Source organism: Clostridium sp. USBA 49 (assembly GCF_900167505.1).
Taxonomy (GTDB): domain Bacteria; phylum Bacillota; class Clostridia; order Clostridiales; family Clostridiaceae; genus Clostridium_AT; species Clostridium_AT prolinivorans.
On the sequence record NZ_FUYD01000001.1, the window covers coordinates 403701 to 454447 of the forward strand.

Genomic DNA, 50747 nt, shown 5'->3' on the forward strand with positions numbered 1-50747 from the left:
TTATTAATTAATTTGTAAACTATATTCTTTTAATTTTTCAGCTAAAAATTCATCCTTTTTGAAGCCCTTTTCTTTTGTTGAAACATTGCTCCATTTCTGCAATATTACATCATAACTGTCAGTTTCCGGATTAACTAATGGTGTTACAAGGCTTTTGTAAAGAAACCAACCTGTGAGAGTACTTTTTACCCCCTTATATGTCCATGTAGTCCAACTTATATTATTCTTATTATAAGAATCTAATGCATAATCCCATATACCTTCACTTTGAAATTCACCAACGTATATAGGTACATCCCAATCCAACCTTTTCTCTACATCTTTTATCTTTTGATCAATTTCTTCCTTTTTCCAATTATAATTATGTGTTTGATATAATACATTTGACCAGTTATAAGATTGAGGTTTAGGTAAATTATAAATTTCCCAAATTCCCTCCATAGTAATTATATGATTCGGATCCACTTCACGTATAGCTTTATATAAAACATCATAAAATTTCCATAAAATAGAATCATTTTTATTACCGCCTTCAAATCCATTCATTGGCTCATTCAACAAATCATAAGCTGCTACTACTGGATTATCTTTATATCTTTTTGCAATTCTCTGCCAAAGTTCTACAGTAAGCTCCCTATAATACTTACCTTCATCTGTATCATCAAATAATTTACTGCTTTTAGATTTTCCACTACTGTGATCATTATTTTGAAAACCTGGAGCTCCATGCATATCAAGAATAACATAAATTCCTCGTTTGCCGCATTCATCAATAATCCAGTCTAATCTTTGAAAACCTGGATTTTTATTTATATCATTTTCAAAATAATATGTTCCTTTATCATCTTTTTGAAAATTTCCATACCAAAATGGAACTCTTACACAGTTTAATCCTAATAATTTAATATTATCTAAATCCTCTTTTTTAATCCAATTAGTTTCATATGTTTCCATTAGCTTTAAAATTTGTTCTTCTGAAAAACCACGTTTTTGAAATATCTCTCGTGTATCCCAAGCTCCCCATCCCTTATCTTCCTTATTTATAGGACACATCCACGATTCTTGTACAAGCCATCCTCCAAGATTTATACCTTTCAAAAGAATCCTATCTCCAGAAGGCTTGATAAGATTATTACCATCAGTTCTAAGACATTGATTATTGTTATCTATATTAGTAACCATTATACTCCTTTTCTTACTAAAAATTATTACAGTTGCAGCAGCGGCTATAGCCACTGCTAACAAAACTACTAACTTAACTTTTTTATGTGATTTCATATTCATCACTTCCATTCAATATAAAGGTTCACTTATTCGCTAACATTTTCATACCAACAAGCAGTCATAATTGAATGTGCTTCTAATTGAATATTGCATAATTTCCCTTTACAATATATATCATAAGTTTGCAATTTATCTGTTTTATTCATAACAATTAAAACAATCTCATTATCCGGATTAATAAATCCTACATACTCTAATTCACTTGTAAAACCTGAAACTAAAACCCTCCTTGCTCCTGGCTTTATATATCTACTAAAATGACCTATATAATAATATGATAGTTTCACATCTATGCTATCATTTTTTGTATCGCACATAATCGGTGCATCACAGTAGTTTTTTACATGATTTGGCCCACCATACTCATCTAAAATCATGTTCCAATCTATAAATCCATTAATGCCTGCTTTAAAATCTCCTATTATTTCATGTGCATACATTTCAGCATTATCTATTTGTATGGTATCACTGAATTTTGAATATTCTACGCATCCTTCAGTAAATATTAGCTCTTTGTCAGGATATTTTTCTCTTACAGCTTCAAGTGCTTCAAAATGATCTCCTGAATACCAATGAAACGCTATACCTGAAATAGAATTAAATGCTTCATCGTCAGAAAATATTTCATTTGTTCTTTCTATTATCATATCCTTATTGTGATCCCATACATTAAGTTTTATTGATTTAAGATTAGATTCATCAAGCCTTTTCCTTAAATATTCACATGCAAATTTTTTCTCTTCCATTCCTGTAAACAAACAAGAATCCCATGTCTGCTTTGCCATTGGTTCATTTTGAATTGTTAAACGTGATATAGATATACCTTCTTCTTTGTATGCCAAAATATATTTAACAATTAGTTTAGCCCATGAATCATAAAATTCTTCCTTTAATTTACCACCATTATTCATTTCTCCATTAGTTTTCATAAAGCCTGGAGGACTCCAAGGAGATGCCAAAAGGTTTATATCCTTGTTTACATTCAATGCTGCTTTAATAAAAGGAATTAAATATTTACGATCCCTTTCAATAGAAAATGTATTAATTTTTACATCGCCATCTTCAACATAAGCATAATTGCCTAATGAAAAGTCACAACTTTGAATATGTGTTCTGCAGAAATTATATTTATTCCCTTTAGGCCCAAAATATAAGTTTATTAATTTATCTTTTTTATCTTGACTCATCCTGCTCCATGTATAAGCAGCCGCTTCAGTAAAAGCACCACCTATTCCAAATATTTCTTGTCTTTTTTCTTCAGGATATACCTTTATTAAATTCATTTCAGCTCTTTGAACTTTATTAAATTTTGCTTCTCTTTCTTGAAAAATCACATTCTCATTTGTCACATAATATTTCATGTTTTTTATTCCTTTCTAAATTTATAATTATTTTAGCCCTAATTTTTCACGATTTTTCTTCATATTATCATTTCTAATTTTTACAATTGAATCCCATCCGTTATCTTTACGGAAATTTTTATAATTCTCTAAAAATTTATTAAATGTTTCATCATCTTTTGCACGAATCATACCTACAAGAGTAGTATTCCAATTTGTATTAATCGCACTTAAACTTCTAGCTTCTGCTGTACACTGATTTGGATTAATATTTTCTATTACAAACTGAGTTTTTAGTTTCCCCTTTCCCCATTCTTCTAATTGAGCCGTTGAAGGCATAGTATCAGCACTATATGTCAAATATCTATCATGTCCAAATAAGCAAAATTCACCTAAACGATATACTTTTTTAAACCTATCATTATCTTTTTCTTTCATTTCTTTAACTTTAGGAAGCAATAAATACTTTCCATCACTGTTAACCTCATATGTTTCACCTTTTACACCATAAGTTGTTAATATTCCTGCATCATCAGATAATAAATAAGTATAAAGTTCTATAGCTTTAATAGGATCAACGCATTTAATGAATCCATTTTTTGATCCTTTTGCCTATTGTAACTTTATTTTTCAACATAATAGTTTGAGTGCCGTTTTTTACTTCACCCATCGTAAAATATCCCCCCAATTTATAAATAGTGTTCTCTAAAAAATTCATAGAGCCTTATTAGGTATATTATATTTATGCCTACCCTATAAAACTTCAAAATTTTATTCTTGAAATTATTTTTTAAATTTTAGTTCAGCCTAAAGTTTAAGCACTATAGTATAAAAACTCAAACTTTAATTTTGTTAGTATTTTCAAAAGTTATTATATTATTTATCAGATTTTTAAACTATTCTTAGTTATATACTAATAATTCTTCAAACTTATAAAAACGTTTTTATAAGTTTGATAATGTATTACTAATTTTATAATAAATTACTAGTATATAACATTAAAATATTTATAAATAATGCACATTATTTAATAAAATATAGAAGTGTTTAATGTTTTTAATAAAAGCATTAATTTAAATCATAAATATTAAATAATTTATCTTATATTTTTATAATTTTATATTAATCTTATATATAATTAATAAAAACGTTTTTATTAATTATATACTACTACAAACCTTTTCAAAAGTCAATATTACATTTTATTGGAAAATAAATAAATTTACATTGTAAGGTCAACTTTAGAAAAATATTTAAGTTAGCAATAGAATAAGAGGTCAATATAACTTTGGCCTCTTATTCTATTACTATTCCACTATTCTATTTTTATAGCTTTGCTTTGTGCAATTAAACATAGTTCAACAGCTTTAAATATATGTTCTTGAGTCATTGCATTTTCTGTTCTGTTTATACAATCAAGTATCAATTGTCCAAAAAATGGAAAACCTACCTTTCCACTTACTTCAAAGTGCTGTTCTCCATCCTTATTTACAAGATATACATGATCTGTTGTTGACTCTCTTGCTATGTCTATATATTTTCTAAGTTCAATATATCCTTCTGTTCCTAATATAAATAAACGACCATCACCCCAAGTAGCTAATCCATCTGGAGTAAACCAGTCTAATCTAAAGTATCCTGTAGCTCCATTATCTCCAACTAAAGAAACATCTCCAAAATCTTCAAAATTAATATGTTCTTTATGATTATAATTAGCTACTCTTGGATTTTGAATTACTGCACTTTTTGCTCCAGTAAAATGTAAAAATTGTTCCAATTGATGACTTCCTATATCACAAAGTATCCCCCCAAACTTATCCTTTTCATAAAACCAGTCTGGTCTTCCTCCCCCTACACGGTGAGGTCCCATTCCAACAATTTGAATAACTCTTCCTATTGCTCTCTGCTCTATAAGATCAGATGCAAATACTGAACTTTCATTATGAAGTCTTTCTCCAAAATACACTGCAAATTTTCTTTTAGTTTCTTTCACTTTTTCTTTTGCCATCTCAAGCTGTTCTAAAGTTGTCATTGGTGGTTTATCAGCAAAATAATCTTTCCCTGCATCCATCACACGAAGACCTATAGCGCAACGATCTGAAGGAATTGCAGCACTCGCTACTAAATGTACACTATTATCCATAAGTATTTCTTCTTCACACTTAGCAGATTTTACCTGAGGATAAACCTCACAAAATTTTTCTACCTTATTTATATCCGGATCATACACCCATTTTAATTGTGCTCCAGCCTCAATAAGTCCGTTACACATTCCATAAATATGACCATGATCTAACCCTATAACTCCAAATATAAATTCTCCTTCTTTACAAACTTTATTTGGCTTTCCTTTCGGAGCATAATTCATTCCACTTTCTTTTGACATAATTACACCTCTCTGCCAACTGTTATATTTTCATTATCAAAATTTTCAATACTAGCCGATTTTTTATAAAAATGTGGTACATTAGCCTGTATTCCTGATACCGTATAAAACGGATCATATTTTGATAATGGTATTTTTACAGGTTGTCTTGTTGCTGCTGATTTGTAAATAGCAGTTATAAGTTCTAAATCGTTCTTTCCATCTTCTCCTAATATCAAAACATTTTCTCCAGTTTCAAAATAATTAAGTACATCATCTATTTGAGCTGTATGCCCATTATATTTTTCCTCTGGAAGGCTTTTATAATATTTTTCTATTTCCTGCTCAAGACTCTCATTTTTTTCTGGAAATCCATTAGATTTAGAAGTTGAAGCATAAACCTTCCAAGGTGCTGATATTCTTGCATTTTTACCTTGGAATATTATTTGCTGTTCTTCTCCATGATGAACAACGGAACTAGTAATCTGAGCAAGTGCTCCATTTTTATATTTTAAAACAGCAATAGAAATATCTTCTACTTCAGCATTATCATGTGAAGTGTTACTCATAACAGCCTGTACTTCTTCAGGCATTCCCATCATCCATGCTGTCATATCTATATGATGAACAGCATGATTTAAAGTACATCCACCACCTTCTTTTTCCCATGTACCTCTCCACCACAAATCATAGTAACTATGCCCTCTCCACCATAATGAATCTATCTGAGCATGTACTATATCTCCTGCAAGGCCTGAATCCAATGTTTTTTTCAATTTCATAAATGCTGTTCTATAACGATTTTGTGCTACTATAGATAAAAGCTTATTATTTCTCTTTGCAGCCTCAAGCATTGCATCACATTCTTCAAGAGAAGCAGCCATTGGTTTTTCACATAATACATTTTTCCCTGCATTTAAGCTGTTTATTGCTATTTCGGCATGTACATAAGGAGGAGTACATATATCAATTAAATCAATATCATTTCTATCCAAAATTTTTTTATGATCATCATATATATCTACATATGCAAGATTAAATCTTTTCTTTTTTTCTTCTGCTTTCTCAGGATATATATCTACTAAAGCAACAATCTTGCATCTATCTGGAAATTGTAAATATCCTTTTATGTGTTCCTGGGAAATACTTCCAGTACCTACTATAGCGACATTTATCATTATTAATAATCCCTCCAAATTTTTTTATTATTTATTAATATATTTCATTTATATATAAAATTAATAAAGCTCAATATTAAATTACCTCTCTTTCATAATTATTTATTTACATAATAATTATAGATTTATTTAACTTTTCATTCTTCATACAATTTTGCTTTATGCCATTACTTTTACTTAATTTACCAAAAAAATATTCTAAATAGTTAAATTTAATTGGGAATGCAATTGTAATTGTTGAACTGTTTTGTAAACGTTGTTAAAGTATTATTGTAAAATTAATACAAATCATTTTTACCTCATAATTAAAAATTATTAAAAAATAAATAAGTATTACTTATTTAAATTAATATTAAAAGGAGGATTTTACATGAATTTAAACCCCAAAATAAATAATTCAAATATCCCTATTAAAAAAAAGAAATTAGGATTTATGTACTATTTAAAAAGGGATTTTTTCCTTTATCTTTTATTACTTCTTCCAATAACATATTTTCTTATTTTTAAGTATGCTCCAATGTATGGAATCTTAATAGCCTTTAAAGATTATAATATTTTTGACGGAATAGCTAAAAGCAAATGGATTGGTTTATCGGCATTTAAAGAACTGTTTGGAATGAAAGATTTTTATAGAGTATTAAGAAACACTTTAATGCTTAATGGATTAGATTTAATAGCTGGATTCCCAGCACCTATTATCTTAGCAATAATTATAAATGAAATAAATATTGTATGGTATAAAAAGCTATCTCAAACTCTTTTATACTTACCTCACTTTTTATCTTGGGTAATAGTAGGTGGTATAGCTTATCAAATATTTTCAACAACAGGATTAGTAAACGGAGTCCTTCATAAGCTTGGAATAACATCTATACCCTTTCTTTCTGAAAAGTGGCATTGGCTTGCTACCTACATAGGAATAGGTATTTGGCAAAGCGTTGGTTGGGGAACAATTATTTATCTTGCAGCTATAACTGGAATAAATAAAGAACTATATGAAGCTGCAGAAGTAGATGGTGCTGGCAGATTGCAAAGAATTTGGCATATAACTTTACCTGGTATTAAACCTACAATTGTTATCCTTCTTATATTACAACTTGGAAGACTTGTATCTATAGGTTTTGATAGACCATATGTTTTAGGTAACTATCTTGTTCAAGACTTTTCTGATGTAATTAGTACTTTTGTTTATAGAGTCGGTCTTGGATCTGGAAACTTTACTCAAGCTACAGCTGTAGGTCTATTTCAATCTGTTGTTAGTTTAATTTTATTGCTTGCTGCTAACTTTGTAGCTGAAAAAACTGGAGAACAAGGAATATGGTAAAGGAAGTGAAATTAAATGAATATTAGAACAAATTTTTAAATAAAATATATTATATTTTATCTAAATTATATTATAAAAATATAAAACTTAACATGAACTATATGCTTATTATTTGTAATATTTTACTATTATTTTATTTGTTTTTAGTACATAGAGAAAAATATAAACTATATATAGTAATAATTTATAAAAATTCACGTTTCCTAATTTTTTAATTAGAAAACGTGAATTTTTAACATAATCAATTATTCTTTTACTCCTCCAAGTGTTAATCCTGTTACAAAATATTTTTGAAGGAATGGATAAACAATTAATATAGGAACTGTTGCAATTATTGTCATTGTTGCTCTTATAGAATTAGGTGTAATTGTCTGAGTATTATGATCCGAAAAATTTTGTGTGGTACTAGCATTGCTCGTTATACTTCCCATTGCCGAAACTAATTTTTTCATTAATTCATATTGCAATGTACTTAAGTTTTGTTTAGATGAAGCAAATATAAAAGTATCAAACCATGAATTCCATTGACCAACAGCAATAAATAAGGCTATTGTTGCCATTACAGGTGTTATTAAAGGCACTATAATTTTTATAAGTATTTGAAAATCATTAGCACCATCAATTTGAGCTGACTCTACTAAACTACTAGGTAATCCTTCTATATATGTTCTAATTACAATTATATTCCACGCACTGATTAATGAAGGAAGAATATACACTGCAAAGTTATTTATAAGATGTAAAGATCTGTATAAAAAATATGTTGGAATTAAACCTCCACTAAAATACATAGTTAATACCAAAAATGTAGTTACAAATTTTCTAAATACAAAATCTTTTCTACTTAAAATATATGCTACCATAACACAGGCTGTCAAAGATGTAATAGTACCTACCACTGTTCTTAAAATTGAAACTAATGTAGCATGATATATAGTCTTATCTGATAATATGTTTTGATAATTATACCATGTAAATTTTCTTGGCCATAAATAAATCCCACCTCTTATAGAATCCATTGCATCATTTAAAGATAACGCAAGCATATTAACAAATGGATACAATGTTATTATTAATAAAAATATTAAACTTAAATATATTATTGTATCTAATATTAAATCTTCAGCAGTTTTTCTTTTAAAAAAAGATAATTTTTTCATTTATAAAGCTACCTCCCCTACATAATACCTTCGCCGCTTACTTTTTTAGATATGCCATTAGCTGTTAAAAGCAAAATAATACTTATGACACTCTTAAAAATACCTGCTGCTGCTGCAAAAGAGTAACGTCCCATTGAAATACCATATCTTAATGTAAAAGTATCTAATACATCAGATGTTTTAAATGTTATAGGATTTTGAAGTAAAAGAATTTGTTCAAATCCAGTATTTAGTATCCACCCACACTGCATAATCAATAATATTCTTACTGTAGGCCAAATTCCAGGAATAGTTATATGAAGTATACGTTTAATTCTACCAGCACCATCAATACTAGCAGCTTCATATAAACTTGGATCTATGGCAGTCATAGCTGCTAAATAAATAATTGCGTTCCACCCAACTTCTTTCCATACATTACTTGCAGTAATAATTCCCCAAAAATATTGTGGTAATCCTAAAAAAAGAATTGGATCTTTAATTAAATGCAGTTTTAATAATATGGTATTTATTATTCCGTTATCAGTAGATAAAGCCCACATTACTATATTAGCTGCTACAACCCAAGATACAAAGTGCGGTAAATATGATATTGTTTGAACAATTCTTTTAAAGCCAATATTTTTAACTTCATTTAAAAATATTGCTAATATAATAGCAGTTAAATAACCAAATATTATGTTAAGTGCACTTATACCTAAAGTATTTCGCATTACATTAATAAAATTGTTATCAGTAAATAATAATTTAAATTGTTTAAGACCTACCCATTGAGATTTAGATATACCAAGACCTGGCTTATATTCTTGAAATGCCATTAACCATCCCCATATGGGCAAGTAATTAAATATGAAGACATATACAATAAAAATACTAGACATAATAATTAAAATTTTTTGTTTTTTACAACGTCGAATAAAATCCTGCCTTGCTGCTTTTCTATTATTAGTTTTCTTAAAATTTTTATTTATTTCCTTATTATGAATCATTTCAGTCATAATTTTCCCTCCTCATAACGTTTTCTTACTATATTCTTTATAATAAAATTATAATAAATTTTAATTTAATCCATAACCAGACAAATTTTATTATATTCATATATAATTTAAGTACTTAGTCAAATTCACCTTATATAATTTACTTATCAATAGATTATAGAAATATTCGGCAAGCATTAAATGCTTGCCGAATATAAATTGTGCTATTTGCTTTCTCCTGTGCCCCACTGTTTTACTCTTTCTTGAATTGCATTAGTTATAAATTGTTCAAGTCCTTTAACATCAAGCTTGTTAATTTCACTTGTATATTTATTCCATAATGATTCAAATTCTGAAGATGATTTTGCCATAATCATTTTTGGAACATATTCTTGCATAAGCTCATTTATTTTAGTATTTGTAAGCTGTTCATTAGATCCATCAGGTAATTTTACATCCCATGCTTCACCCCATGGATTACCTTTATCAGGATGGAACATTTCACCCCAAGTTTTAACTCCATACTTCTCTAATACTTTTTTATCTGAATCCGTATAATTTGCTGCAATTTCATCAGGATCTCCACTTGGCATCCAATAATTTCCGTCAGAATATTTTGCATTTATAGAATTTACTGGCCATGGATATCCAAACATACCAATTCCTGTCTTTTTAATATAATCTTGATTCTTAAGTTGTTCTCTTTGTTCAGGAGTTCTATACATTTTCCCATTTGAATCTACATTATAATCTTTATCTTTAACACCCCAGTTAATTCTTTTTTGGACTTCTTCACTCATTAACCAATCAATAAATTTAAACGCTCTTACAGGATCTTTACAAGAAGTAGATATACTTATACCATCTCTTGTTATAGGAGTTGATGGTAACTGATATCTATCAACTATGCTATTATCCCATACAACTGGGAAAGCTACATATTGATATTCGTCTTTTCCTTGTTGATGTAAACTATTTTGCACATTACTTAACCGCCAACCATAATCAAAAAACCCTAATACTCTTCCTGTTGCAAGCTTTGACATATATTGATCAATTTTTTGCGTAAATGCTTCTGGATCAATCATACCTTTATTCCATTCTTCATTTAATTTTGTCCAATATTTCTTAGAAGAATCGTTATTAGCATAAAGTTTACCAGTTATTGTTTTAGGATCAAATTGTAAAATACCATCGTTGCTATAACCAGCCAAAGCACCACCTGGATTTGTAATAGTAAAAAATGCTGTAGGATCTGATATAACAGAAAAGCCTATTGTTGAACTACCATCTGTTGTTGGATGTTTAGATTTATAATCTTCTAATATATTAAAATACTGATCTAATGTAGTAATTTTAGGATATCCAGCTTCCTCAAGAACACGTTTTTGAACATAAAATCCACCTGAAGCTGTTGCATTATTTACCCCTTCTCTATATGGAGGTATAAAGTATATTTTACCATCTTTTTGAGTTGATTTTTTAAGTATAGGTTCTTGATATTTTTTAATGTTTGTACCATATTTTTCGATATAATCATTTAAAGGAACTGCTGCACCAGCATCAACAAATTTTTGATGTGCATCCCAACCATAAATAAAATCTGGATAATCCCCTGATGCAAGCATAACTCCAACTTTTGTATTCAAATCTCCCGCAAGATACTCAACTTTTATTGTAACTCCTGTCTGTTCTTTTACCCAATTAGTAAAATCATTATCATCTGGAAATTGAGTAGCATTTCCAAAGCCATTGAAAAATGTAAAAGTTATTGGATCACCTTTTACACTATCAGTATTATTGCCTGCGCCTTGAGTTGGTTCTGATTTTTGACATCCAGCCAATATACCCGTTGACAGCATAGCACCAACTACCAAAGAAATAATTCTTTTTCCTTTCATAATTTTCCCCCCATAAAAATATAGTAATTGTTTACATAAATAATTATATATTGTTTCTAAAATTTAAAATACATATATAACTTTATATTTTACTTATATAATTTAAGGTGTTTTTAAAGCATCATTAAAAATACTTAAATGTTATACATTATATTATTATTTTAACTTCTGCAAACTCTTTCTATATTCTGAAGGGGACATATTAACATTTTTTTGAAATCTGCCGACAAAATAATCAGTATTTTTATATCCTACACATTCCGCTACTTCGTATATCTTTTTATTCGTTCTAGCTAAAATTTTTTTAGCTTCTTCTATACGTATTTCATTTAAATAATCATTAAAATGCTTTCCAAAATACTTTTTAAATTGCTGCCCTAAATACACTGGATTTATATAAAATTTTTCTGATAATAATTTAAGATTTATATCTTCCATGTAATGTTTTTTTATAAATTTTTCAACTTCATTTATAACTCCTCTTGAATTATTACTTTTTAGTAACTTTATATAGGCTGAACTTTCTAAACATAATTCTAAAGTTTTTTGCTTAACTTCTTTAAAACATAAATTTTTAAGTAAACCTACAAATTGACAGTGTTTTAATACAAATTCATCTACATCTCCGTTAACATCTTTTATAATTTTCATTATTTCTACAATTAAATTATTTATATATACCTCTATTACTTCAATAGCTGATAATTTTTCATGAAAATTATCAAATATATCATTTACTAGATTTTTAATATCTATTTCATTATTTTTTTCTATAGCATCTACTAAAGAATTAACCCCCAAAACATTTTCAAATGAATAGGTAAAATTACAGTCTTTAACATCTTCATAAAATTTCTCATTTATATGTTTATCAGCTACATTTAATTCTAATAATAGCTTTCTTAATCGTTTTACCAGTTCATCTTCATCAATAGGTTTAAGCAAATAATCTTTAACTCCATATCTTATTGCTTGTTGAGCATATTTAAAATCTTCATATCCACTTAAAATTATAAATTTAGTATTTATGTTAAGTTTTTCTATTGAATATTTAATAAGTTGCAATCCATCTATTTTAGGCATTCTTATATCAGTAATAACAATATCTGGTTTTTCTTCTTCTATAAGTTTTATAGCCTTTTCACCATTACTAGCTTCGCCGCAAATATTATATCCAAAATTTTCCCAATTAATTAGCATCTTTAATGCCTTTGTAACAAATGGTTCATCATCAACCAATAAAACTTTAAACATATATAATCACCCCATATATTATATAGCATTAGTTATTGTAAATTTTTTGTATTAAATATCATACATACTTTTCAAGTTTATATATTGGTATTCGAAGTTCTACTTCTGTGCCTTTATTTAATTTACTATTGATTGTAAATTTAACTTCTTCTCCAAAATAAAGCTTTAATCTTTTATATATATTTACAATACCATAACTCCCATTTATTAATTTTCCTTTTTTTAAAGCTTCTTGGATTTGCTGTAATTTTTCTTTTTCTATACCTATTCCATTATCAATAATTTTACAAAACAATTCGTCTTCATTAAATTTAATATTTATATTTATTACCCCAATGCCATCAATCATTTCTATTCCATGAACACTTGAATTTTCCACTAATGTCTGAATACACATTTTAGGTATCTTATAACATAATGCATTTTCATCAACATTAATAACATAATTAAGCTTATCGCCATATCTATATTTTTGTATTTCAAGAAAATCTTTTGTAAGCTCAATTTCTTCTCTAATTGTAATTAAATCTTCTTTAAAACTTAAAAATCTTCTAAATAACTTTGACATATATTTTATTATTTCTGCAGTTTCTAATTCACCCTTTAAAACACTTCTAAGCCTTACAGTATTTAATGTATTATACAAAAAATGAGGATTAACTTGACTTTGAAGTGCCATAAGTTCAGCTTTTGTTTTTTGAATTTCAGCCTCGTATACTACTTCAATAAGATTTTTTATTTTTATTGTACTATTATTAAATTCTTTAATTAATGTTCCTATTTCATCTTCTCCAGCATCAATATCTATAACATTAAACTTTTTATCAGATATATCTTTTAAATGCTTTGAAACAATTTCAAGTCTATTTTTTATAGAAGATGATATTACCAAAATTATTAAAGTAGATATAATAATACTAAATAGTGCTACTGCTATAACTATACTTTTATTACTACCCATTGCTTTTTTAATATCATTTTTAGGAAATACTCCTATTAACTTCCATCCGCTCATATAGCTATTTATAGCAAAATTTTTTGAAATAACTATATCTTTTGAAGTATAATAATTATCTGTAAATACTTTAAACTCATTATAATTATTATATATATCCTGATTATTTGAAAACATTATTCTATTGCTATCATCTATAAGATAAATTATTCCTTTAGTGTTTTCTTTATTTACAACATCTAAAAATGAATTTAATCTTATATCTATTTTTATTATTTTATTTGTATAATTAATAGACTTATAATCATATAATCTTCTTATAACACTTAAATATCGTCCATAAGCTAAAAGATTATTTTTATCGCTTTCAATATATGGGTATATTACAGTATTTTGTCTACTACTTTGAAGTTTTTTATACCAATCAGAATTAATAATATCTGAATTAAGAAAATAATAATTACCGCCATTTATTATAGTATTATTTTCAGTATAAATACTTATCTTTTGTATTTGGCTGTAAATAGGTAAAAATTTATCAACAGCTTCTTTTGTATAATTTAAATAAACATCATAGTAATCTTCTATATCTCTATATTTACTGTCAAGAGCATTCTCCAATTTACTATCTAAGTTTATCGTACGGATTACTTGCATACATTGTTCAATATTTGTTGTAAATCCAATCTTAATTCGTTCCATTGACTCGTCTAACAGCGTTAATACCTGTTTAGAAACATTATGTGAAATAACAAAATAAAATATTGTATTAATTGATACTATAGGTATGAATACACAAAAAATATACAGAAATATAAGTTTTCTTTTTAAACTTATATTATTTATACTGCCAATTAGTTTTTTAAATTTCGTAATAATATTTTTCATATATTCAGCTCCCTATAGACAATGATAATAGTAATTTTTTTAATTATTTATTTGAGTTTTTTTGTTTTTTAACTTCTTACCATATCCTATATTTTCCACTTAAAGCTATTAAACTAAAAAAATATAAGCAATTGTCATAATAACGTCTTACTCCAGTTCTAAGAGGAGTATTCCAAAATTTTCTTACAAATTTTTCTGCATTAGGTCCATCAGCAGCAAGAGATGCCATAGCATTTGTTGCTAGAAGTCCAACTGGATGCAAAGCTTTTTCTTCAAATTCAGTTCCATCCAAATTATAAATTCTGTAGTCATTTATATCTTCTATATCTGCAAAGAAGCTTTGAATTTTATTTGCTTCTTCTCTTTCCCAATCATCCTTTTTAAACCATTCATAATCAAGGCCAATATTTGCAGCTACGCGATAGGCATCGCTATAAAAATATTGATGTCCTTTTGTGGTTTCTGGAGTTCCATCATAATTAGCATATTCTGCTGCCAGTCCTGTTACAGGATTACAAGTCTTCTTTAAATATTCCCTACTAGCTGCTGCAGCTTCAACCCAAAATTGTCTGTCTTCTTCATAGGCCCATAATGAAAATAGCTCATAAAAATGTGGTAAATGATAAGATGGATCGCTAAAATGAGATTCTGGAGTGAACTTAATAAGTTTGTTTGATATCTCCCACATTGGATTTCCTATACTATCTTCTCCTTTATGAACACAGGCCTTAAGTATTTCCTTTGCTTGAATGCTATAATTTAACGGCTCCGGTCCATCTCCCCATCTGTGAGAAGCAAAGAAAAGCGCCATTGCAAAGTATTCTTCTCCATCTGGAGCAGGGCCATTAGCATTTCTCGTTCCATCTAACTTACAAGACCAAGCAAAATATCCAGCATATTCTCCACTTTTGTGATACATATATTTTTTTACCCATCTCCAAATTCGGTCAAATTCTTCTTTTTTATTCATTTGTACGCACATCATCATTCCATAGGACATACCTTCAGTTCTAACATCTATATTCCCTGTATCAACTATGTATCCCATGTCTTCACCTACTGGATGATATATTCTTGTATGTTCATCTCCATAAAACATTTCATTAAATGTATCCTCTACCTTTTTATCAATTTCTTTTTGTGAATATCCTAATTCTTTAAAAACATTGCGATACTCTTTTGTATAAAATGCTCCTGAATTGCTATACATTATTTTACTCCTTTCTTTATGTAGCATAACTTATTATACATTACAATAAAAATAAATTATTTAAAGTTTACTACTCTATCAAAAGCTCTCTTAGGTTTTCCTTTTACATCAAATAGCATAGGCCAGTCTTTTCTTCCTGGTACCGGAAAATTATCTTTCCAGGTATACATATCGCTTATTCCCCAGAAAGTTACTGAGTTTATAACTTCCTTATATTCTCTAAAGGTTCTAAATATGTTATCATACATTTCTTCCTGAAGATAAAGCATTTCAGAAGTTGGTTCTAAAAGATCTGTTCTACTGTTTTCAAAGTTAAACATGGATACATCTAATTCTGTTATTTGAATTTTAAGACCAAGTGAAGCATATTTCTCAATTGCATTTTTTAAATTATCTATAAGTTTTTTATCTGTTATGTTCCAGTGAGCCTGTATTCCTACACCATCAATAGGTGTCCCTTTTTCAATCAATTCCTTTAGCATCCTGTAAGATTTATCAAGCTTATTTGGAATCTCATTATTGTAATCATTATAATACAGCTCAGCATTATTAATTTCTTCCTTTGCAACTTCAAATGCTATTTTAATATAATTTTCACCAAGTATTCTCCTCCAGGGTGTATCTCTATATTGTTCTCCAGTTTTATCCTCAATAGCTTCGTTTACAACATCCCAAGCATATATAATATCTCCATATCTATTTACCAAGGTTTTAATATGCTGCTTTAACCTATTAAGTAAAAGCTCCCTTGATACTTGATTCCCATTTTTATCAACAAACAACCATGAAGGTGTTTGATTATGCCACACAAAGGTATGTCCTCTCATTTTTATATTGTTATTTATTGCAAATTCTTTTATCTTATCAGGCTTATCAAATTCAAACCTTCCTTCAACGGGCTGAATTTCACCGAATTTCATAGCATTTTCTAAAGTTACACTATTAAAATGTTTTTTAAGAAGTTCCCCATGAATTCCTTCCAAGTCTTCAACTCTTACAGCTGCACCAATTTTAAAATAGTCTTTGTATGTTTCACATAAAGATAAAATTTTATCATTATTCATACTAATTTACCCCCCTTTTTATAGTTTTATAGTTTGTCCGCTCTTAATCTCAAGAGCCTTACCATTTACATTTATCCAAACAGTTATTGCTGATGGATTGTAGATAATATCTCCATTGGCTGAAAATTCAAGGGACCTTAATGCTTTAATATATCTCATTATTTCAATATTTGTTGCATACCAAATATCAGAATTATTAGATATTAATCTGCAAAAGTTTTCAATTAAATCCCAATTATTATTTCTATCAAATTCAAAACTATGTCCCCAAACATACATTAATTTTAATTTTCCGTCATATTTATAATTTAAAAATTTCTCTCCTAATTCCATTAAATTATCATCATGATGACAAGTTGAATGCCATTTTAGAAAATTATCTGGGATACAAAAGTCATGATGAGCAACAACTGTTCTTGAATATTCAATTCCTAAAGATGAAATAATTTCTATGATTTTTTCATTATATACACCAAAAGGATAAGACATTCCCTTTATTGGATATCCAACTAAAGATTCCAGTGCTTTTCTATCTTCAATTACTTCTTCAACAATTGCTTCAACTGGAATACAATTTAAAAATGGATGAGTTTTTGTATGAACTGAAACTTCATGACCTTTATAAAGTTCAGCTACTTCACTGCTATTTATAAAAGGTTCTTTATCTAAAGTACCAGAATTTAAATGAAAAGTACCTTTTATTCCATATTTATTAAATATACTAACAAGCTTTCTGTCAAACTTTTGCCCATCATCATAACTCATAGTAAGTGCTTTAGTTTTACCCTGTGGAAATAAATCAAATTTAATATTCATATACTTCACCTCAAATTTTATTTTTTTATAATCAAACTTAAATATTACTTATTCAGTTGTAAAAGGCGATGCTGGCAGCCCTTCTTTATTATACAAATTTGCATCTTTAGGATTATCTGCCCATGCATATCTAACAATAATAGGATTTTTTACTTTATCACTCCAAACTATAACTTTATCATCTTCTATAACAGCCTTTGCCCAAACAAATTTTCTATCTAAACCTGCAATAGCAAAATCTTTTAACTCATTACTATCCTTTGCAACTAATCCTTTGCCTATGTTTGTAAATTTAATAATAATTTTATTTCCGTCAATTTTCATAGATTTGTAAATTGGACCTGAAGAAACAATATCATTATCACCATAAGCAAGTTTTTGAGCTAATAGTGCAAGTCTATTCCCTACATCTTTTTTATTTAAAGGATGTAAATCATTCCATTCTCCAATATCAATCGTAACAGCCATTTCAACATTTGGAACATCGAGACTCTTGCGCTGCTCATCTCTAAGTTCTGCCCATTTACTTTCAGAAGGTTCTAATTTAGCCTTCATAAAATTTGCAAGCTGTACATATAAAAACGGAAAGTCTCCTTGATTAAACTTTTTTCTCCAATCTAATACCATAGAAGAAAATAATTCATGGTAGCCCTTAGGATTATCAGTATTTGATTCGCCTTGATACCATATAACACCTTTTATATGGTATTTTAATAGAGGTGAAATCATTCCATTAAATAAACCTGAAGGTTTATATTCAAAAAAAGTTGTAGGTGGTAATGGTTCATCATTAACCGATCCTATATTATACTTCCATTCACCTTCTAAATTGATTACTTCATCTCCTATAATAAGTTTATAAGGCTTTTCTTTTACAAACTCTCCTTTACCGCAATTACTAATAACTCTTATAGTAATAACATTTTTACCAGATTTAAGTACATTTTCTGGGACTTCATATCTCCTTGGAGGATACTGGTATCCTGTTGAACCTACACATATACCATTAATGTAAGCTGTATCACTATCAACAATTGTCCCAATTAAAAGTTTTGCTTTTTTACCTGCCATTGAGTTTGGAATATATACCTCTTTTCTAAACCATACTACTCCATTTAAAGGTTTCAATCCTTCATCTTTCCATAATGCAGGAAGTTTCATTGTTGGCCAATCTGAATCATCATAATTTAAATCAAACCAGGATAATCCATCCTTTCCCAATCCTTTATCATTTTCATTTAATCTTTTAAACCAGTTATTAATTGCATATTGTTCATCTCTTTTTACATTATTTATATATTCATCATCTTTAAGTATTTCAATATTTTCAATATCTCCTGGAAATTTTTCTAATGCATCTTTACTCATCCAAGCTGTAATTGGGGTACCGCCTACACATGCTTTTATTAGGCCTATTGGTACATGATATTTTTCAAATAATGATTTAGCAAAGAAATATCCTACTGCTGTAAATTGAAGAATATTATCAGAATTTGCACATTGCCAAGTGCCTGACTCTAAATCTTCATTTGTTTTTTTAAAATCATACTTATCTGGAACAATAAACTGCCTTATATAAGTATTATTGCAATTAGATATTTCATCTTCATAAATAGGCTTTACTCTTTCCATAGGTATTACCATGTTGGATTGTCCTGAACAAATCCATACATCACCAATAAGTATATTCTTTATTTTTATACTTATAGAAGCCTTTATCTCCATATCATAAGGTCCACCTGCTTTTAATTTAGGTAAAATAATTGTCCACTTTCCATCCTCATCAGCTATGGTACTGTAAGATTTATCTATAAAATTTATTGTTACCCTTTCTCCTACATCTGCTACCCCCCATATTTTTATATTTATATCTCTTTGTAATACCATACCATCACTTATTAGTTTAGGAAGTTTAAGCTTTGAATTAAGGCCTTTATTTAAATTCATAAATTATCACCTATTTTCCTAATATTAAATCGAATTAAAATATACTTTGTTTAAAATATTTTTCATAAAATTAATAACTTTTAAATTTAAGCTGTAAAACTTTTTATCCTATTATCAGAAAACTTCCTAGGCAAAAATTTTTCTCCTAGGAAGTTTAGTTAAATTATTTCATCCAAAGTATACTTGTAACAAGTCTAGGATATAGCCTGCTGCCTCTTGCAGTTCCAGTATCACTATTTACCTGATCTGTAGCTGCCTCTTCACTGCAGCTTACTTGCTGCCAGCTTTCGTGTACTCTATCCCATTCTTTTTCAACATCATCTCCAAAATTCATATTTAATATTTCTTTAATTACGTATTGTGATAAAAATATTTTACTATTCCAAGTATTTTTACTTGTAGAAGATAGCTTCCATCCACCAGAAACTTCATCAATACAAATTCCTGGTCTTAAGATTGTTTTAATATGTTTTTTGAGGGTTTTTATTAATTCCCCATAAGTTCCAGTTTCACTTACTGCGTCTACATTACCAACTACATAAGGATAAACAAGGGCTTCTACGGCTGGAATTATTCTTGAAGTATTCCCTTTTTCAAATACAGCTGGAATATATCCTTCTTTTTCATCAAATTTACTTACTATTGTGTCTGCCGCTATATTTGCTCTTTTTAAAGCTTTTTCTGCTAATTCTTTATGTCCATTTTTTTCTAAAATGGTATTAAGCAAAACATATGCTGCCCAGCTTTTCATTCCTAAGTATAAATTATTTCTTGCTTGTCCAAGACTAACATCAAGACTATCATAAGTTGTAATTTCAGAACCACTTTCACATCTTGAGCTATCAACATCCATTATTCCATCATTATTTTTATCTCTTGATATAAGCGATTTAAAACATTCCTCAAAAATATTTATATTTTTTGCTACCCATTCTTTATCGTTAAGTTTTAATGCATATACTCCAGCTGTTAATGTCCAATTTAACAATTGTTCATGAGTCATATAACTAAAACAACCATTAAGATTTGGGAGTTCATAAGAAGAATATCCTTTTGGTGAAAATCCATTAGCAACTCCCATATCGTGAGTAAATGCCAAACCTGCCTGATCGTAATAGCTGTATCTTTCTACAAATAAATCTAACACATTTGCTATAGTCCAAGGATGAAATTTCATTTCCCAAAAAACATGATCTATTGTTAAATCGAAGGTATTCATCATTATATATTCTCCTTCGTTAACAATCCATAATGCATTGCCATCTTCTCTTTTCATAAGCTGAGTATTTGCATGATAGCTATGTGTTGCATGAGCTATAAGGAATTTTCTATGTTCATTTAAGTTACTTTCACTAAGTTCTTTATCTCTTTGAGCAGCTAAATTTAGATAATAATCAGCATTTTTTAGTCCAAATTCTATAACTTCTTCTAAAGAATTAAACACTTCTGTATAATAAAATTTGGATTTGATACCTGTAGTTATAATTCCGCTTTGATAAGTTGCAAGAACTATAGTATATGTTTTTGAGGTTCCTTTAGGAACTTTAAATATTAAAGACGGTGCTCTTCCTAAATCATGATTTTGATAATTATCATTAGCCCAAGAAGTTAATATATCAAGTCTTGAAAGCTCTCTTACATCTTCACTATTTGATATACCAAAACCGTATTGTGTTGAAAAAGCTGCTCCAAGATATTTATTATCAGTAGTTTGAGATAATCTTCTCTTAAGCCCTTCAATCCCAAATATCATTTCAGCATCTGAAGTACTATTTGTATTATCAAGAGTTAACTTTGCAAAAATAACTGGAGCAAAAGCAAATTTTTTTTCTTCATCACTCATTGTTGATGGCTCTTTAACATTACCAAATGGAGTAATTAAAGAGAATTTAAAATTACCTGCACTCCAAGTATCTGATGCCCATCCAATTTCTCTATTTATTTCATTTTCAGAAAAAAGTTCAATTGATTTTTCTTTTTTTGTATCTGCAACTTCTCCTGTAAATTCTTCTTCTGCGCTATTATCACTAATAGTACAGAAAGGAAGAAGTTTAATTTTACCTTCTTGTTTAAAACCTATAAGAATATTACTTTGTGGTGGTCTTACATCACTTAAAACGAAACCTCCTCCTTTACCTATTTTTCCAATAATAAAACTAGAAAATGCTCCAAAAGCACTATGATGCATATGAAATGATTTATTTTTCATAGTATATCTCCTTTCAGATAATTACTTATATATAATATATCTAAACCTTTTCATTATTTAATTGTACAATTTTCTAATAATTTTTTCAAGGTTTTTTTAAAACTATTTTAAAAAGTTTTACGTAAAATAATATACTTTTATATAATACTATCAAACTTTATGTAGTTTTAATTTTTTTATTATTCGTATATTTCCCTGCATTTAGCATCTTTAATTCCCGTTTTTCTGTAAAAATAAGTATTAATTACATCCCTCCATTCTTTTGAATCTTTAAGTTGTATCTGAAATTTATCTAAAACAATATTAAAATATTCTTCGCTTATCTTGCCTTTTAAAGATAACCATTTTTCTATAAATTTTTCTACTTTTTCTACACCTTCAAAATGTGTATCATAAATGTGCTGAATTACTGTCTTCCCACTCTTTAATTTATAATTATACGACACATGATGAAAAAACAATAATAACTCTTCAGGACAAGTATCTATATTTTCATACATAGAAGATACAGGTTCATTATATTGTGCTGTATACCCTGTACCTGTTGCAATTGTTCTATCAACACCAAGCCCTCTCCAATCAGCATAATGGTAAGTTCCCCAAGATGTATATTCATAACCATCTACACTTGGACCATAATGGTGATGTGGATAGACCATCCAGCCTATTCCTAATGGACTTGTATAATTTTCATATACTTCTCTTGATTCCATAAGCATTGAAACTATTTTTTCAACTATTTCGCTATTACATCCAAAAGTAAGCTTAACCCACTCTTTAGCTATTTCTTCAGAAGATAGCTCTGGGTTCCATGCTATTCTTCCTAACCCATATAAATTAGCTTGAGCAAGAGGATGTCCTGCCCAACATTTACTATTCCCTACATTAGATACTGCAGCTATACCTCCATGTTTTCTATTAAATAAACTTCCATCTACAACTTTTCTTACATAAGAACCTTTACCTTTTGCATAAGTATCAAAATCAACTACTTCTTTCCACATAGGTAAAAGATAGCACAAATGTTTTTGTTGCCCTGTATATTCCTGCGTAGCTTGAAATTCAAGAATTATATTTGTATTTTTCATCGCACCAAATAATGGTGAAACAGCTTCTCTTATTTGGAAATCCATTGGTCCATTTTTTATTTGTAAAATTACATTATCTTTAAATTGTCCATCTAATGGTTTAAAATTATCATAAGCTGCTTTTGCTCTATCTTTTGTCCTATCTCTCCAATCAAGAAGACAGTTATATACAAAACATCTCCAAATTACTAATCCACCAAATGGTTCCAAAACTTCAGCAAGCATATTTGCTCCTTCAGCATGATTTCTTCCATAAGTAAATGGTCCTGGTCTAAATTCTGAGTCTGCTTTTACAAGAAAACCTCCAAAATCAGGAATAAAACTATAAATTTTAGCTGCTACATCTTCCCACCATTCTTTAACTTCATTGTCAAGAGGATCCGCTGTTGATAGCCCTCCAATCTCTATGGGCGCTGCAAAATTAATGCTTAAATAAGTTTTTATTCCATATTTTCTAAATTCATCAGCAAAAGCTGCTATATGTGGAAGATACTCTTCAGTTATAAATTTTGTTTCAAGTTTATGAACATTAACATTATTTATAACAATTCCATTTATTGCTACTGAAGCAAGCATCCTTGCATAATCTCTAATTCTAGATGTATCTTTAATTATTTCATTATCTTTATAAAAAAATGATTGTCCTGCATATCCTCTTTCTATATCTCCACTTATATTATCCCAGTGATTTATCATTCTTAATTCATTTTTAGGGGAATCTATTATTAATGCTTCTTCTAAAGTTTTACCAGTAGCAATTGATTTAATTAAATTAAACACTCCATAAAGCAATCCTATATTATCTTTTCCTATTATTGATAAAACTTTATCATCATAATTTTCTATTTTAAATCCTTCTTTTTTTAATTCCTTATTATTTAATATTCCTAAAAAAATATGAGGCTCCTTTGGAAGTTCATTAGTAATGTGTGGATTTATATTAAAAATTTTATTTATTGCTAGTTTTAATTCTTTTACTCCTGAATTTATTACATCGTCACTTTCTTTAAAATAAATTATATTGCAATATTTTTTATAGCTTTCTTTTGTCTTTAATTCTTTACAATTATCATAATTTAACCAGCAGTCATAAGTGCTGTTTACATTATACATACTTTTATCTCCTCTCATAATAAATAAAATTTGCCTTCTATGAAATCGATTATAAATTTTATTTACCTTTTAATCCATATAATATATAATTATATTTGTACAATATAACTATATTAATTTTTAAATTTTTATTTTTTATTATAATTATAATGGAGATAAATATTATGGAAAGCTATTCAAAAGAATTATTAGTTAATATATTTCCTATTATTTCGTATGCTGTTAATAGGGATTGTCCACCTTCATGGAAACTTGTAAAAACTACTATTAATTTTCACAATCTAATGCTTCTATATGATGGTGAAGCTGTATTTTTTAAAAACGGAGATATGTTTAAAGCCTCAAAAGGAGATTTAATATATTATAAACCTGGAGATATAAGAGAAGCTTATACATTCCCTTCAAATCCTATGAAATGCTTTGCTGTTGAATTTTTGTATACATGTCCTATACTTAATAATTCAAAATGGAAACTTACTAACTGTGATTTACCTTTTAAAACAATTGAAAAACTAGAAGATGAATATTTATTTAGAAAACTTTTCGATTTATTTTATGAGCTTACAAATTTAAAACTTTCTATAAAAGGTACTACCACAATTAAAGAAAGAGCTGTTTTTACTGAAATATTATCACTTCTTTTTCAATATGAAAAAAGGCCTCATTATAGTTATTCAAATTTTAAGAAAGTTGATAAAGTAATTAACTATATGATACAAAATTACAACCAGCCTATAACATTAAAAAGCCTCGCTGACTATTTACAGATTAGTCCTTCATATCTTGGAAATATCTTTAAAAGCATAACTGGTAAATCAGTTATTGATTATTTAATTCATATAAGAATTAATAAAGCAAAACATTTTTTAAAAGATGGACTTACAGTTTCAGAAACGGCAAGAAAAGTTGGTTTTAATGATGTATTTTATTTTAGTAGAGCATTTAAAAAATATGAAGGAATAACCCCTTCTCAATTTATTAAAACTACAACTTAAAAATTTTTTAATACTAATATAATTAAAAATTAATTAAGTAAAAGAGGATACTGAAAATTTATATCCTCTCTTTATCTATTACTATTTTAATTGTTTAAATCTTATATTACTACTAAGTACTAAATTAATATTTTTTATCTACTACTATTTATCAATCAACATATTCCTTACTCTTCAAATCTAAACCATCCAAAATCAAAATTACATCCTGGTAAAAAGATAAAAGTAACTTTTTGCATTCCTTTTATCTTTTTTAATTCAAATACTTTTTCTTCATATTTGTCAGAATAGGTAAATTCAATAATTTGATTACTTTGCCCTTCATTGTTTTCAAATTTTATATGAATTGTATTTTTATCAATTGAAGATCTCCCATAAATAACTATTTTTGATGTGCCATTATCTGAAAAATCCATATTTTCAAATTCTAATGAAACATTGTTCCCTATGCCTTCAACTTTATTTTCATTTACTGTAAAAGTATCACCGTATATGTGATCACTTTGTGCCGCATTGTTTTGTTCAAAAGCTCTATTCATTTTTTTAAAATAGAACCCTTTTATATGAACTTTTGCATGAAAAACAAAACAAATTGAAGTAATACCTGAAAGTTTTTTAGATAAACGGTAAGTTTCTTCTTGATAAACATTCCATTTTGATGGCTTTTGATATATTACATCAGCTAATAATTTACTTCCTTCTTCATTTGGAATTCCCTGCCAAATTTGAAATGGATATTTATCATCTGATAAAGCAAAAATAGGAATAGTTATTGTATCAGAACCATAAGGACCAAAATCAATATTGCAAAATCCTACTTGAGTTTCTCCGTCTCTAGCTGTTGCTATCCCTTTTTCATTTCCATTACCAATCTCCCCTTTACTATAATCATAAAGCCCTGCCGATATAAAATTATAAGGATCTTTATATGCTTGACCAAGTTCCTCTGCTTTAAATTCTAATTGAGATATAATTTTTATTTTATTACTCCCATTCTTACTAGTACATCTAACTCTAAATTTTCCATCACCTAAAGCTGTTATTTTGGCTTTATGCCCAAATTGTTCTATTTTAGCTATATTTGATTTTATACCTGCATCATTTACCACACTCCATTCTACTTCTTTATAAGAAGTATTTTCTGGATATAATTTAGCTATCACATTTATTTCTTTTATTGATTTATTAAAAATCTGTCCTTCTTCGCTTATAATTTCAATTTTACGAAGGGGTATTTCTTCCTCGCTCCCCATAATACATGGTAATTTTTGATTTTTCATAAATGCACAAATACCTTCTAAATTTTCATCTTCTGATTTAATAGATTCAAATTCTGCAGTCTGACTTTTTAAACCTTTAGAGGAAACTTCAATATAAATTTTCCCAGGTTTTAATGTTGCTCCTATAATGGCCATTAATTTACCATTAAATAATCTTTTACTTAATCCTTTATATTGATCATAGTCTGTACTATCACCATTATCTAACCCAATCAAACGACCTTCACCAGTAACATTAACATGTACTCTATTGTTTGCATTTTCTACTATATTTCCATATTCATCCTTCATAGTTATTTCTACAAAAATTAAATCAGTACCATTTGCAATAAGTGTTTCTTTATCAACACATAAGCAAATGTTCTTTGCATCTTTAAATGATTTTTTTGTATCTGTTGCAATAATATTACCTTTTTCATCATAAGCTATTGCTTTTATTTCACCTTCTTCATAAGGTATTTTCCAATGACCAAGAAGCTTATTCCCATATTTATGATCAATATCATAAGTTCCTATTGACCTTCCATTAAATTGAAGCTCAATTTTAGGTGCATTAGAGCATACCCTAACATCAATAATTTGACCTTTATTAAAATCCCAATAAGGGAAAATGTGAACCATTGGCTTTATCTTGTAATCTGTCCATTCTGCTTGATATATATAATATGAATCTTTTTTAAAGGTAGCAGTATCAATTTGTCCAAAATAAGAGTTTTTTGTGTGATACGGTGTAGGTTCCCCTATATAGTCAAATCCAGTCCAAATAAATTGACCTAAAGAAAAATCAGTATCTCTTTCTGCAATAATACATGCTTCTTGTGATTTTGCTCCCCAACTAGTTGAACTATTACCAAGAGCAGAACATTGCTCATCATCATCTGCAAGAATAGATTGCTCAAATGGGAAATGATATACACCTCTGCTTTGTACTATTGAAGCTGTTTCACTGCCATATATAATCCAATCTGGGTATTTTTTATGGTGATTTTGATAATATTTTTCTCCATAATTATATCCAACAATCTTTACAATATCAGCACATTTTTGAGCATTTTCCCAAGGCATATAATTTGAGCAAATTGTAATTTTTGCATTTTCTTTTGGATCATATTTTCGTACATGAAGAATAAGCATTTTTGTTATTTCCTGACCTCTATCACTTGCATGAGTATCATATATTTCATTTCCAATACTCCACATAAGAAGACTAGGATGGTTTCTATCTCTCATTATCCAGCTTTTTATATCAGCAGCAACCCAATCTTTAAAAAATCTAGCATAATCATAATTAGTTTTTGATCTTTCCCACATATCAAAAGCTTCTGATAATACTAAAAATCCCATTTCATCCGCTAAATCCATAAACTCTAGCGCAGGCATATTATGAGCTGTTCGTATAGCGTTTACACCCATTTCTTTTAACATATTAAATCTTCTTTTTAAAGCTGTTTTATTAAATGCAGCACCTAAAGCTCCTAAATCGTGGTGCTCGCAAACTCCCTTTAATTTTATTTTTTTACCATTAACTTTAATGCCTTCATTAGAATCAAGTACAATATTTCTAAATCCTATATTTTGAGATATTGATTCAATTTCTTCTATACATTTTAGTCCATTTTTATCTGTTTTAATTATATATAACTTTGTAATAAGCTTATAAAGATTAGGTTCATCTGTACTCCATAATAGAGGATTTTCTACAAACAACTTTTGTAAATTATGTTGATTTGGATTACTTTCTGCATAAACTATCTCAGATGCCTTTGCAATAATTTGATTTTTATATATAATGATATGAGATATTTGTATATTTTCATAAACATTTAATTCTGTATCAACTTCTACTTCCCATCCATTTGGTGTTTGTTTTGTTGATACATATATTCCATTTGTTTCAATATAATTTTTATCCCTTGTTTTTAACCACACATTTCGGTATATACCTGCACCAGAATACCATCTGCTGTTTGGACTTTTATGTACTACTTTTACAATAATTTCATTTTCTCCTTCAATAAGTGCATTTGTTATATCATGTTCAAAAGAAGAATATCCATATTTCCACTCTCCTTTAAATTGCCCGTTTACATATAAAGAAGAGTCCATATATACTCCATCAAAGCACAAAAGTACTTGACTTTCTTTTTTATTATATACAAATTTTTTACGATACCATCCTATACTATTTTCATAAAGATTTAATGTATTATATATAAGCCAGTCATGAGGTATATCCACTGGTTCAAATTTTAAATTACTGCTATCTGTAATTTCTAAACTACTTTTAGCAAATTCCCATCCATCATTAAAAAGTATTTTTTTATTCATAATTTATTTGTTCACTTCCTTTAGTGTCTATAATTTTCCCTATTAAGGAAATTCGGATGACAAAATTGCCACCCGAACCAAATTTTAAATTTTACTATTTTAATTTATCTTTTGTATTATCATATACTTGATTAGCAAGTTCTACAAGCGAATCAGCACCCTTAGCTTTACATTGAGAAACAAAATTATCCCAATTACTTAACGGTTCACTACCAAGCATAAATTTAAGAGTTTGAGCTTTAACATAATCCATTAATGGAGTATCCTTCATATTAAATTGCTCTCTTTGGTCTTCATTAAATAAAATTGGAGGAGCTGGAGGCAGCATTTTTTTGTTTGCCATTGAATTTTGTAATGATATCTCTAAATCATTCATCATAGACATTTTAAGGTCTTGAGAACCACCATAAACAAATACACCACTTCCATAACCAAAATCTTTTCTCAAATCTTTAGTTCCATTTGGATTCATACCATTAAATGTTATATCTGGCATAAGTGTTCTCTTTCCATTGCTGTCTTTTTTAAATGTTGTTCCTTCAACACCCCATTTAGTTAATTCTTGTCCTTCATCACTATACCATAACCAATCAACAAATCTCATTATATCTTCAAAATGAGGATTATCTTTAGCTTTTGAAGATATCATTATACCATTTTCTAATCTGCTTGCAAATACTACATCTCCCTTAGGTCCTGCAGGAGTAGGCATATGTAAAAGTACAAATTTATCTTTTCCTAAATTCTTTTCCATTGTCTTTTGTATATCTAATGTTTCTTGAGTATTAGAAGATATAACAAATGATTTTCCAGTTATAAATTTTTGTTTAGCTTGGTCATCACTTTGAGTAAAGCTTTCAGGATCCATTAAACCTTCTTTAACAAGTTTATTCCAATAAGTTACAAAATTTTTATACTCATCTGAAATTGGTCCAAAATAAAATTTATCAGCATTTTCATCGTATTGTAAACCATTTCCTGAACCCCATCCAGCTGAAACACCAAATGTAGGAGCGGCTACATTTGTAATAGCATCTGTCTTCCATCTATCTGAAAAAGGATAACTATCAGGATATTTAGCTTTTAATGCTTTTAATGCATCATATACTTCGTCCCAAGAAGTTGGAATTTTTATTCCATTTTGATCAAATATATCTTTTCTTATAAGTAGTGAATAATCATATTTAGGTTTTTCATGAAGGCCAGGTAAAATATAATACTTACCATCAGCCTGCATTACTTGTTTCATATCTTCTTCCATATTCCAATCTTTAATTTTCTTTTGCATATTAGGCATATATTCAATATAATCACTGACTGGAAGTATTGCACCCGAAGGTATAAATTGCACTTCTTCACCTGGATAAGTTTTGGGAATTATTATTGGTGCATCACCAGTACTTATAAGTAAACTTCTCTTTTGTGTATAATCACTATATGGAACAACAGTAAGATCTAACTTAACATTTGTTCTACTCTCAATTTCTTTAAATATTGTCCAAGTATCCTTATAAGGATAATTTGGCATGTCATTAAATAACATACTTACGCTAAATGCTTCTTTAGCTTTAAAAGGTTTTCCTGCTTCTTGTGTAATGTCAGTTTTTGTTTCAGAAATATTATTTGTGTTTGTTGTTTCTGTTTTTTTGCTACATCCAACTAGCAAACTAGCTGTTAAGCTAAAAACTAACGTTGTCATAACTAAAGTCTTTAACTTTTTGTTCATTCTTCTTTCCCCCTATATAATTTTATTTTATAAAATTGGAACAATATTCCAATTATACGCATAATCATTAAATTATTAACCTTTTACAGAACCTATCATAACTCCAGTTACAAAGTATTTTTGTATAAAAGGATATACACATAATATTGGTAAAACAGTTAATACCATAGAAGCTGATTTTATAGTTGCAGCTATTTGTGTTGATTTATCTGAATCCATACCACTAGCTGCATCAGTTTGCTGTGCCCCTGCTATTATATTCCTAAGATATAAAGTTACTGGGAACAATTCTTTTTTATCCATATAAAGAAATGCTCCAAACCAACTGTTCCAATTTCCTACGGCATAAAAAAGAGCCATTGTAGATAATATAGGTTTTGATAATGGAAGAACTATCTTTAAAAGTATTCCATAGGTATTTAATCCATCTACTGAAGCAGCTTCTTCTAATTCATTAGGTAAGCCCTCAAAAAAGGTCTTCATAATCATTAAATTCCAAGTACTTATTGCTCCAGGAATTATCATTGACCAAATTGTATTTCTCATTCCAAGGTACTTAACAAGTAAATAATTTGGAATTAATCCTCCATTAAAAAACATAGTAAATACTGCAAAACCTAGAAAGAATTTTCTACCTTTTAATCTCTTTTTAGATAATGCATAAGCAAAAATAGTAGTCATAAATAGCGAAACAGCTGTTGCTAAAACTGTATATATTATAGTATTTTTATATCCTATCCAAAAAAATTTTTCTGACATTACCTCTTTATATGTAGCAGTAGTAAACCCTTTGGGATAAAAAGTAATCTCTCCTGCATAAACATATTGTTCACTGCTAAAGGACTGAGCTATTAGGTATACAAATGGATAAACTGTAATAATAATTACAAAAATCATTACCAATATATTAATAACTTGAAAAGTTTTATAAGATTTAGATACTTTTATCATACTTACCCTCCTTTACCATAAGCTTGTCTCTGTAAGTTTTCTCGAAACAAGGTTAGCCGAGTATACTAATATTAATCCAATAATTGATTCAAACAAACCTATTGCAGTTGCATAACTAAAGTTATTCGATTGCAGCCCTAATCTATATAAATAAGTTGCAATTACATCTGCAGTTGAATAAGTCATTGGATTATAAAGTAATAATATCTTTTCAAAACCAACATTCATAATTCCGCCAATATTTAATATTAATAAAGTTACAATAGTTGGCAATATACCTGGTATAGTTACGTGAAGTGTTTGTTTCCATCTATTAGCTCCATCAATTTTAGCTGCTTCATAAAGTTCTGTATTAATATTTGATAAAGCAGCCAAGTATAAAATAGCTCCCCATCCTAATCCTTGCCAAATTCCTGAAATTACATAAATAGCAGGAAACCATTTAGCCTCAGCTAAAAAATTTATTGTATGCCCTGTAAAATGCTTTATAATCATGTTTATTATACCACTAGATGGAGATAATACTTCCATTATCATTCCAGCTATAATAACTGTTGATAAAAAATGGGGTAAATAAGAAGCAGTTTGTACAAACTTTTTAAACTTCTTATTAGTTAATTCATTTAACAGTAATGCAAATATTATTGGAAAAGGAAATCCTATAATTAATGATGATAGACTTAAAACTAAAGTATTTTTAAAGACCCCCCAAAATGTTGGATCGTTTACTATCATTTTAAAATATTTTAATCCAACCCATTTTTCACCATACACTGGTCCACCTGGAACAAATTTTCTAAATGCTATTATATTACCAAACATTGGACCATATTTAAAAATAACATAGTATATTACTGGTAATATTAAAAGACTATATAACTGCCAGTCTTTTTTAATAATGGTAAGATTTTGTTTAAACGATGTTTTTTCTTTAACTTCAATATTGCTTTTTTGTAAGCTTTGAGTTTCAGTTTTCATTAAAAACATTTCCTCCTTTCATCTTGACTCATTTGATTTAACGTCTAGATATAAAGTAAACCATTTCAAATAAAAAATCTACAAGCATTTTTTTTATATATTGCAAAAATCTACTTTTAATAGATATTAAATTTTTAAAATATTGCATTTAATTTAATTCTATATAATATGCGAATATTGCAATGTATATAAAAATTGCAATATTTATGGTTTTTTATGGTAAATATCTAAATATTTTAATTTAATTGAACATATGGTATAATATATTTAAAACGTTATCAGATTAAAGTTGTAATATTCACTTTTTATTGCTAGGAGGCCCTTTTTTTATGCTTAAATTATATTCTGTAAAAAACTTTACACAAAACAGGAAGTTTTTCAAAACAATATTTATATATATTCTTATACCTATTTTGGTCGTTTTTTTTACTTCTTTTATTATGTACAACTATTACAAAAACATATTTCAATCTCAAATTGAAAAAAATTATATAAACAACCTTTCTGCCTTATCTACAACTGTAGATAATTTATTGATGGAACTGCAAAATACTACATTGCTTTTGTCTTCAGATAGCAATCTTTATGATATTTTTTATTCTGAAAATAAATTAGATATAAATGATAGTTATAAAATTGCTTCTATGACATCTACTTTGCTTAAATTTAGAACTACTAAAAAACTTATCGATAGTGTTTATATAATTCATAAGTCTAGTAATGAAGTACTTGACACTTCTGGAACCTATACAATGGAAAATTTTTTTACAAAATCTTTTAAATATAGTAATTATGATGAAAATTTTTGGATGAACTATAATATTAAAACTAATTTTTATCAGCTTTTAAAACCTTCTCTTTTGAAAAATGAAAATTACGAATTCCCTCAAACACGCATGGTAATTCCTTTTGTTACTTCTAATATCACTAGCATTAAATCAAAAAACATGTTTGTAATAAACATAAGTGTTAATGAATTATCTAAACTTTTAGATAAATATAAACTTATTCCTAGCAGTAAAATGTGTATTATAGATAAAGATGGAACTTTAATAGCTTCAAATGATACTAGTATTAATAATGAAATTACAACTAACAAAGATTTTTTGTCCAAGCTTTCAAAATCAAGTAACAATATATTTGAATATGATTTAATGGGCAGCAAAACTTTAGTTATTAATTTTAACTCATCATCTGCTAAATTTAATGGTTTTACTTATATTGCTTTTATTCCTTTTGATGATTTTTATAATCAAATAGTAAGTGTAAAAAAATTAGCTTATATCATTTTATTTTCTGGTATATTTTTATCTATAATAGTTGCTTATTTTTCAAGTAAAAGAATATATAAACCGATAAATAATATTGTAGAATTTTTAAGCAAAGAAAACAGTGAAACTGCTATTGAAAATATTAGTGAGGTAGATTATATAGATAATCAAATTAAAAAAATTTTAGCAAGCGAAACCAGTTTAAAAAGAGATCTTTCAATAGTAATGCCTTTAGCTTCAGAACAATATTTAATAAAAATACTAACAAACAGTCATTCTCTTTTAGATGATAATATAAAAAATTTTATACATGATAATAATTTTAATTTTAAATATCCTGCATTTTGCGTAATTATTGCTGAACTTAAATTTACAGAAAAATATTTTAATAACTATAGTAGTGATGAATATCTAAGTTTAATAAAAGGTCTTTCAAAAATACTTAGTAATGTAGCTTTAGAAAAATACTTAACTTATGTATTAAGTCTTAGAAAAAATACTTTATGTGTTTTAGTTAATTTACCTGAAGATGAAATTTTAGAAAATATTACTTCTAATATTAAACTCATAATGACATTATTTGATTATGATAAAGATTTACTAACAGTATCAGTTGGAATAGGAAGAATTTATTTAGGATTTGCTGGAATGAACAAATCATATAATGAAGCTCAAAAGGCTCTACTTTCTTTATCTCCTTTAAGTAGTGAAAAAATTAATGTGTATACTGAAATAAAAAATAATTATAATTTTCAATATTCTATAAATGATGAAAACAAACTTTATAATTATTTAATAGGAAATTTTAAAAATGAAACTATTTCTTTTCTATGTTCATTAATAGATAAGAATTTTAAGAATAATCCTTCAGAAGAAAATATTAAAAAATTTTATTTAAGCATTTATAATACAATTTTAAGAGTATTAAATGAGAAAAAAATTAATGTTGAAAATTTAATGGGAAATAAATATATTAATATTAATTGTGATTTAGCATTTTTATCACTAACTGATATTTATGATTACATTTTTTCTTTAGTAAATAATCTTTTATCTGAAGATAAAGTAAATAATAAAGTTAACATAACTCAGATAACAGATTATATTAAAAAACATTATGCTGAAGATTTATATCTTGAAAAAGTTGCAGAATATTTTAATATCTCAGACAAATATCTTTCAAGATTATTTAAAGAATCTTTTGGTATGGGATTTCATGAATATTTAACTTCATTAAGAATTTCAAAGGCAAAGGATTTACTTTTTGAGAGTAATTTAAGTGTAACAAAAATTGGAGAAATGGTAGGCTTTGCTACTCACAGCACTTTTTTTAGAATATTTAAAAAATATGAAGGTATAAATCCCAGCCAATATAGAAAAAATATTAAAGACAAAATTTAAAGTGTCTGCTACAAAATAGATTATAAATAACTTTAATTACAAACTAATTTCTATTTTGTAGCAGACACTTTTATTATTTTATATTAAAAAGTATTGTTTTGCATTATAATAACTTATATCTTTAACAATTTTTTCTAAAAGTTCCATATCATTTGGATATTCTCCATTTTCAACTAAAGTTCCTATTAAGTTACAAAGTATTCTTCTAAAATATTCATGTCTTGTATAAGAAAGAAAACTTCTAGAATCTGTAAGCATTCCTACAAAACAGTTTAATAGCCCTACATTTGCAAGAGTTTTCATTTGTTCTATCATTCCGTCTTTATTATCTAAAAACCACCAAGCTGCTCCAAACTGTATTTTACCCTTAACTCCATTTCCTTGAAAACATCCCATCGCAGTTGCTAAAACATAATTATCTTTAGGATTAAGTGTATATAAAATTGTTTTAGGCAGTGAATTATTCATTTCTAATGAATTTAAAAGTTTGGTAAGTTTTATCGCAACATTATCATCATTTATAGCATCATAACCAGTATCTGACCCTATTGAAATATACATTTTTATATTATTATTTCTAGTTACATTCATGTGAAGTTGCATCGCCCATCCAAGTTTAGAATAAAGGCTCCCTAAAAATTTTAAAGTATAGGTTTTATATTTTTCTTCTTCTTCTTTTGTTACAATTTCTCCATTTATAGCCTTTGAAAATATACTACATACTTCTTCTTTTGATGCTTCCATATAAGGAATACTCTCAAGTCCATGATCAGAAATTTTACATCCAACAGCATTAAAAAATCTCGCTCTTGCTTCAAGTGACTCCAAAAATTCAATATAATTGTTTATTTTCTTACTGCACACTTTCTCTAATAACTTAATCCATTCTCTAAAATCACAATTATTAATATTAAGAGCTTTATCTGGCCTAAATGTTGGCAAAACTTTTACATTAAAACTTTTATCTTCTTTAAGTTTTATATGATATTCCAATGAATCAACAGGATCATCTGTTGTACATATAACTTCAACATTAGATCTTTTAATAAGACTTCTAACACTGTAATCTTCACTTTTTAAAAGTGTATTAACTTTTTCCCATATGCAAGGAGCAGTTTTTTCATTTAATGTTTCATAAATGCCAAAATATCTTTGAAGCTCCAAATGTGTCCAATGATATAATGGATTACCTATAGCCATTGATATTACCTTAGCCCAAATTAAAAATTTTTCATAATCTTTGGCATTGCCTGTTATATATTTTTCATCTACACCATAAGCTCTCATAATTCTCCACTTATAATGATCCCCATAAAGCCAAGCTTCTGTTATATTTTTAATCTTTTTATTTTCATATATTTCTTTAGGGCTTAAATGACAATGATAATCTATAATAGGCATTTTTTTAGCAAAATTATGATACAATTTTACAGCAACATCATTGCTAAGTAAAAAATTTTCATCCATAAACTTTTTCATTTAAATCTCCTGCCTTTTATTATTTTTTATTATTCATACTATAGGTGATTTTATTTTAAAATTTAATTCTTTATTTATTTTTTCATATTTTAACTTTGCTTTGAGTATATAATATTTAGAATTTTTATCAATTTTAAAACAATAATTGTACATTTCTTTGCTATTTCTTGGAATAATATCTGTAAAACTAATAGAATCTATAATATTTTCTTTCTCATCAAACAAAGAAGCATTTATTACAAAGCTATGACTATACTCACTTCTATTAAATACACCTAGTTGTAATACAAGAGGTTCATCTAGTAATTCATTTTTTAATCTTAATGTAGGTTTTAAAACTATTATTTCTTTTTTATTATAATCATAGACTGATTTATAATTTGATATATTTAATGACTCATTTTCAGTTTTCTTGCCTCCATAATAGCTCTCCGGTGGACCAAGATAACTTGGTTTAAGCCCACCCATATCCACTAAAATTTTTTGCAAAACCACAATAGGATCAACCATCCATATTTTCAAAGTATGATATCCTCTGCCTTCAATATGATAATTTGTTTCTGCTTTTCTAATATTATAAATAACACTTTCAGCCCAATCTTTTTCGCAGAAGCTCCCATCTTTTTCCGTAGTTATTGCATCTATAATTTTAATATCTCCGTCATCAAACGATATACCAATTTTTAATCCATTACCTTCAACAAAATCAAGTGAAGGAGCTAAAAGTGCAGTTACCTTAACATTACCTGGGTTAACTATATATAATTTATATTCTAAGCATGGCGAATTATTCGGCGGCACTACACTTGAAGTTACAAAAGGGAAAATAGCCATTGAAGATAGAGTTCTCCCGTAATTAGGTATCTTCTTCCAACTTATTCCATTTACATTTACTTTGTTTGTGTAATGCTCTGCTTCTATTGAAATATATCCATTTGTTTCAATAAAACCATCTAAAGATTTTCTATCTAAATCTTTAGGATTAAATACTTCTAATTCAACTATAACTTTATTCCCACAAGAACTTGTTATAATTATATTCCCTTTAACATTATCTCCTTTAGGAACTAAGTCCCAGTCAATATCTACCCAAACTCTCTCTTCTTTTTCTATAATTCCTTTATTTAAACTTACATTTATCCATCTTGCATCTGTTTCTATCTTGAAACTGAAGGCATCTGATTTTTTATTAAATATATCAATATATCTTATTTCTCTGGTAAAAACATCAAATTGAGGTAGCTTACATTTTTTATCTGTATAACTAAAGCTTTCTTTAGATCCTTCAACTGCAACTCCCATCTCAGAACCTTTTTCTAAAATTATTCTTTTAACTTCAGGCATAATATTTTTTAAAGGTTGATTCCAATAAGTATAACCTATATGGGTTTGATCCATCATATGATTCCATTTACCAAAAGCTAATCTCTTATTATAATCAAAAGTAAGCTCATCATCTGCTTCAAAAATTGCCTCTGCCTTATCTGCTAAATCATTTGTAAACGCTCTTCCTTGATCTGCATATAATTTATTTTTTTCAACAGTTAAATAAAGCTCATTAACTTGCAATGAAGCTTTAACAGGATATAATACAAGTTCAAAAAAAGCATCCTTTAAATTTTCTTTAAGCTCTTTATATATTTTTTCTGCTTTAGAATTTATATAATAAAAATCTGACAACACTTTTTCTGCTTCTTTATAGTTTATCAAACTATATAATTCAACATTATTAAAAAGCTCAGGCTTAAGTCTTCCATTAAATTTAGAATACTGATTTATAATATACGCTATATCTTTTGCATACTTTTCTCCAAATTGTGCCTCAGCCCATTTCACACTAAATTCCCACATATTATCTTTAGTAAATTCATTTATATTCCAAGCCATACGCATAAAATATTCTGTAGGAAATTCCATTGGTTTTAAATCACCAACATTTAATATCCATATCCTATCTGCACCATATTCATAAGCTTTATTCATTTGTTCCCAAATTTTTTCAATAGGTACTGTATTGATCCATTTATAAGATCTTGGTCCTCCAACATAATCAAGATGATAGTATATTCCTGCACCTCCTTTTCTTTTTCTTTCTTCTTCTGTAGGTACTCTCCTTAAATTTCCATGATTATCATCAGACCATAAAAGAGTTATGTCTTCAGGTACTCTCATACCAGCTTCATAATAATCTTGAACTTCTTTGTATAAAGCCCAAAGCTGAGGAACTTTAGTTACATCTGAATTCATCTTTTCAGCAATAATCTTGCGCTGATCTTTAACAATTTTTTCAAGCAGCTTAATCTTTTCATTAAATGTGAGCCGGCCTCCCATAGGCTCATCTCCATCGCCACGCATACCTAATGTTATTATACTTTCATAATTTTTATTTCTTTCTATTCCAAATTCCCAAAATTTATATATATAATCTTCATTTAAATAATAATCCCACGGTCCTTTTTTATGTTTTTTCCATTCTCCATGTGCTCTTAGCATAGGTTCATGATGAGAAGTTCCCATAACAATTCCATATTCATCAGCAAGAATAGGATTTAATTCATCATCTTCATTAAAAGCATTATCCCACATAGCAGGCCAAAGATAATTTCCTTTAAGCCTTAATATAAGCTCAAAAACCTTTTCATAAAATTCATGAGTAAAATCTTTATAATTATCTCTAACCCATGACATAAGTGAAGGACCTTCATCATTAAAAAATATTCCTCTATATTTTACAGATGGTTCTCCTTGTTTATATATACCTTTCTTAACAATTAAAGTATCCTTATGTATAACTGGGACATCTGCCCACCAATACCAAGGCGATACACCTATTTGTTCAGATACATCATATATTCCAAAAATTGTACCTCTTTTATCGCTTCCAGCTATTACTAATGTTTCTTCAATACCTTCAATAGGATTTTGTACAACTTGAATAACAAATGATTCCCATTTACCCTTTGTCTTATAAGCATCAAGTTTACCTTTTTTTATTAATTCATCAACAATATCACTTTTCCCAATAGTTCCTATTATAACTGTATTTTTTGAAACAGAATTAATATCATTTTTAATTTCAGGCAGTATATTTGTTACTTTATTAACATCTTCACAAAAAGTTTTTACTGCTCTTATAACACCTTTATAGTCATTATTAGACACATAGATATCTGCAACTTTTGAATTATATGCTAATTTAAAGCCACTTTCACTATAAACATTTTCTATATATTTCTCACTAAACATGTTCTCCCCCCTGTAAGCTTTAAGTATATTATTTATACTATCATCAAACAAAAAATTAGAACATGTAATATATTATTGTATTTGTAATATATCTCTATATTTTTATAACATTTTCAACAAACATATTATCTTGCAGTATAATCGTTTTATAAAATATCTTTCTCTTGATTTTATTTATTTAAATTGTTAAACACACGTATATAAATTAAATTATAAAATTAATATTTACTAATAACATGAACCTAATATAATATTGCGTAACTTTCTTGTAAGTGAAGTAGTTCCTGAATCTTTCTTTTGCATCATAAATAAAAATGTTAAGCCTTCCTTTGGGCAATTACAAAAATATGTACCAAGCCAGCCATCCCATCCATATTCTCCAAGGCATGCAATATCTCCAGCTTTGCTACAATCTATCATTACTCGCATTAAATTACCATAGCTGTATCCACTTAGAGTATACCAAAGCTCAAAATTCTTTTGCTGCGTAGAACTTAAAGTCGCAGAAGTTAAATATTTTACTGTTCTAGGTCGTAAAATATGAACACCGTCAAGGCTTCCTTCATTTATAAGCATTCTAGCAAATTTTGCATAATCATCTATAGTAGAAACCAATCCAGCTCCACCAGATTCAAATTCAGGATTTCTGTCCATTTTATTGATAATACCTAAATGATTTCCTGTATAAAGAACTAATTCTCCATTTCCATCATCAGCATAAATTTTTGCAAGACGCTCTCTTTTTTCTTCAGGTACCCAAAATCCAGTATCTTTCATATTTAATGGTTCAAACAATTCTTCATTTAAAAATTCTCCAAATCTTTTACCACTTACTACTTCTACAACAGCCCCCAATACATCAGCAGAAGTTCCATATGCCCACGAAGTTCCAGGTAAAAATGCAAGTGGACATCTTCCAAGTTTATTCATAGACTCCAAAGTACTCATTGGTGAATCACCTAATAATCTTTTATCTATTTCTTGAAACAAAGCTTCTATATCTTTCCCCTCATTGCCTTCTCCTCCATATAAAAGTCCTGAAGTCATTGAAAGCAAATCCTTAATTGTTACTTCCCTTTGTACTTTAACCAAACATCCATTTTCATAAACCATCTGATTTTTAAACCCTTCAATAAAATTACTTACAGGCTCATATAAATCAATTTCACCTCGTTCTAAAAGTATCATAACTGCAGCTGCCGTAATTGGTTTGCTCATAGAATATAATCTGAAAATAGAATCTCTTTTAATTGGAATTTTTGCTTCTTTATCGGCCAACCCATCTTCATAATAAAATATTTCTTTTCCATCTTTTATAATCATTAAGTTTGCACCAGCTAGTTCATTGTTATCTATACTTTTTCTCAGTACTTTTTTTATTTGGTTAATTTCTGTTTTGTTTAACATTTTAAATCCTTCCTTTATCTAAATTAGACTTATAATTAAATTATATTAGCAATTTTTGAAATCGTATACCTATATAATTTTATATCATTTAATATAAAAATTAGTACAGTATTAATTTTTACTACTATTTTAGAAATAAAATATATTAAAGATCAATGCTGGTAAATTGTATATAAAATACAAAGCGATAAATAACTAAATCAAATCATATTGATATAGTTATTTATCGCTTACACCTTAATAAAAAATTTATAGAAACTTATAATTATAATCATTTTTTATAATACGACTAACCTTTAACAGCACCAGCCATTAAGCTTTTTTGTACTTGATTACTTAAAGGTATATATATTAATATTGTTGGCAATGTTGCAATAACAAGCCCTGCTACAATTGGTCCCCAATCTGTTGAATGTTCTCCTGCCATAGACATTATTCCAACAGTTAATGTTTTAAGTTTAGGATTATTTAAAAAAGTGTTTGCAAACATAAGTTCATTCCAGCTTGATAAATATGTGAATATTGAAACTGTAGCTAATGATGGTTTTAATAATGGTAAAACAATTTTAAAGAAAGCTTGATATATATTACATCCATCTAAACATGCAGCTTCTTCTAACTCATAAGGTATACCTTCAAGAAAACCTGTCATAACAAATATGCCCATTGGAAGTGCAAAAGCTATATAAGGAATTATTACCGCCCAATAAGTATTTAATATATGAAGTTTCTTTTCTATTAAAAATAATGGTAATAAAGTTGAATGAATAGGAACCATCATACCCAATAAAAATATAGTTAATACTATTTTGTTGTATTTCCATTTCATACGAGTTACAGCATAAGAGGCTGTTGCTATAAAAATATCTGATACTATAATAGTTATTGCCGTAACAATTAAACTATTAAAAAAATATAATCCTACTTTTCCACTAGTTAAAGCAACTTTATAATTAGATATTCTCCATACCTTTGGTATTCCTAAGACATTACCTCCAAAAATTTCTGCATTATTTTTAAAGGAAACCAATACTAGCCAAATTAAAGGATATAACTGAATTATAGCAACAATAATTAATATAACTAAAAGTATTATATTTTTAATACTTCTTTTTTCACTTTTATCTTTTCTTAAACTAAATTTAAAACTTCTATTTTTCATTGTTTCCATTTTTATTTTCCCTCCTTCAATTGGTATTAAGCTTCCTTTTGTTTTCTTCCCTCAAATAATTTTTGAATTATTAATGTAAATACTAAACATTCTACTATAATAAAAATAGACATAGAGCTTCCATAACCATACATATATTTATTAAATATTGTGTTATACATTAACGTACTAGGAACTTCACTTGCATGAAGAGGTCCTCCATTTGTCAATATATAAATTAAATCAAAAGATTTAAATGATCCTGTAACAGCAAACACTACACAAACTTGTAATATAGGTTTAATAAGAGGTATAGTTATTCTTGTAGCTATTCTAAATTCTGATGCCCCATCAATTTTTGCAGCTTCATATATATCTGGAGAAATTGATTTAATTGCAGCATACATCAAAAGCATATGATATCCAATATACTGCCAAACGATAGGCACAAAAGCTGCTCCTAAAGCTGTCTTTGTACTTGCAAGCCAAGGTTGTGCTAAAGAACCTAATCCAATTTTTTTAAGTATAACGTTTAACATTCCATAATTAGGATTATATATTTTCATCCACAATTGCCCAATAACAACAGTTGAAATTATTACTGGTATAAAATATACAGTTCTAAAAAAATTCTCTCCTTTTACTCCTCTAGCTAGTACTAATGCTAATAAAAGTGATAAAGGTAATTGTATAAAAACAGAAAGCGCAGCAAGAATAAATGAGTTTTTTACTGATTTTGTAAAACCATCAGTATTATTAACAAATAAATTAATATAGTTTTTTAAACCTACAAAAGATCCTTTACCAATTCCATCCCATTTTAATAAGCTATAGTACACAGAAAAACAAATAGGAAGTATAATAGCTACAATAAATATTAATAAAGCTGGAAAAACAAATAAAAATATGGCTTTCTTATCTTTTAAAATCTTGTCCAAATTAGATACCTCCCTTATTTTTTTAAATATTAAAAACCGTCCCTTGTATTTAAATTCTCCTGCCAATTTAAATACCATTAGCAGGAGAACTAATATTTTTGTATTTATTTATTATCAATAATACTTTGCATTTGTTTTACAAATTCATCTGATGATATTTGTTTACCAAAGAGCTGAGCTACAAGGTTTTTATGAAGATCAGCATCTTGTCCTGAAAGGAAAGTATCCCACCAAACCACATAACCTGTAGAATTTTTTGCAATATCACTAATTTGTTTAATTAAAGGTGAAATCTTAGATTCATCAACATCTACTTTCCAGGTTGGTATTCCAGCACCAGTTTCATATAATCTCTTTGACATATTTTCAGTTATAAATTTAGCTGCTTTAACAGCTTCATCTTTATACTTAGTATTAGCATTAACCATGAAGCAATCAATTGCACCACCTAATACTTCATTTTTATCTCCTTTTCCATCAGTAACAGCAGGGAAATTCATAGCTATAACTTTACCTTTTACTGTCGAATTTGGACCTTCTATAGTACCTGCCACCCAGTTCCCGTTATAATACATTGGAATTTGCCCTTGAATAAATGGTATTTCTGATTCATCTCTAGTTAAGCCAAGAGCTGCAGGATCAAATGCACCAGCATCTATAAGTTGTAGTAACTTATCAGCAGCTTTTTTAAATGCTGGATCTAAAAATGAACCTTTCTTAGATAAGGCATCATTATTTAATTTAGCACCACCTTCACGAAGTGCAAGTACGTCATAATAAAACATTCCAGGCCATTTATCTTTTTCTCCTACAGCTATAGGGGTAATTCCTTTAGCTCTGAATGCCTTAACTGCTGTTAACAGTTCATCGAAATTTTCAGGTATTTTTATATTATTTTTTTCAAACATTTCTTTATTTACATAAAAAGTACCTACTGCTGTTGTATAAGGCAATGCATAAATTTTGCCGTTATAAGTTAAATAAGTAAATGCTCCATCTACTATTTTATCTTTAGTTCCATCTTTAAGATAATCGTCTAGAGCTAATACTTTACCTGCATCAACAAAAGGTTGAGAAAATCCTGCTCCCCAAGAAGTAAAAATATCAGGTGCTTCATTAGCAGATATAGCTGTCTTTATTTTTGTTTTATAAGCCTCATTTTCAGTTCCTTCTGCTTCAATCTGTACATTGGGATTAGCATCATTCCATTCCTTTACTGCAGCCTCCAGATTTTGCTTATTAGAATCTGAATCAGATGTCCAAATATGCCAAAGCTTTAATGTAATTTTTTGATTTCCTCCTGAATTTGAAGCATTGTCCTCTTTTTTACCACAAGCTGATAAACTTGAAGATAATGCTACAGTTAATAATAGAGCTGAAATTCTTTTCAATCTTCTGTTCATTTATATCCCTCCATATTATTAGTATCATTTTCGATTACAATATAATAATAACTCTCAAACGTTTTCAATAAAATTTAAAAATTTTACTTATTTTTTAAATTTTTTTACTTTTTTTTATATTCACTAATTGATACTCCTGTGTATTTTTTAAAGCATGTACTAAAATAGCTAGGATCAGAAATACCAACTTTTTCTGCTATTTCATAAGCTTTTAAATCTGTATTTTTAATAAGCATTTTAGCTTTATCAATTCTAAGTTTGGTTAAATATTCCATAAAATTTATTCCCATTTCTTTTTTAAATATTCTGCTTAAGTAACTTGAATTAATAAAAAATACATGACTTACTTTAGATAAAGACATTTCAGTATCTTCAATATTTTCCCTTACATAATTAGTTATATCATCAATAAGTTTATTATGTTTTTTAAAACTATTATAATTTTTTAAAGCCATTAAGGCTTCTTTATATGATTTTTCTATATTTTGTATTCCATTTTTTACACCACCAATTCCAATTGAATAATTAAAATCACTTAAAAATTTAAATTTTATATCTTTAAGAAAATTTTGGAGAATACTTGAATCTCCATTATTAATAATAGTAATTCTATAATTTATATCAAAGAAAATATTTATATCTTCATATTGATTAAAATATTCTTTTACTTTATCATATATTTTAAATTTATATACTATATCTTCTTCATCATTTATATAATTACCCTCTTTATTAAACATTACTTCTAAAACTGCAACTTGAAAATTATTATATTTAAAGCTAAAATCTAAATTGCTCATTTGCCTTTTTACTTCATTAATATCCATATTAAGCTCAATTAATCTATTTAAAAGTCTTTCTATAAAAAATGATTTATTTTCGATAAATTGTTTTTTTAGACTATTATATTCAGAAATAGTTTCACGTTCTTCCTCTATTTCTTTTTTCATCTTTAAAGCAGTTCTTAAAACCACTTCATCATCAATTGGCTTTAATAAATAATCCTTAATCCCAGCTCTTATACTTCTTTGTGCATATTTAAAATCATCATATCCTGAAATAACTACCACTTTTATATTAGGATACTTTTTTATAATTATATCCGCAAATTCAATACCATCTACATTCGTCATACATATATCTGTAAAAACTAAATCGGGCTTATATTTGTCAACTGCATTTATTGCATCTTCTCCAGAGGATGCTTCTCCTACAATTTCCATACCTATAGACTTCCAATCTATACATTTTTTAAGCAAATTTCTTACTAGGTATTCATCATCAACAATTAAAACTTTTATTGTGTTACTTATCATAATTTTCCTCCTGATTTAGTGGAATATAAATCGTTACTTTTGTTCCTTCTCCAAGTTTGCTCTCTATTTCAAATTTACTTTTTCCGTTATAAAAAATATTAAGTCTTTCCATAGTTCCACTTAATCCTATTCCTCCTCCATTAAATTCTTTTATACTTCTAAGTTTTTCTTCAGTCATGCCAGCACCATCATCTTGTACTATAAGTTCAATAAAATCTCCTCTAATTAATGTGCTTATAAAAATATTACCTTTTTTTCTAGTAGGTTTTATACCGTGATATATAGAATTTTCAACAAGCGGTTGTAAAATTAATTTTAGTATTTTATATTTGTTAGCTCTTTCATCTACACTTATATTTACATTAAACATATTATCATACCTTATCTGTTGTATTGTAAGGTAGCTTTTAACAGTTTTAATTTCTTCTTCAATTGATATTACTTCTTTACCATTACTTAAACTTGTTCTATAAAAATTACCTAAAGCTTTTATAATTTTATATACTTCATCATTTCTATTATCTAGAGCCAATGAACTTATTGTATCAAAAGAATTATATAAAAAGTGTGGTTTTATTTGAGATTGCAGAACATCCAATTCTGCTTTCCTTTTTATCTTTTGTTCCTTAACAATCTGCTCTATTAAATTTTCTATCTTATAAATCATTGTATTATATACATTTTTTAATTTTCCAATTTCATCATTTCCAGTATCTATATTTACTTCTTTAAATTCTCCATTTTCAACCCCTTTCATTGATTTTATTAATTTATCTATAGGTTTTGTTATATTAGAAGATACTAATATTAATCCAAAAAAACTCATAATACCGTTTAATAAAAGTATAGCAATCATAACAATTTTATATATATTTGATTGATTTGAAAGCTCACTAAATGGAAGTATACTAATTATTGTCCAACCTAAATCATTTTTTAAATATGAATTTATATAATCTTTCTTGTTTATCCTTTCAATTGAATAATAGTGTTCTTCATTACTAATATCCGATTTTATATTATGTCCTTCTAATTCTTTTGGATGAATAATATCATTATTATTTTCATCTTTTAATAAAATGTTTATATCACCTGTTTTCATAATATCTTTAAATGAATTCATAATCGCATCTTCAGGTATATTAATTACCATTGTTCCTATAGGTTTTTGACTATCTAAATCATTAATTACTCTAATAAGTGATACATATTTTTTTTCAGGCTGATTAAATACCCCTCCTCCATTTAGTTTTATTATATATCCTCCCGCTGCCTTTTGAAGTGTATCATACCAATAAGAATTTTTTATATTATTTAATGTAAAATTCTTTATTTTTTTCTTGTCAACAAAATATCTATTTCCATAGTTATCAAAAATATAAACTGAAGATATGGACATATTTGATTGTATAAATTCAGTTAAAAATCTATTTACAAAAAGCTGATTATTATAGTTAAAGCCTTTATTCCCATTTTTTAGAATCTTTTGAATATCTTTGTTAGATAGAAGAATCTTTGATTCATTGTTAACCGTATATATTAACAGCTTTATATTAGAATCTATTGTCTGCAGTGTTTGTAATGCTACTTCACTTACCTTTTGAGTCATTATTTTTTTATTTATATTTTGATATATAAATGTACTAAAAAATATTGATATAACAGAAATTATGGTATAACAAACTATTATTTTGGTGCCTATTTTTAGATCTCTAAATTTTTTCATAAATTTTTTTATCATATGATAATCCTCACAGTTTTTAACATCTATATTTATAACATGATTTATTAAGACATATTTACTAGTTTAATTATAATTCTTTTATAAAATTGTTTAATTTCAAATATAAGTACTGTCATAAAATTAAAGTTAGTTTACAATTAACTTTGCAATAAATAAAATATGTTCTACGAGCTAACCGCTGTGCAATAAGCTCACAGAACATATTTTTTATTTTCATTTAATACAAGCTATGCATAATCTATTTTGCAACAGCCCTATATAACTAATATTCAATAGCAATTTCCCTTCCTTGTACTTCAAAGCTTTGCTCAAGTACACTTTCTCCTGTTAATTTTTTACTTACTGAATCTGGCTGACTTCCTCCTGCGTACAGAATAAATTTTCCTGGCTCAATAACGCAGCTTCCATCTTCTTTAATTACAGCCATCTGTCTAGATTTTATTGTAAAACTTAATGTTTTCTTTTCATTTGGCTCTAATTCAAATCTTAAAAATGATACTAACTGATGATTTGGAACTTTAGTAGAAGATTCTACATCTTTTAAATAAACTTGACTTACTTCTTCTCCATATAATCCTCCAATATTTTCAACATCAAACGAAACTTGTATATCTTCTCCTGCATTTATCTTATCACTACTTAATCTTAAATTTGAATACTTAAATTTAGTATAACTTAATCCAAATCCAAAAGGATATAAAGGCTCTTTTTCAATAAATCTATAAGTTCTGTTTTTCATATTATAATCTTCAAAATCTGGTAAATCTTCTACAGATTTTACAAATGTAATAGGAAGTCTCCCTGATGGATTATAGTTTCCAAAAATAACATCTGCAACTGCATTTCCACCTTCTTCACCTGGATACCAAGCCTCTATTATAGCCGAAGCATATTTAGAAGCTTCTTCCATTGCTATTGCACTTCCATTTAGCAATACAAGCACAACTGGTTTCCCAACTTCTGCTACAGCTTTTAATAATTTTTCCTGTCTTCCTGGCAATCCAATTTCTATTCTATCTCCACTAGCATCTGCATTAAAAGCATCTCCTTCTTCTCCCTCAATTTTAGGTGAAAGTCCAAGACACATTACGACCACATCAGATTTTTTAGCTGCAAGTATAGCCTCTGGAATTAAATCTCCCTCCCACTTACCTACATTCTTCTTTGTTAAATCGCAGCCTTCTGCATAAATAACTTTTGTATCTTCTGATACTTTATTTCTTATTCCTTGAAGAATTGTAGTATATTTTGATGGAGTACCATTGTAATTTCCAAGAAGTACATCCTTAGAATCTGCATTTGGTCCTATTACTGCTATAGTTTTTATATTTTTGTCTAAAGGCAAAGTATTACTTTCATTTTTTAAAAGAACTATAGATTTTCTTGCTGCTTCTAATGAGAGTTCTCTAAATTTATCACAATCAATAACATCTGGTCCAAGTTTACTGTAAGGTACAAGCTCTGGATCATCAAACATTCCTAATCTAAACCTTGCTTTTAAAAGTCTTCTTAAAGATTTATCTATATTTTCTTCAGGAATAAGGCCAGCAGCTACTGCAGCTTTCAAATAAGTATAGGCATCTCCACAATTTAAATCACAACCATTATTAACAGCTAAAGCACTAGATTCTGCCGCATTACTTGTAACTTTATGGTGATTGTGAAAATCGCATATTGCTCCACAATCAGAAACTACATATCCTTCAAATCCCCACTCGTCCCTTAATATATCTTTAAGTAAAGTTTTACTTCCACAACATGGCTCTCCATTAACTCTGTTATATGCACCCATAACTGCAGAAACATCTGTTTCTTTTATACATTCACGAAAAGCATAAAGATATGTCTCTTTCATTTGTTTAATATCAATATTTACATCAATTTCATGTCGTTTTCCTTCTGGCCCGCTATGGACTGCAAAATGTTTTATTGTGGCATCTACCTTTTTATATTTGGGATCATTACCTTGAAGTCCTTTTATAAAAGCTATCCCCATTCTTGAAGTTAAATACGGATCTTCTCCATAAGTTTCATGCCCTCTTCCCCATCTTGGATCTCTAAAAATATTTATATTGGGAGACCAATAAGTTAATCCTTTATATATTCCTCTATCATTAATACTTAAATACTCATTATATTTTGCACGTGCTTCATCAGATATAGCATCTGCAACATTTTCCATAAATTTTTCATCAAACATTGCAGCAAGACCTATAGCTTGTGGAAAAACAGTTGCTACTCCAGCTCTTGCAACTCCATGAAGGCCCTCATTCCACCAATTATATTCAGGTATTCCCAGTCTTTTAATTTCTGCACTATTATAAAGCATTTGTGTAACTTTCTCACCTAAAGTCATTTTTGAAAGAAGATCTTCCACTCTTTCCTCAATAGGTAAATTTACGTCTAAATACTTTTCCATAATATACCCCTCCCCAACTATTTTATATAAAATTTTCCCTGTTTAAAATTTTTATTTAAAGTTATTTACAAAAAGCCTCATTCCAATCTTTTTTAAATTTTTCTATTCCTGAGTCTGTTAAAGGATGATTAAGCATTTGCATTATTACTTTATAAGGAACTGTAGCAATATGTGCTCCTGCTTGTGCTGCATCTATAACATGAAGAGGATTTCTTATACTTGCTGCAATAATTTCAGTATTTATGTTGTGTTTTGAATATATAGTTGATATTTTTTCAATTAAATCCATACCATTAGTTGAAATATCATCTAACCTTCCTAAAAATGGACTTACAAAGCTTGCTCCTGCATTTGCTGCAAGTAAAGCTTGTGCTGCTGTAAATACTAATGTAACATTTGTTTTAATCCCTTCTTTTGAAAGCACATTAACTGCCTTCATTCCTTCCCCTGTCATAGGTATTTTAACTACCATATTTTTATGTATTTTAGCTATTTCTCTACCTTCTGCAATCATACTAGGCGCATCATCGCTTGTAACTTCTCCACTTATTGGACCATCAACTATAGAAGTTATTTCTTTTATTACTTCTTTAAAATCTCTTCCCTCTTTAGCAATTAATGATGGATTTGTAGTTACTCCAC

At 27.9% G+C, this 50747-nt stretch carries 33 protein-coding genes; 3 read left to right on the forward strand and 30 right to left on the reverse strand.

What is annotated here, in order from left to right:
- Window positions 1-3: 3 nt before the first annotated feature.
- From B5D11_RS01735 to B5D11_RS01755, 5 genes are all read right to left on the reverse strand, one after another.
- The gene (locus tag B5D11_RS01735) at window positions 4-1278 is read right to left on the reverse strand and encodes a glycoside hydrolase family 5 protein (protein ID WP_180376931.1); all 1275 of its coding nucleotides are present in this window, start codon (window positions 1276-1278) and stop codon (window positions 4-6) included.
- A gap of 32 nt (window positions 1279-1310) precedes the next feature.
- Window positions 1311-2645, reverse strand: a complete 1335-nt coding sequence (locus B5D11_RS01740) for a glycoside hydrolase family 30 protein (RefSeq protein ID WP_078681321.1) — start codon at window positions 2643-2645, stop codon at window positions 1311-1313.
- A 27-nt stretch (window positions 2646-2672) separates the two neighbouring features.
- Complete coding sequence (locus B5D11_RS01745) at window positions 2673-3083, reverse strand: hypothetical protein (protein ID WP_078681322.1); 411 nt, start codon at window positions 3081-3083, stop codon at window positions 2673-2675.
- 856 nt (window positions 3084-3939) lie between these two features.
- Entirely contained in the window at window positions 3940-5010 is a 1071-nt protein-coding gene (locus tag B5D11_RS01750) for a Gfo/Idh/MocA family protein (protein ID WP_078681323.1), read from the reverse strand.
- Window positions 5011-5012: 2 nt separating this feature from the next.
- Window positions 5013-6167: a Gfo/Idh/MocA family protein gene (locus B5D11_RS01755; protein WP_078681324.1), complete on the reverse strand. Its 1155-nt coding sequence runs from the start codon at window positions 6165-6167 to the stop codon at window positions 5013-5015.
- Between the two features lie 370 nt (window positions 6168-6537).
- Between B5D11_RS01755 and B5D11_RS01760 the strand changes: the two genes are divergently transcribed.
- Window positions 6538-7491, forward strand: a complete 954-nt coding sequence (locus B5D11_RS01760; RefSeq protein WP_207651090.1) for an ABC transporter permease — start codon at window positions 6538-6540, stop codon at window positions 7489-7491.
- A 245-nt stretch (window positions 7492-7736) separates the two neighbouring features.
- Here the strand turns inward: B5D11_RS01760 and B5D11_RS01765 are convergent, their stop codons facing one another.
- The 11 genes from B5D11_RS01765 to B5D11_RS01815 all read right to left on the reverse strand — a co-directional run bounded on the left by B5D11_RS01765 (window position 7737) and on the right by B5D11_RS01815 (window position 24073).
- On the reverse strand, window positions 7737-8651 hold the full coding sequence (locus B5D11_RS01765) for a carbohydrate ABC transporter permease (RefSeq protein ID WP_078681325.1): 915 nt from the start codon (window positions 8649-8651) through the stop codon (window positions 7737-7739).
- Window positions 8652-8668: 17 nt separating this feature from the next.
- A complete protein-coding gene (locus B5D11_RS01770; RefSeq protein WP_078681326.1) occupies window positions 8669-9649 on the reverse strand; it encodes an ABC transporter permease in 981 nt (326 codons plus the stop codon).
- Window positions 9650-9852: 203 nt separating this feature from the next.
- A complete protein-coding gene (locus tag B5D11_RS01775) occupies window positions 9853-11529 on the reverse strand; it encodes an ABC transporter substrate-binding protein (RefSeq protein WP_078681327.1) in 1677 nt (558 codons plus the stop codon).
- 156 nt (window positions 11530-11685) lie between these two features.
- The gene (locus tag B5D11_RS01780; RefSeq protein WP_078681328.1) at window positions 11686-12783 is read right to left on the reverse strand and encodes a response regulator transcription factor; all 1098 of its coding nucleotides are present in this window, start codon (window positions 12781-12783) and stop codon (window positions 11686-11688) included.
- Window positions 12784-12841: 58 nt separating this feature from the next.
- Window positions 12842-14626: a sensor histidine kinase gene (locus B5D11_RS01785; RefSeq protein ID WP_078681329.1), complete on the reverse strand. Its 1785-nt coding sequence runs from the start codon at window positions 14624-14626 to the stop codon at window positions 12842-12844.
- 76 nt (window positions 14627-14702) lie between these two features.
- On the reverse strand, window positions 14703-15836 hold the full coding sequence (locus B5D11_RS01790) for a glycosyl hydrolase family 8 (protein WP_078681330.1): 1134 nt from the start codon (window positions 15834-15836) through the stop codon (window positions 14703-14705).
- Between the two features lie 56 nt (window positions 15837-15892).
- Entirely contained in the window at window positions 15893-16900 is a 1008-nt protein-coding gene (locus B5D11_RS01795) for an endo-1,4-beta-xylanase (RefSeq protein ID WP_078681331.1), read from the reverse strand.
- A gap of 18 nt (window positions 16901-16918) precedes the next feature.
- Complete coding sequence (locus B5D11_RS01800) at window positions 16919-17716, reverse strand: polysaccharide deacetylase family protein (protein ID WP_078681332.1); 798 nt, start codon at window positions 17714-17716, stop codon at window positions 16919-16921.
- A 48-nt stretch (window positions 17717-17764) separates the two neighbouring features.
- A complete protein-coding gene (locus B5D11_RS01805) occupies window positions 17765-19663 on the reverse strand; it encodes a sialate O-acetylesterase (protein WP_078681333.1) in 1899 nt (632 codons plus the stop codon).
- A gap of 163 nt (window positions 19664-19826) precedes the next feature.
- Complete coding sequence (locus B5D11_RS01810) at window positions 19827-21872, reverse strand: glycoside hydrolase family 52 protein (RefSeq protein WP_078681334.1); 2046 nt, start codon at window positions 21870-21872, stop codon at window positions 19827-19829.
- A 179-nt stretch (window positions 21873-22051) separates the two neighbouring features.
- The gene (locus B5D11_RS01815; RefSeq protein ID WP_180376932.1) at window positions 22052-24073 is read right to left on the reverse strand and encodes an alpha-glucuronidase family glycosyl hydrolase; all 2022 of its coding nucleotides are present in this window, start codon (window positions 24071-24073) and stop codon (window positions 22052-22054) included.
- Between the two features lie 164 nt (window positions 24074-24237).
- Between B5D11_RS01815 and B5D11_RS01820 the strand changes: the two genes are divergently transcribed.
- Window positions 24238-25068, forward strand: a complete 831-nt coding sequence (locus B5D11_RS01820) for an AraC family transcriptional regulator (RefSeq protein ID WP_078681336.1) — start codon at window positions 24238-24240, stop codon at window positions 25066-25068.
- A 167-nt stretch (window positions 25069-25235) separates the two neighbouring features.
- On the opposite strand, the gene B5D11_RS01825 is transcribed toward B5D11_RS01820, so the two are convergent.
- The 4 genes from B5D11_RS01825 to B5D11_RS01840 form a co-directional block, all read right to left on the reverse strand.
- Window positions 25236-28676 carry a glycoside hydrolase family 2 TIM barrel-domain containing protein gene (locus tag B5D11_RS01825; protein ID WP_078681337.1) on the reverse strand — a complete coding sequence of 1147 codons (3441 nt, stop codon included), beginning with the start codon at window positions 28674-28676 and terminating at the stop codon, window positions 25236-25238.
- Window positions 28677-28770: 94 nt separating this feature from the next.
- Complete coding sequence (locus tag B5D11_RS01830) at window positions 28771-30402, reverse strand: ABC transporter substrate-binding protein (RefSeq protein WP_078681338.1); 1632 nt, start codon at window positions 30400-30402, stop codon at window positions 28771-28773.
- Window positions 30403-30477: 75 nt separating this feature from the next.
- Complete coding sequence (locus tag B5D11_RS01835) at window positions 30478-31353, reverse strand: carbohydrate ABC transporter permease (protein ID WP_207651091.1); 876 nt, start codon at window positions 31351-31353, stop codon at window positions 30478-30480.
- Between the two features lie 12 nt (window positions 31354-31365).
- Window positions 31366-32331: an ABC transporter permease gene (locus B5D11_RS01840; RefSeq protein WP_078681339.1), complete on the reverse strand. Its 966-nt coding sequence runs from the start codon at window positions 32329-32331 to the stop codon at window positions 31366-31368.
- A gap of 440 nt (window positions 32332-32771) precedes the next feature.
- On the opposite strand from B5D11_RS01840, the gene B5D11_RS01845 reads away from it, so the two are divergent.
- Complete coding sequence (locus B5D11_RS01845; protein ID WP_180376933.1) at window positions 32772-35003, forward strand: helix-turn-helix domain-containing protein; 2232 nt, start codon at window positions 32772-32774, stop codon at window positions 35001-35003.
- Between the two features lie 78 nt (window positions 35004-35081).
- On the opposite strand, the gene uxaC is transcribed toward B5D11_RS01845, so the two are convergent.
- From uxaC to fsa, 10 genes are all read right to left on the reverse strand, one after another.
- Window positions 35082-36482, reverse strand: coding sequence for a glucuronate isomerase (uxaC, locus tag B5D11_RS01850; RefSeq protein ID WP_078681341.1), 1401 nt, complete (start codon window positions 36480-36482; stop codon window positions 35082-35084).
- Window positions 36483-36515: 33 nt separating this feature from the next.
- A complete protein-coding gene (locus B5D11_RS01855) occupies window positions 36516-39728 on the reverse strand; it encodes a glycosyl hydrolase 115 family protein (protein ID WP_078681342.1) in 3213 nt (1070 codons plus the stop codon).
- 228 nt (window positions 39729-39956) lie between these two features.
- On the reverse strand, window positions 39957-41135 hold the full coding sequence (locus B5D11_RS01860) for a serine hydrolase domain-containing protein (protein WP_078681343.1): 1179 nt from the start codon (window positions 41133-41135) through the stop codon (window positions 39957-39959).
- Between the two features lie 289 nt (window positions 41136-41424).
- Window positions 41425-42297: a carbohydrate ABC transporter permease gene (locus tag B5D11_RS01865; protein ID WP_078681363.1), complete on the reverse strand. Its 873-nt coding sequence runs from the start codon at window positions 42295-42297 to the stop codon at window positions 41425-41427.
- A 35-nt stretch (window positions 42298-42332) separates the two neighbouring features.
- Window positions 42333-43223, reverse strand: a complete 891-nt coding sequence (locus tag B5D11_RS01870) for a carbohydrate ABC transporter permease (protein WP_078681344.1) — start codon at window positions 43221-43223, stop codon at window positions 42333-42335.
- 104 nt (window positions 43224-43327) lie between these two features.
- The gene (locus tag B5D11_RS01875; protein ID WP_078681345.1) at window positions 43328-44626 is read right to left on the reverse strand and encodes an extracellular solute-binding protein; all 1299 of its coding nucleotides are present in this window, start codon (window positions 44624-44626) and stop codon (window positions 43328-43330) included.
- Between the two features lie 104 nt (window positions 44627-44730).
- Window positions 44731-45942, reverse strand: a complete 1212-nt coding sequence (locus B5D11_RS01880) for a response regulator (RefSeq protein WP_078681346.1) — start codon at window positions 45940-45942, stop codon at window positions 44731-44733.
- The gene (locus B5D11_RS01885; protein ID WP_078681347.1) at window positions 45932-47683 is read right to left on the reverse strand and encodes a sensor histidine kinase; all 1752 of its coding nucleotides are present in this window, start codon (window positions 47681-47683) and stop codon (window positions 45932-45934) included. The genes B5D11_RS01880 and B5D11_RS01885 overlap by 11 nt, the downstream gene beginning before the upstream one ends.
- A gap of 265 nt (window positions 47684-47948) precedes the next feature.
- Window positions 47949-50105, reverse strand: a complete 2157-nt coding sequence (locus B5D11_RS01890; protein WP_078681348.1) for a glycoside hydrolase family 3 C-terminal domain-containing protein — start codon at window positions 50103-50105, stop codon at window positions 47949-47951.
- A gap of 61 nt (window positions 50106-50166) precedes the next feature.
- On the reverse strand, window positions 50167-50747 hold a 581-nt coding region (gene fsa / locus B5D11_RS01895; protein WP_078681349.1), incomplete at its 5' end, for a fructose-6-phosphate aldolase.

What these genes read in the sequence shown, in the direction of transcription:
- B5D11_RS01755 (WP_078681324.1), bottom strand. Translation starts at nt 6,167, where the DNA reads ATGATAAATGTCGCTATAGTAGGTACTGGAAGTATTTCCCAGGAACAC.
- B5D11_RS01785 (WP_078681329.1), bottom strand. Translation starts at nt 14,626, where the DNA reads ATGAAAAATATTATTACGAAATTTAAAAAACTAATTGGCAGTATAAAT.
- B5D11_RS01795 (WP_078681331.1), bottom strand. Translation starts at nt 16,900, where the DNA reads ATGAATAATGATAAAATTTTATCTTTATGTGAAACATACAAAGACTAT.
- B5D11_RS01860 (WP_078681343.1), bottom strand. Translation starts at nt 41,135, where the DNA reads ATGTTAAACAAAACAGAAATTAACCAAATAAAAAAAGTACTGAGAAAA.
- B5D11_RS01810 (WP_078681334.1), bottom strand. Translation starts at nt 21,872, where the DNA reads ATGAAAAATAAATCATTTCATATGCATCATAGTGCTTTTGGAGCATTT.
- B5D11_RS01855 (WP_078681342.1), bottom strand. Translation starts at nt 39,728, where the DNA reads ATGTTTAGTGAGAAATATATAGAAAATGTTTATAGTGAAAGTGGCTTT.
- B5D11_RS01875 (WP_078681345.1), bottom strand. Translation starts at nt 44,626, where the DNA reads ATGAACAGAAGATTGAAAAGAATTTCAGCTCTATTATTAACTGTAGCA.
- B5D11_RS01780 (WP_078681328.1), bottom strand. Translation starts at nt 12,783, where the DNA reads ATGTTTAAAGTTTTATTGGTTGATGATGAACCATTTGTTACAAAGGCA.
- B5D11_RS01865 (WP_078681363.1), bottom strand. Translation starts at nt 42,297, where the DNA reads ATGAAAAATAGAAGTTTTAAATTTAGTTTAAGAAAAGATAAAAGTGAA.
- uxaC (WP_078681341.1), bottom strand. Translation starts at nt 36,482, where the DNA reads ATGAAAAAGTTTATGGATGAAAATTTTTTACTTAGCAATGATGTTGCT.
- B5D11_RS01735 (WP_180376931.1), bottom strand. Translation starts at nt 1,278, where the DNA reads ATGAAATCACATAAAAAAGTTAAGTTAGTAGTTTTGTTAGCAGTGGCT.
- B5D11_RS01835 (WP_207651091.1), bottom strand. Translation starts at nt 31,353, where the DNA reads ATGATAAAAGTATCTAAATCTTATAAAACTTTTCAAGTTATTAATATA.
- B5D11_RS01750 (WP_078681323.1), bottom strand. Translation starts at nt 5,010, where the DNA reads ATGTCAAAAGAAAGTGGAATGAATTATGCTCCGAAAGGAAAGCCAAAT.
- B5D11_RS01845 (WP_180376933.1), top strand. Translation starts at nt 32,772, where the DNA reads ATGTACAACTATTACAAAAACATATTTCAATCTCAAATTGAAAAAAAT.
- B5D11_RS01760 (WP_207651090.1), top strand. Translation starts at nt 6,538, where the DNA reads ATGAATTTAAACCCCAAAATAAATAATTCAAATATCCCTATTAAAAAA.
- B5D11_RS01790 (WP_078681330.1), bottom strand. Translation starts at nt 15,836, where the DNA reads ATGTATAGCAATTCAGGAGCATTTTATACAAAAGAGTATCGCAATGTT.
- B5D11_RS01830 (WP_078681338.1), bottom strand. Translation starts at nt 30,402, where the DNA reads ATGAACAAAAAGTTAAAGACTTTAGTTATGACAACGTTAGTTTTTAGC.
- B5D11_RS01815 (WP_180376932.1), bottom strand. Translation starts at nt 24,073, where the DNA reads ATGTATAATGTAAACAGCACTTATGACTGCTGGTTAAATTATGATAAT.
- B5D11_RS01820 (WP_078681336.1), top strand. Translation starts at nt 24,238, where the DNA reads ATGGAAAGCTATTCAAAAGAATTATTAGTTAATATATTTCCTATTATT.
- B5D11_RS01890 (WP_078681348.1), bottom strand. Translation starts at nt 50,105, where the DNA reads ATGGAAAAGTATTTAGACGTAAATTTACCTATTGAGGAAAGAGTGGAA.
- B5D11_RS01800 (WP_078681332.1), bottom strand. Translation starts at nt 17,716, where the DNA reads ATGAATATTAAATTTGATTTATTTCCACAGGGTAAAACTAAAGCACTT.
- B5D11_RS01880 (WP_078681346.1), bottom strand. Translation starts at nt 45,942, where the DNA reads ATGATAAGTAACACAATAAAAGTTTTAATTGTTGATGATGAATACCTA.
- B5D11_RS01775 (WP_078681327.1), bottom strand. Translation starts at nt 11,529, where the DNA reads ATGAAAGGAAAAAGAATTATTTCTTTGGTAGTTGGTGCTATGCTGTCA.
- B5D11_RS01740 (WP_078681321.1), bottom strand. Translation starts at nt 2,645, where the DNA reads ATGAAATATTATGTGACAAATGAGAATGTGATTTTTCAAGAAAGAGAA.
- B5D11_RS01805 (WP_078681333.1), bottom strand. Translation starts at nt 19,663, where the DNA reads ATGAATTTAAATAAAGGCCTTAATTCAAAGCTTAAACTTCCTAAACTA.
- B5D11_RS01770 (WP_078681326.1), bottom strand. Translation starts at nt 9,649, where the DNA reads ATGACTGAAATGATTCATAATAAGGAAATAAATAAAAATTTTAAGAAA.
- B5D11_RS01765 (WP_078681325.1), bottom strand. Translation starts at nt 8,651, where the DNA reads ATGAAAAAATTATCTTTTTTTAAAAGAAAAACTGCTGAAGATTTAATA.
- B5D11_RS01885 (WP_078681347.1), bottom strand. Translation starts at nt 47,683, where the DNA reads ATGATAAAAAAATTTATGAAAAAATTTAGAGATCTAAAAATAGGCACC.
- B5D11_RS01825 (WP_078681337.1), bottom strand. Translation starts at nt 28,676, where the DNA reads ATGAATAAAAAAATACTTTTTAATGATGGATGGGAATTTGCTAAAAGT.
- B5D11_RS01840 (WP_078681339.1), bottom strand. Translation starts at nt 32,331, where the DNA reads ATGAAAACTGAAACTCAAAGCTTACAAAAAAGCAATATTGAAGTTAAA.